The sequence below is a fragment of the Sphingomonas sp. genome (assembly GCF_965200135.1).
Classification (GTDB): Bacteria; Pseudomonadota; Alphaproteobacteria; order Sphingomonadales; family Sphingomonadaceae; genus Sphingomonas.
In genome coordinates this window covers 167,325-222,841 of the sequence record NZ_CBDATK010000002.1, presented here as the reverse complement: position 1 = coordinate 222,841, position 55,517 = coordinate 167,325, and the positions used below count along the sequence as shown (strand labels likewise).

General features: G+C 69.6%; 53 protein-coding genes and 2 pseudogenes (2 of these 55 cut by a window edge). 27 read left to right on the top strand and 28 right to left on the bottom strand.

Annotated elements, in window-relative coordinates; genetic code table 11:
• The 6 genes from ACOFKS_RS01585 to ACOFKS_RS01560 form a co-directional block, all read right to left on the bottom strand.
• Positions 1–1,755, bottom strand: partial view of a hypothetical protein gene (locus ACOFKS_RS01585; protein ID WP_419807486.1) — the 5' portion only. It extends 186 nt beyond the left edge of the window; the window shows 1,755 of its 1,941 coding nt (coding positions 1–1,755); its start codon is at positions 1,753–1,755; the stop codon falls past the left edge of the window.
• A gap of 46 nt (positions 1,756–1,801) precedes the next feature.
• Entirely contained in the window at positions 1,802–2,236 is a 435-nt protein-coding gene (locus ACOFKS_RS01580; RefSeq protein ID WP_419807485.1) for a hypothetical protein, read from the bottom strand.
• Positions 2,237–2,267: 31 nt separating this feature from the next.
• On the bottom strand, positions 2,268–2,945 hold the full coding sequence (locus ACOFKS_RS01575) for a hypothetical protein (protein ID WP_419807484.1): 678 nt from the start codon (positions 2,943–2,945) through the stop codon (positions 2,268–2,270).
• Positions 2,946–3,015: 70 nt separating this feature from the next.
• Entirely contained in the window at positions 3,016–3,870 is an 855-nt protein-coding gene (locus tag ACOFKS_RS01570; protein ID WP_419807483.1) for a hypothetical protein, read from the bottom strand.
• A gap of 99 nt (positions 3,871–3,969) precedes the next feature.
• A complete protein-coding gene (locus ACOFKS_RS01565) occupies positions 3,970–4,323 on the bottom strand; it encodes a hypothetical protein (RefSeq protein WP_419807482.1) in 354 nt (117 codons plus the stop codon).
• A gap of 71 nt (positions 4,324–4,394) precedes the next feature.
• On the bottom strand, positions 4,395–5,375 hold the full coding sequence (locus tag ACOFKS_RS01560) for an ankyrin repeat domain-containing protein (protein ID WP_419807481.1): 981 nt from the start codon (positions 5,373–5,375) through the stop codon (positions 4,395–4,397).
• A 13-nt stretch (positions 5,376–5,388) separates the two neighbouring features.
• On the opposite strand from ACOFKS_RS01560, the gene ACOFKS_RS01555 reads away from it, so the two are divergent.
• From ACOFKS_RS01555 to ACOFKS_RS01545, 3 genes are read left to right on the top strand one after another with little or no spacing between them, the layout of a single operon-like run.
• On the top strand, positions 5,389–5,967 hold the full coding sequence (locus ACOFKS_RS01555) for a hypothetical protein (protein WP_419807480.1): 579 nt from the start codon (positions 5,389–5,391) through the stop codon (positions 5,965–5,967).
• Positions 5,968–6,015: 48 nt separating this feature from the next.
• A complete protein-coding gene (locus ACOFKS_RS01550) occupies positions 6,016–6,324 on the top strand; it encodes a hypothetical protein (protein ID WP_419807479.1) in 309 nt (102 codons plus the stop codon).
• Positions 6,325–6,381: 57 nt separating this feature from the next.
• Positions 6,382–7,323 (top strand): cation diffusion facilitator family transporter, encoded by a 942-nt coding sequence (locus ACOFKS_RS01545; RefSeq protein ID WP_419807478.1) that lies wholly within the window; start codon positions 6,382–6,384, stop codon positions 7,321–7,323.
• On the opposite strand, the gene ACOFKS_RS01540 is transcribed toward ACOFKS_RS01545, so the two are convergent.
• Together ACOFKS_RS01540 and ACOFKS_RS01535 are read right to left on the bottom strand one after the other, a co-directional pair.
• Complete coding sequence (locus tag ACOFKS_RS01540; RefSeq protein WP_419807477.1) at positions 7,299–7,586, bottom strand: hypothetical protein; 288 nt, start codon at positions 7,584–7,586, stop codon at positions 7,299–7,301. The two genes, ACOFKS_RS01545 and ACOFKS_RS01540, sit on opposite strands and share 25 nt — an antisense overlap.
• Before the next feature lie 212 nt (positions 7,587–7,798).
• Complete coding sequence (locus ACOFKS_RS01535; protein WP_419807537.1) at positions 7,799–8,758, bottom strand: polyprenyl synthetase family protein; 960 nt, start codon at positions 8,756–8,758, stop codon at positions 7,799–7,801.
• A 143-nt stretch (positions 8,759–8,901) separates the two neighbouring features.
• Between ACOFKS_RS01535 and ACOFKS_RS01530 the strand changes: the two genes are divergently transcribed.
• The 4 genes from ACOFKS_RS01530 (at position 8,902) to ppk2 (ending at position 12,884) form a co-directional block, all read left to right on the top strand.
• Complete coding sequence (locus ACOFKS_RS01530) at positions 8,902–9,180, top strand: chorismate mutase (RefSeq protein ID WP_419807476.1); 279 nt, start codon at positions 8,902–8,904, stop codon at positions 9,178–9,180.
• Positions 9,180–9,851, top strand: a complete 672-nt coding sequence (locus ACOFKS_RS01525) for a thymidylate kinase (RefSeq protein ID WP_419807475.1) — start codon at positions 9,180–9,182, stop codon at positions 9,849–9,851. Before ACOFKS_RS01530 ends, ACOFKS_RS01525 begins: the two co-directional genes overlap by 1 nt.
• Before the next feature lie 25 nt (positions 9,852–9,876).
• Positions 9,877–12,027 carry a penicillin acylase family protein gene (locus ACOFKS_RS01520; RefSeq protein WP_419807474.1) on the top strand — a complete coding sequence of 717 codons (2,151 nt, stop codon included), beginning with the start codon at positions 9,877–9,879 and terminating at the stop codon, positions 12,025–12,027.
• An 83-nt stretch (positions 12,028–12,110) separates the two neighbouring features.
• Positions 12,111–12,884 (top strand): polyphosphate kinase 2, encoded by a 774-nt coding sequence (gene ppk2 / locus ACOFKS_RS01515; RefSeq protein ID WP_419807473.1) that lies wholly within the window; start codon positions 12,111–12,113, stop codon positions 12,882–12,884.
• A gap of 73 nt (positions 12,885–12,957) precedes the next feature.
• Here ppk2 and ACOFKS_RS01510 read toward each other — a convergent pair whose 3' ends face one another.
• From ACOFKS_RS01510 to ACOFKS_RS01495, 4 genes are all read right to left on the bottom strand, one after another.
• The gene (locus tag ACOFKS_RS01510) at positions 12,958–14,241 is read right to left on the bottom strand and encodes a hypothetical protein (protein WP_419807472.1); all 1,284 of its coding nucleotides are present in this window, start codon (positions 14,239–14,241) and stop codon (positions 12,958–12,960) included.
• Positions 14,238–15,749, bottom strand: coding sequence for a Si-specific NAD(P)(+) transhydrogenase (gene sthA / locus ACOFKS_RS01505; protein WP_419807471.1), 1,512 nt, complete (start codon positions 15,747–15,749; stop codon positions 14,238–14,240). Before sthA ends, ACOFKS_RS01510 begins: the two co-directional genes overlap by 4 nt.
• 179 nt (positions 15,750–15,928) lie before the next feature.
• Entirely contained in the window at positions 15,929–16,669 is a 741-nt protein-coding gene (locus ACOFKS_RS01500; RefSeq protein ID WP_419807470.1) for an SDR family NAD(P)-dependent oxidoreductase, read from the bottom strand.
• 11 nt (positions 16,670–16,680) lie between these two features.
• The gene (locus tag ACOFKS_RS01495) at positions 16,681–17,316 is read right to left on the bottom strand and encodes a peptidylprolyl isomerase (RefSeq protein WP_419807469.1); all 636 of its coding nucleotides are present in this window, start codon (positions 17,314–17,316) and stop codon (positions 16,681–16,683) included.
• Between the two features lie 631 nt (positions 17,317–17,947).
• On the opposite strand from ACOFKS_RS01495, the pseudogene ACOFKS_RS01490 reads away from it, so the two are divergent.
• Positions 17,948–18,085 (top strand): annotated as a pseudogene (locus ACOFKS_RS01490) (PEPxxWA-CTERM sorting domain-containing protein); the annotation flags it as partial.
• A gap of 285 nt (positions 18,086–18,370) precedes the next feature.
• On the opposite strand, the gene ACOFKS_RS01485 reads toward ACOFKS_RS01490, so the two are convergent.
• Together ACOFKS_RS01485 and ACOFKS_RS01480 are read right to left on the bottom strand one after the other, a co-directional pair.
• The gene (locus ACOFKS_RS01485) at positions 18,371–19,936 is read right to left on the bottom strand and encodes an AMP-binding protein (RefSeq protein WP_419807468.1); all 1,566 of its coding nucleotides are present in this window, start codon (positions 19,934–19,936) and stop codon (positions 18,371–18,373) included.
• Positions 19,933–21,264, bottom strand: coding sequence for a spinster family MFS transporter (locus ACOFKS_RS01480; protein ID WP_419807467.1), 1,332 nt, complete (start codon positions 21,262–21,264; stop codon positions 19,933–19,935). Before ACOFKS_RS01480 ends, ACOFKS_RS01485 begins: the two co-directional genes overlap by 4 nt.
• 245 nt (positions 21,265–21,509) lie before the next feature.
• On the opposite strand from ACOFKS_RS01480, the gene ACOFKS_RS01475 reads away from it, so the two are divergent.
• From ACOFKS_RS01475 to ACOFKS_RS01455, 5 genes are all read left to right on the top strand, one after another.
• Positions 21,510–22,676, top strand: coding sequence for a thiolase domain-containing protein (locus tag ACOFKS_RS01475; RefSeq protein WP_419807466.1), 1,167 nt, complete (start codon positions 21,510–21,512; stop codon positions 22,674–22,676).
• Positions 22,676–23,068: a Zn-ribbon domain-containing OB-fold protein gene (locus ACOFKS_RS01470; protein ID WP_419807465.1), complete on the top strand. Its 393-nt coding sequence runs from the start codon at positions 22,676–22,678 to the stop codon at positions 23,066–23,068. Before ACOFKS_RS01475 ends, ACOFKS_RS01470 begins: the two co-directional genes overlap by 1 nt.
• A 93-nt stretch (positions 23,069–23,161) precedes the next feature.
• Positions 23,162–24,478 carry an MFS transporter gene (locus tag ACOFKS_RS01465; protein ID WP_419807464.1) on the top strand — a complete coding sequence of 439 codons (1,317 nt, stop codon included), beginning with the start codon at positions 23,162–23,164 and terminating at the stop codon, positions 24,476–24,478.
• A gap of 11 nt (positions 24,479–24,489) precedes the next feature.
• Positions 24,490–26,979 (top strand): ATP-dependent helicase HrpB, encoded by a 2,490-nt coding sequence (hrpB, locus tag ACOFKS_RS01460; protein ID WP_419807463.1) that lies wholly within the window; start codon positions 24,490–24,492, stop codon positions 26,977–26,979.
• A 26-nt stretch (positions 26,980–27,005) separates the two neighbouring features.
• Positions 27,006–27,287: an ETC complex I subunit gene (locus ACOFKS_RS01455; protein WP_419807462.1), complete on the top strand. Its 282-nt coding sequence runs from the start codon at positions 27,006–27,008 to the stop codon at positions 27,285–27,287.
• A 9-nt stretch (positions 27,288–27,296) separates the two neighbouring features.
• Here ACOFKS_RS01455 and ACOFKS_RS01450 read toward each other — a convergent pair.
• Positions 27,297–28,185: pseudogene (locus ACOFKS_RS01450) on the bottom strand (TIGR00730 family Rossman fold protein).
• Between the two features lie 47 nt (positions 28,186–28,232).
• Positions 28,233–28,907 (bottom strand): extensin family protein, encoded by a 675-nt coding sequence (locus tag ACOFKS_RS01445; RefSeq protein ID WP_419807461.1) that lies wholly within the window; start codon positions 28,905–28,907, stop codon positions 28,233–28,235.
• Positions 28,908–29,045: 138 nt separating this feature from the next.
• Between ACOFKS_RS01445 and ACOFKS_RS01440 the strand changes: the two genes are divergently transcribed.
• The 5 genes from ACOFKS_RS01440 (at position 29,046) to ACOFKS_RS01420 (ending at position 35,067) form a co-directional block, all read left to right on the top strand.
• Positions 29,046–30,194, top strand: a complete 1,149-nt coding sequence (locus ACOFKS_RS01440) for a phosphoserine transaminase (RefSeq protein ID WP_419807460.1) — start codon at positions 29,046–29,048, stop codon at positions 30,192–30,194.
• Between the two features lie 109 nt (positions 30,195–30,303).
• Complete coding sequence (serA, locus tag ACOFKS_RS01435) at positions 30,304–31,881, top strand: phosphoglycerate dehydrogenase (RefSeq protein ID WP_419807459.1); 1,578 nt, start codon at positions 30,304–30,306, stop codon at positions 31,879–31,881.
• A gap of 38 nt (positions 31,882–31,919) precedes the next feature.
• Positions 31,920–33,020 (top strand): ATP phosphoribosyltransferase regulatory subunit, encoded by a 1,101-nt coding sequence (locus ACOFKS_RS01430; protein ID WP_419807458.1) that lies wholly within the window; start codon positions 31,920–31,922, stop codon positions 33,018–33,020.
• A 304-nt stretch (positions 33,021–33,324) separates the two neighbouring features.
• Entirely contained in the window at positions 33,325–34,614 is a 1,290-nt protein-coding gene (locus ACOFKS_RS01425) for an adenylosuccinate synthase (RefSeq protein WP_419807457.1), read from the top strand.
• A 27-nt stretch (positions 34,615–34,641) separates the two neighbouring features.
• Entirely contained in the window at positions 34,642–35,067 is a 426-nt protein-coding gene (locus tag ACOFKS_RS01420; protein ID WP_419807456.1) for a hypothetical protein, read from the top strand.
• Between the two features lie 193 nt (positions 35,068–35,260).
• Here the strand turns inward: ACOFKS_RS01420 and aroC are convergent, their stop codons facing one another.
• The 4 genes from aroC to ACOFKS_RS01400 all read right to left on the bottom strand — a co-directional run bounded on the left by aroC (position 35,261) and on the right by ACOFKS_RS01400 (position 39,202).
• Complete coding sequence (gene aroC / locus ACOFKS_RS01415; RefSeq protein ID WP_419807455.1) at positions 35,261–36,328, bottom strand: chorismate synthase; 1,068 nt, start codon at positions 36,326–36,328, stop codon at positions 35,261–35,263.
• A gap of 154 nt (positions 36,329–36,482) precedes the next feature.
• Positions 36,483–37,286 carry an enoyl-ACP reductase FabI gene (gene fabI, locus ACOFKS_RS01410; RefSeq protein ID WP_419807454.1) on the bottom strand — a complete coding sequence of 268 codons (804 nt, stop codon included), beginning with the start codon at positions 37,284–37,286 and terminating at the stop codon, positions 36,483–36,485.
• Positions 37,283–38,260, bottom strand: coding sequence for a YihY/virulence factor BrkB family protein (locus tag ACOFKS_RS01405; protein WP_419807453.1), 978 nt, complete (start codon positions 38,258–38,260; stop codon positions 37,283–37,285). The genes fabI and ACOFKS_RS01405 overlap by 4 nt, the downstream gene beginning before the upstream one ends.
• 6 nt (positions 38,261–38,266) lie before the next feature.
• Positions 38,267–39,202 (bottom strand): DnaJ C-terminal domain-containing protein, encoded by a 936-nt coding sequence (locus ACOFKS_RS01400; RefSeq protein ID WP_419807452.1) that lies wholly within the window; start codon positions 39,200–39,202, stop codon positions 38,267–38,269.
• Positions 39,203–39,299: 97 nt separating this feature from the next.
• On the opposite strand from ACOFKS_RS01400, the gene ACOFKS_RS01395 reads away from it, so the two are divergent.
• On the top strand, positions 39,300–39,527 hold the full coding sequence (locus ACOFKS_RS01395) for a hypothetical protein (protein ID WP_419807451.1): 228 nt from the start codon (positions 39,300–39,302) through the stop codon (positions 39,525–39,527).
• Positions 39,528–39,639: 112 nt separating this feature from the next.
• On the opposite strand, the gene ACOFKS_RS01390 is transcribed toward ACOFKS_RS01395, so the two are convergent.
• The 5 genes from ACOFKS_RS01390 to ACOFKS_RS01370 form a co-directional block, all read right to left on the bottom strand.
• The gene (locus ACOFKS_RS01390) at positions 39,640–40,533 is read right to left on the bottom strand and encodes a transglutaminase family protein (RefSeq protein WP_419807450.1); all 894 of its coding nucleotides are present in this window, start codon (positions 40,531–40,533) and stop codon (positions 39,640–39,642) included.
• A 157-nt stretch (positions 40,534–40,690) separates the two neighbouring features.
• The gene (locus tag ACOFKS_RS01385; RefSeq protein WP_419807449.1) at positions 40,691–43,168 is read right to left on the bottom strand and encodes a circularly permuted type 2 ATP-grasp protein; all 2,478 of its coding nucleotides are present in this window, start codon (positions 43,166–43,168) and stop codon (positions 40,691–40,693) included.
• Positions 43,169–43,244: 76 nt separating this feature from the next.
• Complete coding sequence (gene ligD / locus ACOFKS_RS01380) at positions 43,245–45,776, bottom strand: DNA ligase D (protein ID WP_419807448.1); 2,532 nt, start codon at positions 45,774–45,776, stop codon at positions 43,245–43,247.
• A gap of 5 nt (positions 45,777–45,781) precedes the next feature.
• The gene (locus tag ACOFKS_RS01375; protein WP_419807447.1) at positions 45,782–46,711 is read right to left on the bottom strand and encodes a Ku protein; all 930 of its coding nucleotides are present in this window, start codon (positions 46,709–46,711) and stop codon (positions 45,782–45,784) included.
• An 84-nt stretch (positions 46,712–46,795) separates the two neighbouring features.
• Complete coding sequence (locus ACOFKS_RS01370; protein WP_419807446.1) at positions 46,796–47,116, bottom strand: CC_3452 family protein; 321 nt, start codon at positions 47,114–47,116, stop codon at positions 46,796–46,798.
• Between the two features lie 158 nt (positions 47,117–47,274).
• Here ACOFKS_RS01370 and pdxH point away from each other — a divergent pair, with 158 nt between their 5' ends.
• Genes pdxH through ACOFKS_RS01355 form a run of 3 tightly spaced genes read left to right on the top strand, consistent with a single transcriptional unit; the run spans position 47,275 to position 49,597 of the window.
• Complete coding sequence (pdxH, locus tag ACOFKS_RS01365) at positions 47,275–47,850, top strand: pyridoxamine 5'-phosphate oxidase (RefSeq protein WP_419807445.1); 576 nt, start codon at positions 47,275–47,277, stop codon at positions 47,848–47,850.
• Positions 47,847–48,794, top strand: coding sequence for a cation diffusion facilitator family transporter (locus ACOFKS_RS01360; protein WP_419807444.1), 948 nt, complete (start codon positions 47,847–47,849; stop codon positions 48,792–48,794). Before pdxH ends, ACOFKS_RS01360 begins: the two co-directional genes overlap by 4 nt.
• Complete coding sequence (locus ACOFKS_RS01355) at positions 48,791–49,597, top strand: PhzF family phenazine biosynthesis protein (RefSeq protein ID WP_419807443.1); 807 nt, start codon at positions 48,791–48,793, stop codon at positions 49,595–49,597. The genes ACOFKS_RS01360 and ACOFKS_RS01355 overlap by 4 nt, the downstream gene beginning before the upstream one ends.
• 133 nt (positions 49,598–49,730) lie before the next feature.
• Here the strand turns inward: ACOFKS_RS01355 and ACOFKS_RS01350 are convergent, their stop codons facing one another.
• Positions 49,731–50,762: a serine hydrolase domain-containing protein gene (locus ACOFKS_RS01350; RefSeq protein ID WP_419807442.1), complete on the bottom strand. Its 1,032-nt coding sequence runs from the start codon at positions 50,760–50,762 to the stop codon at positions 49,731–49,733.
• Between the two features lie 45 nt (positions 50,763–50,807).
• On the opposite strand from ACOFKS_RS01350, the gene ACOFKS_RS01345 reads away from it, so the two are divergent.
• A complete protein-coding gene (locus ACOFKS_RS01345) occupies positions 50,808–51,125 on the top strand; it encodes a hypothetical protein (RefSeq protein WP_419807441.1) in 318 nt (105 codons plus the stop codon).
• Here the strand turns inward: ACOFKS_RS01345 and mnmA are convergent.
• Positions 51,122–52,231: a tRNA 2-thiouridine(34) synthase MnmA gene (mnmA, locus tag ACOFKS_RS01340; RefSeq protein WP_419807440.1), complete on the bottom strand. Its 1,110-nt coding sequence runs from the start codon at positions 52,229–52,231 to the stop codon at positions 51,122–51,124. The genes ACOFKS_RS01345 and mnmA overlap by 4 nt on opposite strands.
• A 159-nt stretch (positions 52,232–52,390) precedes the next feature.
• On the opposite strand from mnmA, the gene ACOFKS_RS01335 reads away from it, so the two are divergent.
• The 3 genes from ACOFKS_RS01335 to ACOFKS_RS01325 all read left to right on the top strand — a co-directional run bounded on the left by ACOFKS_RS01335 (position 52,391) and on the right by ACOFKS_RS01325 (position 53,380).
• On the top strand, positions 52,391–52,615 hold the full coding sequence (locus ACOFKS_RS01335; protein ID WP_419807439.1) for a hypothetical protein: 225 nt from the start codon (positions 52,391–52,393) through the stop codon (positions 52,613–52,615).
• A gap of 103 nt (positions 52,616–52,718) precedes the next feature.
• Complete coding sequence (locus ACOFKS_RS01330; RefSeq protein WP_419807438.1) at positions 52,719–53,015, top strand: DUF1153 domain-containing protein; 297 nt, start codon at positions 52,719–52,721, stop codon at positions 53,013–53,015.
• 104 nt (positions 53,016–53,119) lie between these two features.
• Complete coding sequence (locus tag ACOFKS_RS01325) at positions 53,120–53,380, top strand: GlsB/YeaQ/YmgE family stress response membrane protein (RefSeq protein ID WP_419807536.1); 261 nt, start codon at positions 53,120–53,122, stop codon at positions 53,378–53,380.
• A 65-nt stretch (positions 53,381–53,445) separates the two neighbouring features.
• On the opposite strand, the gene ACOFKS_RS01320 is transcribed toward ACOFKS_RS01325, so the two are convergent.
• Positions 53,446–54,174, bottom strand: coding sequence for an SIMPL domain-containing protein (locus ACOFKS_RS01320; RefSeq protein WP_419807437.1), 729 nt, complete (start codon positions 54,172–54,174; stop codon positions 53,446–53,448).
• Between the two features lie 200 nt (positions 54,175–54,374).
• Between ACOFKS_RS01320 and ACOFKS_RS01315 the strand changes: the two genes are divergently transcribed.
• Positions 54,375–55,517: the 5' portion of an efflux RND transporter periplasmic adaptor subunit gene (locus tag ACOFKS_RS01315; protein WP_419807436.1), read on the top strand. 54 nt of this gene lie beyond the right edge of the window; only the first 1,143 of its 1,197 coding nucleotides appear in the window; its start codon is at positions 54,375–54,377; the stop codon falls past the right edge of the window.

Sequence of the window (55,517 nt, the reverse complement as noted above, 5' to 3'; positions counted from 1 at the left end):
GGCGTCGGCCACCTGTTGCACCTGCGGCAGCCCCGTGGCGTGCTGCACTTGGACCGACATAACCTGCCCGCCGCCGATCGCCCGCTCGACGGCCAGTAGCATTTGGCCGGCGATGTACCGGGTGCGGTTCTCGGGCTTGAGCAGCAGCCGGCGGTTCTGCGGAACCTGCTTGAGCACCCGCAGATCGACCGGCCAAGACAGGGCCCCGTCCAGGTCGCCGTTGTTGCAGTTGGTCAGGTTGAACGTGAACGGCATGGCGTCGTCCGACTGGCCCACCTGGGTGACCAGCCCGAGGCACAGGTAGTCGCACGCCCCGGCCGACCGGAGGACGGTGTCCAAGTCCTGGGCCTTGGTCAGCTCGGTCGCCTTGTCGGCCCGGTCGGCGGCAATCGCCATCACCTTGGCCGGGCTGACGACGTGGACGTTCAGGTCCTTGAATACGGCCACCACGTCGGTCGACAGCCGTTGGACCGCCTCGGTCTGCGGCCCCAGCGGCAGGTTCGCCAGCCGGGGGTCATCCTGCATGACGATCAGCGGCAGCCGGCGCTGTTGGCGGGAGCCCATCTGTTCTGGGCTGACCAGCCAGTTGACGGTGACGGCCACCTTGACCGGGTTCTTGGCGTAGGCGGCGGCGAACCGCGCCTTGACCGGGTTGTCGTTCGCGTCGGTCAGTTGGTACCAGTCGGGCGCGGCCGGTGCGCCGGCAGCCGCGTCGCCGCCCGGGCCGGCGACCAGCGTTAGGGCGTTCTTCCCCTGGTGGATGGACCGCAAGTTGATGTGCTTGGCCTTGGCGGCGGCGATCAGGGCGTCCTGCAGGTCGGCCGAGTCGGTCCCCGTTTCCAGTTGGGTGGTGAACGTCGCCTCGGTCCCGCCGTCTGCGGTGGTCGTCGTGTTCATCTCGACCGAGTCGCCGACGCCGTCGAGGCCCCGGAGCACCTTCCGCAGCTGGCTGGCCGCCCCGTCGGGCAGCTGCCGGACGCTGATCGTCAGGTCGGTCTGGCCGGCCATGTTGCTCACGGCCTTGGCGTACGAGTCGCACAGGACGGCCGACAGCACGGCCGCGTACGTGTGGGCGACGTCGCTGGTGATCTCGCCATCCCAGTCGAACCCGCCCAGCGACTGCGGGCTGTTGCTGTTGAGGTCCTTCAGGTAGGCGACGCAACGGTACTTGTAGTTGTTCTGCCCGCGGGCCTCGCCGGTCAGGGGGGTGAACTTGATGTACACCACCTCGTCGGCGACGGGCCTCAGGTCTGCGGTGTCGAAGTTGACGTCGTTCTGGGCCAGCCGCTTGGCGTCCCGCCGGCGGTCCTCGTCCAGCGACTCCAAGTCGACGATGCGGACAGACCGGTCGTCGCTAATCAGGGCCTGGATGTCGGCCGACAGCACCTCGGTGATGGCCGTCGGGTCGAAGTCGGCGATGTTCTTCCCGACGCCGCCGGCCCCCTCGACGGCGGCCCCGCCGGTCGCCCGCCGATCCAGGCCGATCAGGAACAGCATCCGAAGCTTGCCGTGCGCCTTGTACGCCGCCTTGAAGGCCGCGATCTTTTCCGGCGTCAGTTCCGCCCGCCGCCGCCTGATCGCCTCGTCGTCCGTCAGCGGGTCCGCCTTGCGACCACCGGCGACACCGGCGGCAGCGCCCGTTCCACCGACGGTCTGAGGCGGCCGCTTCTGCTGGGCGCAAGCGACCGACGTGATCGCCAGGGTTACCACCAGGCCGATGACGAACGAGTGCAGTTGGCGGGAGTGGACCGGCATCGGATGGGCTCCAGTGAGAGATGCGCGTCGGCGGCGCTCGGGCCGGTCAGCGGTCCAGCCGGACCTGCAGTTCGTACCGGGTCGCCCGGCGGGTGATCGACGACGCCTCGATGTACTTGCGGGTCCGCGGCAGGATCACCTCCGGGTGCCAGACCGGGTTGTCGGTCAGCTGTTCCCCGTCGGCCGTGGCGAACGTCACTTGCCACTGGATGCTCAACGGTTCGTCGATCACCGACCGCAGAGGCACGCGGACGGTCATCGGGTCGTCGCCGACGGCCGGATGGACGACCGGCTTCTCCTTCACCAGTGCCTGCTCCAGGCCGTCGTGCAGGACGATGTTCGGGTAAGCGGCCGCGGCCAGCGGGTCATCGGCGGCCGTGTTGGGGGCCTTGACCAGGTCGGGGCCGGAGCCACAGCCAACCACGGCCGCCGCGGTCAGCAGGGCGAGCGGGATGCCGAGTCGGCGGATGGCGGATCGCATTTCGGGCTCCTCGGTAGCGCGGGCTGGAGGGTCAGGTCGCCCGCCGCCACTGGCGGGCCTGGCCGTCCCAGGCCATGCGGACGTCGATCTCCTTGCGGGCCAGTTCCCGGTGCAGGCGGGCGTTGCTGACCGTGAAGCACAGCTTGTACTCCCGCTCGCCGGTCGTCCGGTCGGTCACCTGGTAGAACTTGCCGGCCAGCAGGTAGATCGAGTCGGGGTTGTACTTGGCGGCGTGCGTCTGGTCGGGTGCCCGCTGGAGCGGATCGCGGAAGGCGCTGCTGTCCGACTGCATCCGGTCCAAGGTTTGGTCGGCCTGGTCGGCCGTGGCGTCGATGACGACGAAGCTGTTAGTGAATGCCTCGCTGGCCGTCAGCTTGCCGCGGAGGGTGGTCAGGGCCGACCGCATCCGCCCGTCCGGAAAGCCGGTGTCGTGGTCCAGCGCCTGCGGGACGGCCAGCACCAACTGCTCGGGCGACGCCTTGACCGCGTCCAGGGTTGGCAGCGTCTTGACCAAGTACTGGGCGGCGTCGTCCACGGCCGGGTCCAACGCGGCCATTGCGACCGGCTCGCCCATGCCGGTGTCAGACGACGTGTCGTCCGGCGTGTTCGGCGGCGGTGACGCGGCATGCGGCCGCTGCTGTCCGCACCCGCCGACCGCCAGCATGACGACGACGGTGGCCACCATGAGCCGCCCGGAAATCCGTGCCATCGCAAGGCTCCGCTTCAAGGCCGCACTGGACCGGGCCGGCCGCCGCGGGGGACCCGCGGGCCGCGTCTGGTCAAGGTTGCATTTCCCAGGCGTGCTTGACCGGGTGCCACATGAAGTTCCGGTCGAACTCCTGGGAGTCAATCACCCGCCGGCTGCGGAGGTGGGTGAACGTCAACTGCATCTTCATCTCGGTCGAGTGGTTCGGCTTGTCCGGCGTGCTGGTCATCGACCCGGTGATCAGGAACAGCGTCTGCGAGTCGTACTTGACCGGGTGGGTCGTGTCCGGGGTCCGCTGGAGCGGGTCGCGGAAGGCGCTCAGGTCCTTGCCGTCGATCTTCTCGATCAGCTTGGCCGCGTCGGTCTCAGTCGTGCTGACGAACACGAAGTTGTTCGTCATCTTCTCGCTCTTGCTCAGCTTGGTCCGGAGCGTGTTCATCGCCGACGACAGCTGGGCGACTTGGGCCGCGTCGCCGACCCGGCCGTTGTCGAAGCTTTCGAAGGCCAGCACCAGTTGGGTCGGAGCGTTCTTCACCTCGGGCACCTCGGGCAACGTCTTGGCCATCCGTGCGGCGACGTCGTCGACCATGGCATCGACGGCCTTGATTGGCAGCGGCGTCGACAGGGCGTTGTCGCACTCGCGGTTGGCCGTCTTCTCCTCCTCCTCGAACAGGTTGTGGGCCACGCCCATCGCGCCGCCGCCGGCCACGGCCCCCTGGCTGCGGGCGGCCAAGCCGCCGACGAGCAACCCGGCCGTCGCCGCGCCGGAGGTCTGGGACTGGGTCCGGAGCCGGTCCCACGCCTGCGGGGCCGACGGGGACGACGGGGACGACGACGACGTGCACCCGCCGACGGCCAAGGCCGCAGCGGCGACCGTCGTCAGGCCGAAATGACTCGCAGGCCGACGTGGGGGGAGGCCGAATCGCATTCATCGCTCCGTGGTGGGGACGGTCAGCCCAGGACTTTCCGATCACTGTGTAGCACGCCGCCGGCAAAGATGCAAAAGGCCATTATTGGGCACCGGCCGTCAGTGGCCGAGCCGGGCCTGGATTTGGTCCAACACCCGAAGACTCAGCCCTTCGGAGTTGCCGGGATCGACGTTCACGCTCAGCTGGGTTGCACCGTCGCCGGTCGGCAGGGCGGTGGCCGTCACGCGGGAGTCCTGGCCATTGCGGGAGGCGACGGCCCACCCGTCCCCATCGGCAGCCGAACTGACGACCATGAAGCCCATGTCCTTGAGCACGTCCGCGGCTGCCGCCCCGACCTTGGCCGGCGGGTCGGGGACGATCCGCACGAACGTCCCGTTGACCGACGTCACGCCCGGCCGTTGTTGGACCGCCGCGCAGGCCCCGACGGTCAGGCAGACCAGGAGGCCGGGCACGCGCGTTGTCGGTGACATGAGGACCCAACCTTCCCGGGTGAACGGCGACACGATAAAGGTGACCCGCCGGCCTACTTCGCCGGCCCGGCCGCGTGGGCCGCGATGGCGGCGGTCACGCGGGGCGAGTCGACCTTCGCCGCCAGTTGCCGCGGCGTGACCCCCCGCTCGTCCTGATGGTCGAGATCGGCCCCCAAGTCCAGCAGCGCCGCCACCGTCTCGGGCTTGCGATAGAAGATGGCTGCGCACAGGGGCGTCTGGCCCGTCTGGGGGTTCGGCACGTCGACCGGCACCCCCTTCTTGACCATCGCACGGACCACGTCCGGCAGCCCGTTCTGGGCAGCCAGGTACAGTAAGGTTTTGCCGTCGGTGACCTTGCCCATCTTGGCCCCACCGTCGACCAGGGCGACGGCCATGTCCGACCCCACCTTGCCGCTGACGATCAGCTCGTAGAGTGGGCAGCGGTGGTCCGGCAGCGCGTCTAGGTCGACGGCCGTCGAAGCGACCAGGTCGCGGAACTCGGCCAAGTCGTTGGCCCGCATGGCGTCGCCCAGGTAGTCGGTGGCCGGCCGCCGCTCGCCGGTCCCGCCGAGTTGTTCGGCCAAGTCGGCCAACTGCCGCGGCGTGTCGTCCAGATTGCGGAAGAAGACGACGCCGTGCTCCTTGATCTTGGCGTGGAGGTCGACGATCTCGGCCGAGATCTGAAACGTCACCCGGAGCTTCCGCATCCGCCCCACCAGCAGGCAGTCGGCCGACGCCAGCCGGCCGATCGTGCCCGCGGAGTTGCTGTCGAACAGCCCGGTCCCCTCGAAGTGTTTCTCCTTGATCAAGCTCAGGATCTGCATCCGCTCGATCAGGGCATACGCCGGGTTCCTGAATTGCCCTTGCAAATTCTCGGCCAACACCGCCCCGTCGGCCCCGGTGATGCCGGTGTCCAAGTCCATGGGCAAGATGGCCAGCCGCAGCTTGCCGTCGGTCGACGGGACGAGGACGGCCGAGGCCGGCGTCGCCCCGTCGGACAGGGGATTGACGGCCGGACCGCTGACGGCCGGCATCGTGGCCGGAGTGGTGGCAGGGACCGGCGGGGTCGGCCCGCCCGTCCGCGACGGCGGACGACTGCGGCTGGTGACTGCGAGCTTCGTGTCGGGCGGGACGCCGATGGCGCTTGCGACGATGCAGTTCCTGCGGCAGGGCGAGAACGCGCCCGGCGAGGTGTGGAAGCCGGCACCGTGGGATGCGCCGCCGCCGGAGACGCTGCCTGCCGCCGAGATGCCGTCGGGCATGTGGGAATATCGGCAGATCACCGGCGCGTTCGGCGGCACCGATCGGCGGCGCGCGTGGCTGCGCGAGTTGCGGCCCGCCGTCGCCGGGTTGGCGCTGACCGCGTTCGCGCGCGTCGCCGCCTCCTGCGACTTCGCCAGCCCGGCGGCGCACAGCGGCAGCGAGGGGCTGGGCTATATCAATACGGACGTGACGCTGTCGCTGCACCGGCTGCCGGTCGGCGAGTGGATCGGATACGAGACCGAGCATCACGACGCCGAGGCCGGGGTCGCACTCGGCCAGTGCCGGCTGTACGACGCGACCGGGCCGATCGGGCTGTCGACGTGCCTGGCGCTCGCGCAGAAACAGATGCTGCGGCCGCGATAGCGGGGACCGTTCGTCCTGCCGTGCGTTGACCGCGAAAGGAGATCGTCCATGTCGCTGCTCGATACCATCTTGAACCAGGTCGCCGGCCAGGACCTGTCGGGTCTGGCGGGCCGGGTCGGACTTTCCCCGGAGCAGCTGCAGATGGCGCTGTCCGCCCTCCATCAGGCGCATCCGCAACCCGGCGATACTGCGACCGTCGCCGCCGGGCAGACCGGCTTGCCGGTCGACGCGCTGCGCAACGTGCTCAGTCACCTCGGCGGCGAGGATGCGCTGGGACAGCTGGGCAGCGTGCTCGGCGGTGGTGGTAGTCTCGGGGGTCTGGGTGGGATGCTCGGCGGGCTGACCGGCCGGAGCTGAGCGCGCAGCGTTAGCGGGCTGGCGCATCGGGCGCGCCGCCTGCTACGCGGTGACGCGATGGGACACGGGCACGCGCATCACGGGCATGACCATGCCGGCCACGCGCATGGCCATGCCCACGCGCCCGCCTCGTTCGACCGAGCTTTCGCGATCGGGATCGGGCTGAACATGCTCTACCTCGTCGGCGAGGTGGTGGCGGGGTTCTGGACCGGCTCGGTCGCGCTGCTGGCCGACGCGGGGCACAATTTCTCGGATGTGGTAGGGCTGGCGATCGCCTGGGGCGGCGCAGTGCTGGCGCGGCGGCCCGCGACCAAACGCTTTACCTATGGTTTCAAGAGCTCGACCATCCTGGCCGCGCTGACGAACTCGCTGGTGCTGATGGTGGCGCTGGGCGCGGTGGTGCTGGAGGCGGTGCAGCGGCTCGCCGCGCCAGAACCGCTGATGGGGCTGGAGGTCGCTGCCGTGGCGACGGTTGGCATCGCGGTCAACGGCTTCACCGCCTGGCTGTTCGCGCGCGGGCGCCACGGCGACGTCAATATCCGTGGCGCGTTCCTGCACTTGGCGGGCGACGCGGCGGTGTCGGCGGGTGTGGTGGTGGCGGGTCTGGTGATCTGGCGGACAGGCGCGAATTGGCTCGATCCGCTGACCAGCCTGGTGATCGCGGGCATCATCTTCTGGCAGACCGTCGGATTGTTGCGCGAGACCGGCGAGATGGCATTGCAGGCGGTGCCGCGCGACCTCGATTACGACAAGGTGCGGATGAATCTGCGCGTGCTACCGGGCGTAGCGCGCGTCCACGACCTCCATATCTGGCCGATGTCGACCACTGAATCGGTGCTGACCGCGCATCTCGTGATGCCCGACGGCACCGGCGATGACGCCTTCCTGCGCGCGGCGGAGGCGATGCTGCGCGAGCGGTTCGGGATCGGTCACGCGACGCTGCAACTGGAACGCGGCGAGGAACCCGATCCCTGTCAGCTGGAACCGCGCGAGCGGTAGACGTGGACGACCAGCAACACGCCCGCGATGACGGACGTGTCGGCAATCCAGTCGAAGATGTCGCAGTCGCGGCCCAACGCGGGGATCGCCTGCAACACTTCGATCAGCGCCCCGGCAAAGGAGAGATGCTCGCCGGTGCGGAGGAGCGAACCTTTCGGCCAGCCGGCAGCAGCAAGCACGGTCAGCGTGCCGAAGGCGAGCATATGCTGGTACTTGTCGCCAAGGTGACCGAGCGGCTGCGGCGGATGCGGCAACAGCGCCATCGTTACTGCAAAGAGGAGTGCCGCCCAGAAAAGCGGGCGGGCGATATGGGCCAGAGTCACTACGGGTCTCGATCTGCGTGGCCGTTCGGCGGCGCTTTCGCCGCGCCATGTTCGCTCGCGCGCCTCTAGGCAAGCGTGCCCACCTTGTTATTCCGATCGAGAAGCGGTGCAGTTCACTCGATCGACTGGTCCCGAGCCGGGACGACCCGCCGTCAGTACGCCCGCGCGACCGCGAACTCGACCGCGTCGATCATCGCGTCCTTCGCCGCCGAGGGCGCGAAAGGGGCGATCGCGTCGATCGCGCGCTGGCCGTAGTGCCGGGCACGGGCCAGCGTGTCGTCGACGGCGCGGGTGGCGCGGACCAGGTCGACGGCGTGGGCGAAGTCCTCGTCGGCGGCACGTCGCCCTTCGACAGCGTCCTTCCAAAACGTCCGGTCGGCTGCGTCGCCGCGAGCATGGGCGAGGATGACGGGCAGCGTCATCTTGCCCTCGCGAAAGTCGTCGCCTGCGTCCTTCCCCATCGTGCCCGCGTCGGAGATGTAGTCGATCGCGTCGTCGACTAGCTGGAACGCGATGCCCAGATTGCGGCCGTAGGCGTCGAGCGCCGCCTCGACCCCCTCCGGCTGCTCGGCGACGACGGCCGCGATTCGGCAGGCGGCGGCGAACAAGGCGGCGGTCTTGGCGCCGATGATGTCGAGATAGCGGTCCTCGCCGATGTCGATGCGCCGCGCGGCGGTGAGCTGATTGACCTCGCCCTCCGCGATCACGGCGGAGGCGTTCGACAGGATCTTGAGGACCTTGAGCGAGCCGTCCTCGACCATCAGCTCGAACGAGCGCGAGAACAGGAAGTCGCCGACCAGCACGCTCGCCGGGTTGCCCCAGATGATGTTGGCGGTGCGGCGCCCTCGGCGCAGGTCGGAACCGTCGACGACGTCGTCGTGGAGCAGCGTCGCGGTGTGGATGAACTCGACCGCGGCGGCGAGGCGGTGGTGGCGCGCGCCGGTGTAGCCGATCGCTCGCGCGCTCGCCAGCGTGAGCATCGGCCGCATCCGCTTGCCGCCGCCCGCGATCAGGTGGCCGGCGAGTTCGGGGATCAGCGGGATCTCCGACTGCATCCGGTCGAGGATCACCGCGTTGACGGCGTTGAGGTCGCCCGCGACGAGCTTGACCATCGGCTCCAGCGACGGGACATGCGGGCGAAGCTGATGGACGGAAGCGGTCACGCGCGCGGCTCTGACGGTTGCGCCTGCCGAACGCAACCCTTGCCCAAGCGCGCCAGCGCCCGCAAAGACGCATGGGTTACGAGGGGAGCAACATGGCCGACGACGTGCTGACGGGCTATCGCAAGAGCATCGACAATATCGACGCGGCGCTGGTCCACCTGCTCGCCGAGCGTTTCAAGGTGACGCAGGCGGTCGGGCGGTACAAGGCGACCAGCGGTCTGCCCGCCGCCGATCCGGGCCGCGAGGAGCGTCAGATCGCGCGGCTGCGGCAGCTGGCCGAGGAGGCGGAGCTGGACCCCGAGTTTTCGGAAGCGTTCCTGCGTTTCATCATCGACGAGGTGATCCGCCACCACGAGCGGATGCAGACCTGATGCTGGTCGCGATCGAAGGCGGTGACGGCGCGGGCAAGGCGACCGCGGCGGCCGAAATCGCGCGTCAGCTCAACGCCGCCGGGCGCTCGGCGACGGTGATCTCGTTCCCGCGTTATGGCGAGACGGCGGGCGGTTGGGTGCTGGGCGAGTATCTGGGCGGGCGGTTGCCGCGCGAGGTAAGCCCGCGCGCGGCGGCGGTGCTGTATGCGCTCGACCGGCTGGAGTCGCGCGACGCGCTGATGGCGGCGGAGTCCGGTCATGAGGTGGTGGTGCTGGACCGCTATATCGCGTCGAACCTTGTGTATCAGGCGGCGAAGGTCGCGGCCGAGGAGGCGGCGGACCTGATGCGCTGGATCTGGACGCTGGAGACGGGGCAATTCGCCCTGCCCTCGCCCGACCTCTCGGTATTCCTCGCCACCCCGGTGGACGTCGCGCGGCGTCAGATCGCGATGAAGCGGCAGCGGTCGTACACCGACGCGACGTTCGATCTGAACGAGGCGGACGCGGCGCTGCAAGCGCGGGTGCGGGAGAATTATGCGGAACTGGCGGCGGCGGACTACGCGGGACGCTGGGTGACGGTGGCGACGGTGGCGGACGTGGGAATGCGACCGCCGGGGGAGATCGCGGCGGAAGTAGTAGCCGCCCTTTCCCTACAGGAGAGGGTTGCTTGAGCGTCCCGACGCGATAGCCTGCGTCATGCCTGCCAAGCTGTCCGTCGCGCTCATCAGCCTGCTCCTCCTCGGCGTCACCCCCGCGCCGTTGGCCGATATGACCCGATGGCGCGCCGAAGCCTCGCGGGTCACGATCACGCGCGACGATTGGGGCATCGCGCATGTGCATGGGCGGAGCGACGCCGATGCGGTGTTCGGGGCAATCTATGCGCAGGCGGAGGACGACTTCCCCCGGATCGAGGCGAACTACCTCACCGCGCTCGGGCGCACCGCGGAGGCGGAGGGTGAAGGCGCGATCTGGGCGGACCTGCGGCAACGGCTGTGGGTCGATCCGGTCAAGCTACAGGCGGACTATCGCGCCAGCCCCGCCTGGCTGCGGGCGTTGATGGATGCGTGGGCGGACGGGCTGAATTTCTACCTCGCCACCCATCCCGACGAGCACCCGCGCGTGTTGATGCGGTTCGAACCGTGGATGGCGCTGTCGTTCACCGAAGGCTCGATCGGCGGCGACATCGAGAAGGTCGACCTCCAGCGCCTCGCCGCGTTCTACGGCCGACCGGCGCCGGAGCTGGCGCGGGTGCCCGACCTCGACGAGGAGCCGCGCGGATCGAACGGGATCGCGATCGGGCCGAGCCTGTCGGCGAACGGCCACCCGCTGCTGCTCATCAACCCGCACACCTCGTTCTTCTTCCGCGCCGAGCTGGAGATGCGGAGCGACGCGGGCCTGCACGCCTATGGCGCGAGCACCTGGGGGCAGTTCTTTCTGTATCAGGGGTTCAACGAGCGGCTCGGGTGGATGCACACCACCAGCGGCGGCGACAATGTCGACGAGTTCGCCGAGACGGTGACGCGGCGCGGGCCGGACCTCATCACCTATCGCTACGGGCGCGAGGATCGAACGGTGGAGACGGACGGCGTCATGCTGCGCGTGCGCCGGCCGGACGGCGCCATAATGGAGCGCCACTTCCTGGTCTGGCGCACGCATCATGGCCCGATCGTCGGCAAGGTGGGCACGAAGTGGATCGCCGCCGCGCTGATGCACCGGCCGATCCCGGCGCTGGAGCAGAGCTGGCTGCGGACGCGGGCGCGAGACCTGCCGGGTTTCCTCGCGGTGGCGGCGCGGCAGGCGAACTCGTCGAACAACACCGTCTATGCCGACGCCGACGGACATATCGCGCTGCTGCATCCACAATTTACACCGCAGCGCGACGATCACTTCGATTATCGTCCGCCCGTCGACGGCGCCGATCCGCGCACCGACTGGCGCGGGGTGACGCCGATGGCGCGCCTGCCTCAAGTTCGCGATCCGGCGGGTGGCTGGCTCTACAACAGCAACGACGCGCCGTGGCGGGCGGCGGGCGCGGACTCGCCACGGCAGGCGGCGTTTCCGCGCTACATGGATCAGGCGGGCGCGAACCCGCGCGGCGACCATGCGACGGCGCTGCTCGGGCGCGCGCGGGCGCTCGACCGGCAGGGGCTGCGCGCGATTGCCTATGATCCGGCGATGCCCGAGTTCGACCGGCTGATCCCGCGGCTGACGGCGGCGTGGCGGGCCGACCAGCCCCATGCAGGCATGCTGCGCGAGCCGATCGCGCTGCTGGAGCGATGGGACCGGCGCGCGGGCGCGGACTCCACGGCAACGACACTGGCGATTTTCTGGGCGACGGAGCTGTGGCAGCGAACGCCGCCGGGCGGGACCGGCGACCGCTGGGCGCGGATGGAGGCGCTGAGCGGCCCGGTGATGCTCGACGCGTTGGAGCGCGCGGTCGCCAAGCTGAACGGCGACTTCGGCCGGTGGCAGGTGCAGTGGGGCGAGGTGAACCGTTTCCAGCGCAATGACGCCGCAATCGTCCAGCGGTTCGACGACGCGAAGCCTTCCACGCCGGTGCCGCTCGGCTCGGCGCTGTGGGGCAGCCTCGCGTCGTTCGGGTCGCGGCCGTATCCGGGCACGAAGCGATGGTACGGCACCAGCGGCAACAGCTTCGTCGCGATCGTCGAGTTCGGGCCGCGCGTGCGTGCCTGGTCGGTTACGGCGGGTGGCGCGAGCGGGCGGCCGGGGTCGCCGCATTTCCGGGATCAGGCAACGCGCTACGCCGCAGGCGACCTGAAGCCGGTGTATTTCTGGCCGGACGAACTCGCCGGTCATGTCGAGCGACGCTATCGGCCGGGCGACTAAACGTGCGCAATTACCGTTCGCCCTGAGCGGCGGCGACGGGCATGGTGGCTGCTTCGACTTCGCTCAGCACGAACGGAACGGCAATGGCTCACGGCGACAAGCACAAGCACGACTGGGACGCGGACATCGCCGAGCTGCAACTCGCGCTGGTCAAGACGCAGGTCGCGGCGATGAAGGCGGGCGACCGCACCGTGCTGGTGATGGAGGGCCGCGACGGGGCCGGCAAGGACGGCACGATCAAGCGGATCATCGAGCATCTGTCCCCGCGCGTCACCCGCGTCGTGGCGCTGCCCAAGCCGTCCGACCGCGAGCGGACGCAGTGGTTCTTCCAGCGCTATGCCGCGCATTTGCCGGCGGCGGGCGAGCTCGTTATTTTCAACCGCTCCTGGTACAACCGCGCGGGGGTCGAAGTGGTGATGGGCTTCTCCACACCCGCCGAACAGGCCGAGTTCCTGCGCGATGCGCCCGACTTCGAACGGATGCTGGTCGAGAGCGGGATCACGCTCATCAAGGTCTGGCTCGACATCTCCAAGGACGAACAGGAGGAGCGGCTGGAAGCGCGGCGCGAGGAGCCGCTCAAGCAGCTGAAGGTCAGCGACCTCGACGCGGTCGCGCAGACGAAGTGGAGCGATTACTCGACGGCGCGCGACGCGATGCTGAAACGGACCTCGACGCCGCTGGCGCCCTGGGTCTGCGTGCGCGCGGACAAGAAGCCGCGCGCGAGGGTGGCGGTGATGCGGTATCTGCTCAAGCGGATGGCGCCTGCGGAGATCGCGCAGGAGGTCGAGGCGCCGGACCCGGATGTGCTGTTCGCCTATGAGGCGGCGGCGAGCGAGGACGGGCGGCTGGCGCCTTAAGTCCTCCCCGCACGCGGGGCGGCAGCGAGCGGCATAGCCGCGCGACTGCTGGCGTGGGCCGCGGGCGTCGCACTCATGGCGAGCCCCCTACGTCACCCGCTGTCGCGAGCGCCCCCTCCCCATCCCGGAAAGGATTTGATGTGGTCGCCACGCGCCAGCCGGTCGGGACGTAATCGACGGACATGTAGTAATAGAGGCTGCACACCCCGTCCGCGCGGTAGCTCGCGCCCTTGAGGATGCCGAGCGCAACAGTGCCGTCGAATACCGGGCCGCCGCTGTCGCCGGGGCGGCACGTCGGCCCTTCGACCGCGACCCAGCTCGGTGCGCAGGGGCCGCCGCACAGGTCGCCGGGCGGGGCGTAATCGACATAGGCGACCTCGGCGCAGCTATAGCCCGAACGCTCGCCGCGATGGCAGACGACATCGCCGACGCGCGTGTCGGCGCGGGGGCGGGTGCCGGTGACCGCGCGTTGCACGGTGCGGGCCGTATCGGCGTAGAACAGGGGCGCGAGCGGCACGTCGCTGGTGTGGAGCTGGACGTCCTGAAAGCTCCAGCCCCATTGGCCGACGAAGGGCAAGGGCGTCTCGCTGCCATTCGGCTCGACGAACGACAGCGCGTCGGGGCAATGCGCGGCGGTCAGCACGCCGGTGCGCGCGCCGTCGGTGACGACGAAGCCGGTGGTGCAGATGTAGCGGTGGCCGTCGACGTTGCCGACGACCCGCGCGCCGCCTTCTGCCGCCCCCGATCCGGCCGCATCGGCGTCGCGGTCGAGGCGACGGACGAGGACCGGGACGCCGGTGAGATCGGCGAAGCGCTGTTCCAGCTCGGGGAGCGGCTGCGCGGCAGCGTCAAGGTTCGAGACGAGCACCGCAAGCGCGCCGGTACGCGCGTCGACCCCCAGCCCCGGCGGGCGGATCAGCGCGGCGCGGATCGCGGCCTGATGCTGCGTCAAGGCGGCGACCAGCCGCGCGCGGGTGGCGAGCGCGCCGGTGCGGAACGCGATCGTGACGGGTACGCCGCCCGCGACGATCGCTCGGTCGGCGACGGGCGTATCGCCGGTCAGCAGCACCTCGATCCGATAGACGGGCAGGTGCGTCACCGCGACGCCCGCGAGGCGGCCGGCGAACTCCGCTTCCAGCGCGACGGTGACCGGGATCGTCGCCGCCTGTGCGCGCAGCTGCGCCTCGGCCTCCGTCGCGGTCAGTCCGGCGACCGTGCCCCATGTGGCCGCATCGCGCGCCTGAGCGGCATCGGGCGCTTCAATCTGCGCCCTGCCTTGTGCTGCGGCGAGGAACAGCAGCGCGCCGAGCAGATACCGTGTCATCCCCGCGAAGGCGGGGATCAATCGCGCCGTCATTGCGGGCGGAGAGATGGATTCCCGCCTTCGCGGGAATGACCGAAGTCAGCGTGCATGGGTCGCGCCCCGATCGTTGCCGCCGCGCTCGCCACCGCCGGCTCCGCCTGCGCGCCCGCCGCCTGCAGCCGGTTCCAGGCGTCGAGGCTGGCGATCTTGTAGGCTTCGGCGAGCGTCGGGTAGTTGAAGGTGTTCTCCATGAAATAGTCGATGCCGCCCTTCAGGTTGAGCACCGCCTGCCCGATGTGGATCAGCTCGGTCGCGCCTTCGCCGATGATGTGGACGCCGAGCAGCCGCTTGGTGCGGATCGAGAAGATCATCTTCATCATGCCGCTGTCGAGCCCCATGATGTGCCCGCGCGAAGTCTCGCGGAAGCGCGCGGTGCCGACCTCATAAGGGATATGGCGGGCGCGCACCTCCTCTTCCGTCAACCCGACGGTGCTGATCTCCGGCACCGAATAGATGCCGTAGGGGAAGAACTGCGGCGGCGGCGGCGGTGCCAACCCGAAGGCGTGGCAGGCGGCGAGACGGCCCTGTTCGAGGCTGGTCGAGGCGAGGCTGGGGAAGCCGATCACGTCGCCGGCGGCATAGATGTGCGGCACCGCCGTCCTCATCGTCGTCGGCTCTACCGCGATCCGCCCGCGCTCGTCGGCGGTCAGCCCGGCGGCGGCAAGGTTCAGCTGCGCGGTCGCGCCGATGCGGCCGGCGGCGAACAGCAGCATCTCGTTGGCGACGATGCGCCCGTCGGCGAGGTGGCAGACCGGCCGCCCCTGCTCGATCGTCACGCGCTCGACCGCCGTGCCGAGGCGCAGGCCGACATTGCGGTCACGTAGCTCGTGGACGAACTCGGCGACGATCTCGCGGTCGATGAAGTCGAGGATCGTGTCGCGCGGCTCGATCACCGTCACCGCGACGTCGAGCGCGGAGAAGATGGTGGCGTATTCGACGCCGATGACGCCCGCACCGATCACCGTCAGGCTGCGCGGCAGCTTGGGCAGCTCGATCAGCTCGTCGCCGTCGAACACGCTCGGCTCGTCGAAGGGGACGTAATCGGGGCGGAAGGGCTGCGTGCCGACCGCGATCAGGATCGTGTCGCCGGTCACGCAGCGCACCTCGCCGTCGGCGGCGGTGATTTGGATGGTATGCGGATCGACGAAGTGGCCCTCGCCGGTCGCGACGTGGACGCCGTTGCGTGCGAATTGATGCTCCAGCACCTCGACCTCGTGATCGAGCGTCTTGTGGAGGCGGCGCATAAGGTCGGCGGCGGAGATGTCCTGCTTCACGCGATAGCCGCGCCCGTAGAACCCTCGCTCGCGCCAGCCGGAGAGGTTGAGCACGGTCTCACGCAGCGTCTTGGACGGGATGGTGCCGGTATGGACGGAGACCCCGCCGACGCGACGACCGCGTTCGATGACCAGCACCTGCTTGCCTAGCTTCGCCGCCTGGATCGCGGCGCGGCGACCGGACGGGCCGGAGCCGATGACGAGAAGGTCGTAGCGCTGGGTTGCCATTCGCGGGAGCGTAGCGGGATCGTGGTTAACGGATAGTGGCTTTGAATCCTCCCCGGCACGGGGAGGTGGCGCGTGGGGCAGCCGCGTGACGGAGCGGGCAGGCCGACAGCGATGTGCTCGCGGACAGCCCTTTCCGTCAGCCGCTTCGCGCCTGCCACCTCCCCGCAAGCGGGGAGGAGCTAGGTGCGTGCTACCTGAAAGCCGGCGAACGACTGGCTCACCGGCATCAACTCCAGCGCGTTGATGTTGAGATGCGGCGGCAGCGTCGCGATCCACCAGATCGTCTCGGCGATGTCCTCGGCCGTCATCGGGTCAGCGCCGGCGTAGAGGGTGTCCGACGCCGCCCGATCGCCCGTGCGCACGGTCGTGAACTCGGTTTCGACCATCCCCGGCTCGATCGAGGTCACGCGGACGCCGGTGCCGTGGAGGTCGCTCCGCAACCCAAGCGAGAACTGGCGCACGAACGCCTTGGTACCGCCATAGACATTGCCGCCGGTGTAGGGGTAGATCGCAGCGACCGACGACAGGTTGACGATCGCGCCGCGCCGCTCGATCAGCGTCGGCAACAGCCGGTGCGTCATCGCCACCACGCCGACGATGTTGGTGTCGATCATCGCCTGCCAATCGCTCAGACACGCCCCCTGCGCGGGCGCGGTGCCCAGCGCGAGACCGGCGTTGTTGAGCAACAGGTCGACGCCGGCGAAGTCGACGGGCAACCCAGCCACCGCCGCCTCGCGCGCCGCCTCGTCGCGCATGTCGAACGCGATGGGATGCAGAGCCTCCCCGAGCTCCGCGGCGAGCGCGTCGAGCCGATCCTGCCGCCGCCCGGTGGCGATCACGCGCCAGCCGCCGGCGACGAACCGCCGCGCCGCCGCCGCGCCGATGCCGCTGGTCGCGCCGGTGATGAAGGCGGTCTTCATGGCCCCGCCGCTCACAGCCCCAGCGTCCAGGGCTTGGGCCGCCCGGTCGGATGCGCGACGCCGTCCAGCCGCACCGCGCGGACGATGGCGACGGGGCGGACCAGCATCTGCCCCTTCGCCGCGCCCGTCCCGCCCGCCGCCGGCATCGCCAGGATGCGCCGGACGACATCCATGCCGCCGACGACGCGCCCGAACACCGCGTAGCCGGGGCTGCCAAGGCGCGCGTTCATCGACGGGGAAGCACCGACCAGCAGCGAGAAGTTCGCCGTGGCCGAGTCCGGGCGGTCGAACCGCGCCATGGAGATCGCGCCGTCGACATGGCGGAGGCCGGTGCGGCTGGTCGGCTCCAACGGCACCGGCGGCAGGACGCGGCGCGGGTCGGTGCCGATGCCGCCCTCGATAAACCCGCCGACCCCACGCCCCTTTGCGCGGGCGGCGCGGAAGAAGCGGGTGCCTTCGAGACGGCCATCGTCGACATACATCATAAAGTTCGCGACCGTGCGCGGCGCGTGGGCGACGTCGAGCGCGAGCGTGATCGGCCCGGCGGCGGTGTCGAGCCGCACCCGCACGGTGTTCGGCGAGACGGGTCCGGGCGCGGGCGGCGCGGCGCCGAGCAGGAAAAATGCGAGGGTCAGGAAATAGCGCATCACCGCCGTCTACTCTCCCGGCGCCTGCCGCCGCAACGCCCTGTGTCAAATCGGGACAGGATCATGCCGACGACGAGCCCGTAGGTCGGCATTTCCAAACAGGGGTGATTGCATTGACGAGAAGTTAACGATAGCAACAGTCGATCAGGTGATTCGGGGAACGTCCATGAAGAAGTTCGGTTTCGCGGCCGCAGCGCTGCTCGCTTCCACCGTCGCGGCTCCGGCCTTCGCCGGTCCGATCATCAATGCCGATTTCGAGAGCGGCTTCGGGCCGTTCTCGGCGACCGGTAACGTGGCTCGCGCCAACGGCTCGACCTATGCGTCGTGCTGCGGCACCAGCCCAAGCTACACCAATTTCTTCGCGGCTTTCGGCGGCGGCAACGAGCCGAGCGGGTTCATCAGCTCGGCGTTCAGCACCCTCGCCGGCCGCACCTACACCGTCGCGTTCGACTATGGCGCGTTGGGTACGGGGTCCGAGGGGCTGACCTTCTCGGTCGGCGGCACGGACTATGTCGTCAACCCTGTCGCGAACAACGACCTGTTCTCTGCCTTCACCTCGACCAGCTTCTCCTTCGTCGGAAACGGTTTGCCCGTCTCGCTGTCGATCACCAGCGCCGGCCTCAACAATGTCGATGCGATCCTCGACAACGTGTCGGTGTCGCTGTCGGCGGTGCCCGAGCCGGCGACCTGGGCGCTGATGATCCTCGGCTTCGGCGCCACCGGCTTCGCGATGCGCCGCCGGACGCGGACCACCGTCGCCTACGCCTGAGCCGGTTTACCGGTTCGGCCGACGGGCCGCCGTTCCCGACGGGGGGCGGCGGCCTTTTCGTGTTTCGGGCGGCAAAGCGGATGTAGGTGCAAACCCCGCCGTCGACCGCTGCCTTTAACCGACGCCCGCCGGCTTGCCGGCCGTTAGAGCGGAATGACATTGCGCCGACTCCCCTCCCACCGTTCGCCCTGAGCGAAGTCGAAGGGCGTAAGACTCACCTCCCTCGACCAAGACGAATGGATCAGGATGAGGGCGTCATGCCCTCAGCCGCGCCGCTGGGCGCGTTCAAATCTGCCGGTCGCGCCCCGCCCAGTACGGCGCCCTCACCTTGCCGCGCTGGATCTTCCCCGCTTCGCTACGCGGCAGGTCGGCGGCGAAGTCGAGCGCGCGCGGCACCTTGAAGGCGGGCAACGCGACGCGGGCAAAGGCGAGGATTTCCTGCGCCAGCTCGTCGGACGGCAGGACACCGGGCTTCAACTCGACCACCGCCCTCACCTGCTCGCCCCATTCCGGGTGCGGCACGCCGACACAGGCGGCGTCGGCGACCGCGTCATGCTTGATTAGCTCGTTGTCGATCTCCTGCGGATAGATGTTGACCCCGCCCGAAATGATCGTCTCCGCGCTGCGTCCGGTCAGGAACAGGTAGTCGTCCGCGTCGAAATAGCCGACGTCGCCCATCGTGAAGAAACCATCGACACGCGTCGCGTCGGTCTTCGCCGAGTCCTTGAAATAGGTGAAACCGCCCGGCGGTAGCTGGTGAAAGATCGTGCCCTCCTCGCCGTTGGGCAGCTCGTGCCCCGCCTCGTCGAGGATGCGGACCGCCATCAGCGCGGGGCGTTTGCCGACGCTGCCGGGCTTGCGCAGCCACTCCTCGCTGTCGATCACGAACCCCGCGCCGCCTTCCGATCCGGCGTAATATTCGGTCAGCACCGGCCCGAACCATTCGATCATCGCCAGCTTGACCTCCGGCGCGCACGGCGCCGCGCCGTGGATGACGAACCGGACGTGATCCACCGGGTAGCGCGCCCGCACCTCTTCGGGCAGCGCCAGCAGCCGCTGGAACATGATCGGCACCAGATGGAGGTGCGTCACCCGCCGCTCGGCGATCAGCCGCAGCACGCCTTCGCTGTCCCACTTGTCGGCCAGCACCAGCGGCGATCCCGTCGACATGGCGGCGCCCAGGTCGAAGACGAACGGCGCGGCGTGATACAGCGGCCCGGCGCACAGCTGGACCGAGTCCGCTCCATAGTTTCGCGCGCTATAGGCGGCCTGCGGGATGATCGCGGCCTGCGGGCGATGGACGCCCTTGGGCCGCCCGGTCGTGCCCGAGGTGTACATCATCGTGCCGCCCAGCACCGGGTCCTCGATCGGGTCGTGGTCGCGATCCGTCAGCGCGTCGTGGTAATCCTCGGACCCGTCGATAGCGCCGCCGACACTCAGCCGCACAGCGACGCCTTGCGCCTGCGCCATCGCCACCACGACGGGCGCGCGACCGGCCTCGGCGATCACCGCCTTCGCCTCGCAATCGGTGACGATATAGCCGATCTCGTCCGCCGCCAGATGCCAGTTGACCGGCGTCAGCCTGAACCCCGCGCGCTGGCACGCCGCCACGACCTCGACGAACTCGACCCGGTTGGAACAGATCAGCGCCACCGCGTCCCCCGCCACCAGGCCGCGCCCGCGGAGCAGCCGGACCAGGCGGTTGGCGTCGCCGTCGACGGCGGCGAAGCTGTGCTCGGTGCCGTCCGGATCGACCACCGCCGTCCGATCGGGCGTGACGGTGGCCCAGCGCGCGAACTTGGTGCCGGTCAGCGCGGCGGCGTCCAGCTCGGCGTCGTCGGGAACGGTCATCGGGCGACCTCCGCGCGGGCGGCACGTTGGCGACGCAGCAAGACGCCCGCGCGCCAATAGTGGAAGATCGCCCATGGCGTGATCGCCGCGAAGGTGAACATCGCATAGCGCAGCGACTCCGCGCCATAGGTCGGTTTCAACGCATCGCTGATCGCGCCGACCAGCACCGGACCGAGCCCCAGTCCGATCATGTTGTTGATGAGCAGCGTGATGGCCGCCCAGGTCGCGCGCTGACGCACCGGCGCCTCCGACTGGATCAGCGAAAAGGTCGCGCCGAGATACACGGTGGAGAACAGGATCGCGCAGAAATAGGCGGTCAGCGCGACCGACGTGCTGGTCGCCAGGTAGAAGGTGATGGTGAAGGGCAGCGCACAGGTCTTCAGCACCGCCACCATCGTCGCCTGCACCGAGAGGCCCCGCTTTCGGGCAAGCCGGTCGGCGACCCGGCCGCTGATGATCGCGGCGACCGTCAGGATCACCGCCGCGGCGGGCGCGATATACCAGGCGATCTGCAGCTTCGTCAGGCCGAACGAGCGGATCAGATAGGCCGGGCCGAACGCGGTGTGGCCATAACCGATCATCGACGTGAGCGTAAAACCGGCGATCAGGTGCAGCGCCGCGCGATTGGCGAACAACGTCGCGAAGCCCTGCGCCAGCGTCGGCTTGCCCTCTTCCATCGCGGTCTGCGCGTCCGACAGGCCGCGCTTGGGCTCCGGCACGACGAGCCAGATCACCAGCGCCAGCAACAGGCCCGGCAGGCCGATCACGTACATCGCCGCGCGCCAGCCATAGAAGGTCGCCACCGTGCCGCCGATGATCGTCCCGAACGCCGCGCCCAGGCCGACGCCGAGCGAATAGATTGCCATTGCACTGGCGCGTTTCTCGGGCGGGTACAGATCGGCGATGATCGAATGGCTGGGCGGGCTGGACCCCGCCTCGCCGACGCCAACGCCGATCCGCGCCGCCAGCAGCTGCCAGAAATTGAGCGCCAGCCCGCCCGCCGCGGTGAAACCGCTCCATACCGCCAGGGCGATCGCGATGATGCGGACACGATTGCCGCGATCGGCGAGCCAGGCGACGGGCAAGCCGAGCCCGGCATAGAAGATCGCGAACGCCAGTCCCCCCAGCACGCCCATCTGCGCGTCGCTGAGATGCAGGTCGCGGATGATATCCTCGTTGAGGATCGCGAGGATCTGACGGTCCATATAGCTGAAGAAATAGGCCATCGTCAGCAACAGCAGGGTCAGCGCGCGGCGGTGCGGAACCAGCACCGCGCCGACCGGATCGGGCGCTGCGACCCCGGCCCCGGTGTTGTTGGCCATCGACATGGCATCGTCTCCTGAACGGTCGCGCCGATCTGGGTCGGCATCGTCGGTTGGAGGGTGCGGTATGGCGTCGGGCACGTCAAGCACCTCCCGACATGTAGATGCGATCAGGCGATGATGTAGCGTGGCGGGGAGCGGCGAGAGGGGTACCCGCGCAATCTTCAGAAACATTGGTATGCTGACGATCGAGGCTTGACGACGCCGCGTGCGCCCCGCCAGAGAGTGCGGAACGGGAGGGAGGGCGCGGTATGACGATCCGCAACAAGGCCTATATCGCCGGCGCGTGGGAACACCCGACCCGGCTCGCGCCCGCCAAATCGACGCCACAGCTCCACGCCGAATGCGCGGCGGGCGCGCTCGCCGACGCGGGTCTGAGCCTGACCGACGTCGACGGCTATTTCTGCGCCGGCGATGCGCCCGGCTTCGGCGGACTGTCGATGATCGACTATCTGGGCCTCGACGTCCGCCACACCGATTCGACCGAAACCGGCGGGTCCTCCTATATCCTCCACGTATCCCACGCCGCGCAGGCGATCGCGGCGGGGAAGTGCCGCGTCGCGCTCGTCACGCTCGCCGGGCGACCCCGGTCGGAGCCGTTCCGCCGCTTTCCCGGCGGTGCGCCGGAGGCACCGTTCGAGGGCTGGGTCGGAATGTCGACGCACAACAGCTACGGCATGTGCGCCGCGCGCCACATGCACGAGTTCGGCACCACGTCCGAGCAGCTGGCGTGGATCAAGGTCGCCGCCTCCACCCACGCGCAGCACAACCCGCACGCGATGCTGCGCGACGTGGTGAGCGTCGACGACGTGCTCGCCTCACCGATGATTTCGGACCCGCTGCATCGGCTCGACTGCTGCGTCGTGTCGGACGGCGGCGGCGCGCTGCTGGTGGTAGCGCCGGAGATCGCGCGCGAACTGACCAATGCTTCCGGACGCCCGCTGGTGGCGGTGCGCGGTGCGGGCGAGGCGGTGAAAGGGCCGATGGGCGGCAGGAACCTCGACCTCACCACCTCCGCCGCCGCCGTGTCCGGCCCCGCCGCGTTCGCCGAAGCGGGCGTGGCGCCGGCCGACATCGCCTACGCATCGATCTACGACAGCTTCACGATCACCGTGCTGATCCAGCTCGAAGACCTGGGCTTCTGCGTGAAGGGCCAAGGCGGCCGGTTCGTCGCCGACGGCAACCTCATCAGCGGCGTCGGTCGGTTGCCGTTCAACACGGATGGCGGCGGGCTGTGCAACAACCACCCGACCAATCGCGGCGGCATCACCAAGGTGATCGAGGCGGTGCGGCAGCTACGCGGTGAGGCGCATCCGGCGGTGCAGGTGCCCGATTGCGGCCTGGCGGTGGCGACCGGCATCGGCGGCTCGCTCGGCGCGCGGCACGGGGCCGCGACGCTTATCCTGGAGCGGCAGTGATGACGCGCACCCTCCCCGCCCCCGAGGTCTCGCCCGAGACGCAGCCATTCTGGGACGCCGCCGCCGAGGGCAGGCTGCTCATCAAGCGCTGCGGTGCGTGCGGCGAGCCGCATTATTACCCCCGGGCGCTATGCCCCTTCTGCCTGTCGGCCGACACGCGCTGGGAGGACGCGGCGGGGACCGGCTCGATCTATAGCCTGTCGACGATGCGCCGGGGCAAGGATGCGCCCTACACGCTCGCCTATGTCACGCTGGACGAAGGGCCGGCGGTGCTGACCAACATCGCCACCGGCGACCACGACGCGCTCGCGATCGGCGCGCGGGTGCGGGTGACGTTCGCGCCTAGCGACGGCGGCGCGCCCTATCCGATGTTCGCGCCCGATGCAGCATGAGCCGCCGTGCTCCTGCGCAGGCAGGAGCCCAGGGCCACAGGGGTCATCGCCCAGCACCCTGGACTCCTGCCTGCGCAGGAGCACGGACAAGACGTGACGGACGCGACCGCTCCGGCCTCCGCCCGGCTCAATCTGGCGCAGCGTGAAGCCGAGTATGAGGCGTTTGTCGCGCGCCACCTCCACCGTAACTTCGCCGGGCATTTCATCCACGGCGTGCTGGGGCTGACCGGCTTCCGGCTGCTCTACGCCCCCACCTTCATGCCGAGTTACATCCACCGCCTGACCGGGTCGGATGCGCTGGTCGGGCTCGGCACCTCGTTGCTCCAGCTCGGCGCGATCGTGTCGCCGATCGCGAGTGCCGCGCATTTCGAGCATCAGCCGCGCATCCTGCCCTATGCGATCCGCACCGGGATGCTGATGCGGCTGTCGATCCTGGGCATGGCGCTGGCGGGCTGGTTCCTGACCGGGCGGACGCTGCTGGTGGTGACGCTGGCCTGCCTGTTCCTGCTCGGCACGTTCAACGGGACGCAGCGCGTCGCCTTCCAGATGTTGATGGCGAAGGTCATCCCGCTGCGCCGGCGCGGGCGGTTGCAGGCGTGGCGCAACGTCTGCGGCGGGCTGGTCGCGGCGGGGCTGTCCTATCTGGCCGGCCGCTACCTGATCGGCGGCGATGTGTGGGGCAACGGCTATGCCACCACCATCTTCGTGTCGTTCGTGCTCACCAGCCTGGGGCTGACGGTGCTGCGGCTGTTCATGGTCGAACCCGATCCGGTCAGCGTCCGCGCGCCGGCGACGCTGCGCGAACGGATGCGCGACTTCCCCCTTCTGCTGGCCGACCGCGATTACCGCTGGTTCGTGATCGCAGAAGCGCTGTGCGTCGCCGCGCGGATCGCGTCGCCCTTCTACGTTCTCTATGCGGGGCAGCAGCTGGGGCTGTCGGGCGTCGTCATCGGCGAGCTGTCGCTCTGCTATCTCGGTGCCGACACCGCGTCGAACCTGGTGTGGGGCTATCTGGGCGACCGCACCGGCTATCGCGTCACCTTCATGGGCGCGACGGCGCTGTGGGGCGCGGCGATCGCGTTGCTGCTGCTGGTGCATCAGCCCTGGGCGGTGCTGCTCGCATTCGGCGGGCTGGGCGCGGGCGCAGCCGGGTATCAGATGAGCCAGCAGACGATGGTGCTGGAGTTTGGCGAGCGCGCCGACGTCGCGATGCGACTGGCGCTGTCGACCACGATCGAGGGCACGATCTCCGCGATCGGGCCGCTGCTGGGCGGGCTGGTCGCGACGACGCTAGGCTATTCGGTGCTGATGGGCGCGGCGTGCGCGTTCCTGCTCGCGTCATTCGTGCTGATCCTGGTCAAGGTCGAGGAGCCGCGACGGCGGGTGCCCGCGCGCGTGGAGATGGCGTAGGGCGGGTCGCCGTGTCCGACCTTCCCATCCACGCCGTCCTGCCCGACCTGCTCGCCGCGCTGCGCGCCGGACCCAACGCCGTGCTCGTCGCCCCGCCCGGCGCGGGCAAGACTACCGCCGTCGCGCCGGCGCTGCTCGGCGAAGCCTGGGTGGCGGGCGGCGAAATCCTCCTGCTCAGCCCCCGTCGCCTCGCCGCGCGCGCGGCGGCGGAGCGGATGGCGGCGCTGGCAGGCGAGCCGGTCGGCCGCACCTTCGGCTATGCGACCCGGCTCGATACGAAGCGCTCGGCGGCGACGCGGGTGACGGTGCTGACCGAGGGCATCTTCGTCGCGCGAATCCAGGCCGATCCGGAGCTGGCCGGCGTCGCGGCGGTGCTGTTCGACGAGGTTCACGAGCGCAGCCTCGACGGCGACTTCGGCCTGGCGCTGGCGTTGGACGCGCAGGCGGGGTTCCGGCCGGACTTGCGCCTGGTCGCGATGTCGGCGACGCTCGACGGCGCGCGGTTCTCGACGTTGATGGACACCGGGGTAGGAGCGCCGGTGATCGAGAGCGCAGGCCGCGGTCACCCGCTCACGCTCGCGCATATCGGGCGCGGCGGCGATCGGATCGAGGACGCGGTCGCCGCCGCCGTCCGCCGCGCGCTGGCCGAGCAGGACGGCGGCGTGCTCGCCTTCCTGCCCGGCGTTGCCGAGATCGAGCGTACCGCCGAGCGGCTCGCAAGCTTGCCCGACGACGTGATTCTCCATCGCCTCCACGGCGGTCTCGATCCGCAGGCGCAACGCGCCGCGATCCGGCCCGAGCCGGACGGGCGGCTCAAGGTCGTGCTCGCCACCTCGATCGCGGAAACCAGCCTGACGCTCGACGGCATCCGCGCGGTGGTCGACAGCGGGCTGGCGCGCCGCCCGCGCTACGATCGCGGCGCGGGCATGACCCGCCTCGTCACCGAGCGCGCCAGCCGCGCCGCCGCCGATCAGCGCGCGGGTCGCGCCGCGCGGCAGGGGCCGGGCATCGCCTATCGCCTGTGGGAGGAGGCCGCGACCGCCGGCCTGCCCCCGTTCGACCCGCCCGAGATCGCGGAGGCCGACCTGTCGGCGCTGGTGCTGGCGACCGCGATCTGGGGCGTCGCCGACCCGCGCGACCTGCGCTGGCTGGACCCGCCGAGCGCGGCGGCGGTCAGCGAGGCGACCGACCGGCTCCGCGCGCTGGCAGCGCTCGACGCGGACGGCCGCCCGACCGCGCACGGCCGCGCGCTGGCGGCGCTGCCGATGCCGCCGCGCATGGCCCACATGCTGGTGATCGCGGCGGGACGCGGCATGGCGCGGATCGCGGCGGAAGCGGCGGTGTTGCTGTCCGAACGCGGATTGGGCGGGGTCGAGGCGGACCTGGAGACGCGGCTGCGGCGCTGGCGAGGGGATCGGGGGGCGAAGGCGGAGGCCGCGCGCGGGTTGGCGCGGCGGTGGGTCGCATCGCTCCCTGCAGGGGAGACGTCGGGTGCGGGCACGCCTGCATCCCCTCGCCCGACTTCTCCCCCGCAGGGAGAGGGGGCTTTACCCATCTGCATCGCGCTCGCCTTTCCCGATCGGGTGGCGCGACGGCGCGATGCGTCGGGCGAGCATTGGGCCTCCACCGGCGGACGCGGGTTCCGGCTGGACCCGACCGCGCCGCTCGCACGCGCCGAATGGCTCGCAGTCGCCGAGACACAGGGGGCGGCGAGCGGCGCGCGCATCCTCGCCGCCGTGCCGATCGACGCCGCCACCGTCGAGACACTGTTCGCCGACCGGATCGAGACCCGCCGCACCACTATGTTCGACCCCGCCACCGGCGCGGTCGAGGCGAAGCGCGAGCGCTGGCTGGGCAAGCTGCGCCTCGGCGGCGGCCCCGATCCCACCGCCGATCCCGAGGCGATCGCCGCCGCGCTGATCGACGGCGTCCGCGTGCACGGCCTCGCGGCCTTGCCGTGGAGCGACACCGCCGTCGCGTTGCGGGCGCGTGCCGGCCATGCCGGCGTCCCGCTCGACGGCGCGACGCTGCTCGCCCGGCTCGACGAGTGGCTGCCGCCGCTCGTCGCGGGCAAGCGCCGCCTCGACCAGATCGCGGCCGGGGCGCTGACCGAGGCGCTGCGCCAACTGCTCGGCTGGGACGAGGTGCAGCGGCTCGACCGCCTCGCCCCGGCCGACTTCGTCAGCCCCGCCGGCAGCCGGCACGCGATCGACTATGCCGCGCCCGGCGGCCCGCGCGTCGAGCTGCGCGTCCAGGCACTGTTCGGCCTCGCCGAGCACCCGGTCGTCGGGGAAGGCCGCGAGCCGCTCGTGCTCAGCCTCACCTCGCCCGCCGGCCGCCCGATCCAGACGACACGCGACCTGCCCGGCTTCTGGAGCGGCAGCTGGGGCGCGGTCGCGAGGGAGATGCGCGGGCGGTATCCGCGGCATCCCTGGCCGGACGATCCTGCCGAGGCGGCAGCGACGCTGAGGACGAAGAACGCGGATGCGCGTTTGCGTTGATCGCGCTCCCGCGCGATATGGGCGGCATGCCCACCGCCCGCATCTTCCAGCGCCCCAAGAACTCGATGCAGTCGGGCCGCGCCAACACCGACCGCTGGCAGCTCGAGTTCGAGCCGTCCGAGGCCAAGCGCCCCGACCCGCTGACGGGCTGGGCGGGCAGCGGCGATACGCGCGACCAGATCCGCCTGCTCTTCCCCACCGCCGACGCCGCCGTCGCGCATTGCGAGCGTCAGGGCTGGGACTACGCCGTTGTGCCCGAGCCGGAGCGCAAGCTGAAGCTCCAGGCTTACGCCGACAACTTCAAATAAGGTGGCTTTTTACGACGGCGGGTTGGGTTCTGCCTTCGCCCGCTCCTCGTAGAAGTTCCGCACCACCTCCCACGCCTCTTCCCGCGGTTTCGACATAGGTGAAGATACCGAGGTCGCGTTCGGAGATCACGCCTTCGTCGACCAGCGCGGGGAAGTTGACGACCTTTTCCCAAAAGGCGCGGCCGAACAGCAGTACCGGGATCGGCTGGATCTTGCCCGTCTGGATCAGCGTCAGCAGCTCGAACAGCTCGTCGAACGTCCCAAACCCGCCCGGAAACGCCGCCAGCGCGCGCGCGTGGAGCAGGAAGTGCATCTTCCGCAGCGCGAAATAGTGGAATTGCAGCGACAGTGACGGCGTGACGTAGGGATTGGGCGCCTGCTCGTGCGGCAGCACGATGTTGAGCCCGACCGACTCCGCGCCGACGTCCGCCGCGCCCCGGTTGGCGGCCTCCATGATCGACGGCCCGCCGCCCGAGCAGACGACGAAATGCCGCCGCCCCTGCTCGTCGCGCGGCAGGCGGCTGGCAAGGCGGGCGAGCTCTCGCGCGATCTCGTAATATTTGCTCTTGGCGACCAGGCTCTCGGCGATCTTGCGATGCGCGTCGTCGGCGGCGAGGTTGAGCATCGCCTGCGCCTTGTCCGGCTCGGGAATCCGGGCCGAGCCGTAGAAGACGAAGGTCGAGGCGATCTTCGCTTCCTCGAACACCAGCTCGGGCTTGAGCAGCTCCAGCTGGAACCGCACGGGACGCAGGTCTTCGCGCAGCAGGAAGTCGAGATCCTGAAAGGCGAGGCGATAGGCGGGATGCTCGGTCTGCGGCGTCGAGATCGCTCGTTCGGCGCTCTCGGCGTCCTGCTTGGCGCGCGGAAAGACGCGGCTCGGTACACGGGTGTCTGTCATCCCAGCGGGTTAGGCCCGCGGTGTGACGGAGGCAAGTCAGCCCCGTGTCAGCGACAAAAGCCCGCGCGGTCCGCCTCCAGATGCAGATGGTCGGCATGCGCGGCGTTGTAGTCGGGGGAGAGGACGGTGCCGAAGCGGCGGCAGGCGGCGCGGCGGACGGTGCGGAGGAAGTCGCGCGTCGGCTCGTCCTCGCCGGTCCAGCCGCCGAGCACCGCGATCCGCCGCCCGTCGCGCAGGTGAAAGGCGGCGATGTCGACCGCGTTGGCCTGGGCATGACCGGACCGCCGCTCGGCATTGACCGCCGAGCCGACGACGTTGCGGCAGGCATAGCTGCCGAAGGTGTCGACCCGCGCGAGCTCGCCGCCGAGCATCCGCACTGCCGCCGGGGCGACGTCCTCGCGCACCCATGCACCGAACGCGCGCGCCTCGCCGCAGCGCATCGCGCCGAGCCCCGTGACGGGCACGCCGATGTCGAGCAGCTGCACCGTCCCGAACTGGCCGCAACCGGGGCCGGTGACCCGGTCGGGAAGCGCACGGAACCGGGTGCCCGTGGCACTGAGATCGGACAGGCACGTCGCGGTCTCGCCCGCCGAGGGCCGAGTCGGCGGCCCGCCCTGCCCGCCTGATGGCCGCCCGGCCGGGATGCAGCTCGCGAGCATGATGGCGCCAAGCATCGCCAGGCCTGCCTTGTGTCGCCACCGATCGTCGCGTTCACGCTCCATCGCCCGCACCTGTGCGACGAGAGACGCCCGGACAAGTCCGGGGTGACGAAATGATTGTGCATCGCGGCGAACTGCTCTAGCGCCGTCGACGGGCCACGCGGTCCCAACGCCGCGCGTGCTCTCTGTAAGGAGAGTTACATGACTGATACCCTCGCGGCCGTTGGGGCCGCCGTTAAGCCTGCCGTAAGACCGGCACGCCCCTTCTTTTCCTCCGGCCCCTGCGCGAAGCCGCCGGGCTGGTCGGCCGACAAGCTCGCCACCGCCAGCCTCGGCCGCTCGCACCGCTCGAAGATCGGCAAGCAACGCCTCGCTCATTGCATCGCGTTGATGCGCGAGGTGCTCAAGCTACCCGACACGCACCGGATCGGTATCGTCCCCGGCTCTGACACCGGCGCGTTCGAGATGGCGATGTGGACGATGCTCGGCGCGCGCCCCGTCACCACGCTCGCCTGGGAGAGCTTCGGCGAAGGCTGGGTCACCGACGCGGTCAAGCAGCTCAAGATCGATCCGACCGTGATCCGCGCCGACTATGGCGCGTTGCCCGATCTGGCGCAGGTCGACTGGTCGACCGACGTGCTCTTCACCTGGAACGGCACCACCAGCGGCGTCCGCGTCCCCGACGGCGACTGGATCGCCGAGAACCGCGAAGGGTTGAGCTTCGCCGACGCGACCTCGGGCGTGTTCGCCTACGACCTGCCCTGGGACAAGATCGATGTCGCGACCTTCTCCTGGCAGAAGGTGCTGGGCGGCGAGGGCGCGCACGGGGTGCTGATCCTGGGTCCGCGCGCGGTCGAGCGGCTGGAGAGCTACACCCCCGCCTGGCCGCTGCCCAAGCTGTTCCGCCTCGTGTCCAAGGGCAAGCTGACGGAAGGCGTGTTCGCGGGCGAGACGATCAACACGCCGTCGATGCTCGCGGTCGAGGACGCGATCTTCGCGCTGGAATGGGCGAAAGGCCTGGGCGACGGCGGGCTGATCGCACGGTCCGACGCCAACGCCGCCGCGCTCGACCGGATCGTGCAGGCGCGCGACTGGCTGGGGCATCTTGCGGCCGATCCGGCGACGCGGTCGACGACCAGCGTCTGCCTGACCGTCGACGGCGCGGACGAGGCGCTCATCAAGAAGATGGCGTCACTCCTTGAAGCCGAAGGCGCCGCCTACGACGTCGCCGGCTATCGCGACGCGCCGCCGGGACTGCGGATCTGGTGTGGTGCGACGGTCGGCACCGCCGATATCGAGGCGCTCGGGCCGTGGCTCGATTGGGCCTACGAAACCTCAAAGTCCGTTTGAATTAACCCCCGTCGCCCCGGCCTTGGGCCGGGGTCCCGCTACCTTTTCGCCGTTGGAGAAGAAGCGGGACCCCAGGTCGAGCCCGGGGTGACGATGCAGGAGCATCGTCATGCCCAAAGTACTCATCTCCGACAAAATGGACCCGAAAGCCGCGCAGATCTTCCGCGAACGCGGCGTCGAGGTCGACGAGATCACCGGCAAGACCCCCGACGAGCTCAAGGCGATCATCGGTCATTATGACGGTCTCGCGATCCGCTCCTCGACCAAGGTGACCAAGGAAATCCTGGAGCACGCGACCAACCTGAAGGTCGTCGGACGCGCCGGGATCGGCGTCGACAACGTCGACATTCCGGCCGCCTCGGCGCGCGGTGTCGTCGTGATGAACACGCCGTTCGGCAACTCGATCACCACCGCCGAGCACGCCGTCGCGCTGATGTTCGCGCTCGCCCGGCAGCTGCCCGAGGCCGACGCATCGACGCAGGCGGGCAAGTGGGAAAAGAACCGCTTCATGGGGGTCGAGCTGACCGCCAAGACGCTGGGGCTGATCGGCGCTGGCAACATCGGCTCGATCGTCGCGGACCGCGCGCGCGGGCTGAAGATGAAGGTCGTCGCGTTCGATCCGTTCCTGACGCCCGAGCGCGCCATGGAGATCGGGGTGGAGAAGGTCGATCTCGACCAGCTGCTCGCCCGCGCCGACTTCATCACGCTGCACACGCCGCTAACCGACCAGACGCGCAACATCCTGTCCGCGGATGCACTCACCAAGACGAAGAAGGGCGTGCGCATCATCAACTGCGCGCGCGGCGGGCTGATCGACGAGGCGGCGTTGAAGGCGGGTCTCGATTCGGGCCACATCGCCGGCGCCGCGCTCGACGTGTTCGTCGAGGAGCCCGCCAAGGCGTCGCCGCTGTTCAACACCCCCAACTTCATCTCCACGCCGCACCTCGGCGCGTCGACCACGGAGGCGCAGGTCAACGTCGCCATTCAGGTCGCCGAGCAGATGGCGGACTTCCTGATGTCGGGCGGCGTCACCAACGCGCTAAACATGCCGTCGTTGTCGGCGGAGGAAGCGCCCAAGCTAAAGCCCTACATGGCACTGGCGGAGAAGCTGGGCGGGCTGGTCGGCCAGCTCGCGACCGGCGCGATCAGCGGGATCGCGGTGGAGACGGAGGGCGCTGCGGCGGCGCTCAATAACAAGCCGATCACCAGCGCCGTGCTGGCCGGGTTTCTCGGCACGCAGACCGCGACGGTCAACATGGTCAACGCGCCAGTCCTCGCGCGTGAGCGCGGCATGGAGGTGCGGGAGATCAGGACCGAGCGCGAGGGCGACTATCACACGCTGCTGCGGGTGACGGTCCGAACCGCGGACGGCGAGCGGTCGGTCGCAGGCACGCTGGTCGGCGCCGCGTCGCCCCGCCTGGTCGAGCTGTTCGGCATCGCGGTCGAGGCGGACCTGGTCGGGCCGATGCTGTACGTCGTCAACGAGGACGCGCCCGGCTTCATCGGCCGCCTCGGCACGCTGCTGGGCGAAGCTGGAGTCAACATCGGCACTTTCCACCTCGGCCGCCGCGCGGCGGGGGGCGAGGCGGTGCTGTTGCTGAGCGTCGACGAGCCGGTGTCGGCCGCGCTGCTGGCGCAGGTCAAGGCGCTGCCGGGGGTGCGGACCGCGATGGGGTTGTCGTTCTGACTTGATCTCCCTCTCCCCTCCGGGGAGAGGGAACAGGCATGACCCCCCTCCTCCCTTCCGGCTTTGTCGACCGCCTGCCCCCCCATGCCGACGCCGCCGCGGCCGTCGAGGCGCGGGTGCTCGGGGTCGCCGCGTCCTATGGCTATGAGCGTGCCGACCCGCCGCTGGCCGAGTTCGCCGATGCGCTCGGCGCGCGGTTGAAGGCGGGCGGGTTGCGCGATGCGGTGCGCTTCGTCGATCCGGTGTCGCAGCGCACGCTGGCGATCCGGCCGGACCTGACGGCGCAGGTCGCGCGGATCGCGGCGACGCGGATGGGGCATCACCCGCGCCCGGTGCGGCTGTCCTATGCGGGGTCGGTGCTGCGGCTCTCCGCCCCCGCACTCGTTCCCGCGCGGGAGCGGCGGCAGATCGGCTGCGAGCTGGTCGGGCTCGACACGGTCGCGGCGGCGACGGAGATCGTCAGCGTCGCGGCCGAGGCGCTGCAGGCAACGGGCGCGCAGGGCCTCTCGATCGACCTGACGCTGCCCGATCTCGTCGATACGCTGGCGGCCGGGCCGCTCCCGGTCGCGGCAGAGCAAGTCGCTGCGCTGCGCGACCGTCTGGACGCCAAGGACGCGGGCGCGGTCGCCGCCATCGCACCCGCTTACCTGCCGCTGATCGAGGCGGCGGGACCGTTCGGGCGGGCGCTGGAACGGCTGCGGGCGTTCGACAGCGGTGGGGTGCTCGCGTCGCGACTGGACGGCCTGTCCGCACTCGCGGCAGCACTCGACGGTCGCGCCGCCTTGACGCTCGACCCCACAGAGCGCCACGGCTTCGAATATCAATCGTGGTTCGGCTTCTCGCTATTCGTCGCAGGCGCGAGCGCGGAGGTCGGGCGTGGCGGCACCTACACGCTGCTCCACGAGAACGGTCAGGAGGAGGTCGCGACCGGCTTCTCGCTGTTCCTCGACGCGCTCGCCGCGACCGCCCCGGCCCCGACGCGCCGCCGCCTGTTCCTGCCGCTCGGCACGCCGTCGCAGGACGGCGCACGACTGCGGTCGGAGGGTTGGGTCACCGTCGCCGCGCTGGAACCCGGCGACACCCCTGAGGCGCAGCTCTGCACGCAGGTGTGGCGCGACGGCGTGGCAGAGGCGCTCTAGGCACTGACTCGAACGGCGTCGAAGCTCCTGTCCAACACGCGACGGCCCGCATCCATGACCAGCGCAATCGATCCTCCGGCCCGAGCGGACAGCATCCGTTATTTACCGATGCGATCGGACGCTTTTCGCCTCGACGTCGTGCAAGGGTCGTGAAGTCTCAGTGTTGTCAGCGCGGCGGTTTCACGACGGCGGTTGACACCGACCGCGCCCTGCCCCTACCCGCCCCTCGCATCTCCGGCCCCGCCGCGCGTCGAGTCCTGTCGAAGGAAGCGCGGTGTCTCACGGCAGGGGGACCTTCGTATCCATGGCCAATGTAGCGGTGATCGGCGCCCAGTGGGGCGACGAGGGCAAGGGCAAGATCGTCGACTGGCTGGCCGAGCGCGCCGACATGGTCGTGCGCTTTCAGGGTGGGCACAATGCCGGGCACACGCTTGTGGTCGGCGAAGCGGTGTACAAACTGTCGCTGCTGCCGTCGGGCATCGTGCGCGGCACGCCGTCGGTGATCGGCAACGGCGTGGTGCTCGATCCGTGGCACCTGCGCGACGAAGTGGCGCGGCTGGGCGAACAGGGCGTCGCAGTTTCGCCCGAGACGTTGCGCGTCGCCGACACCTGTGCGCTGATCCTGCCGCTCCACCGCGATCTGGACGGACTGCGCGAAGATGCGAGTGGCGCGGGCAAGATCGGCACGACGCGGCGCGGGATCGGGCCGGCATATGAGGACAAGGTCGGTCGCCGCGCGATTCGCGTCTGCGACCTGGCGCATCTCGAGACGCTGGAACCGCAATTGGACCGGCTGCTCGCGCATCACGACGCGCTGCGGGCCGGGTTCGGCGAGGCACCGATCGACCGCGGGGGCCTGCTGGCCGAGCTGCGCGAAATCGCAGCGTTCGTACTTTCCTATGCCAAGCCGGTATGGCGCGACCTCAACGAGGCGCGCGCGGCGGGGAAGCGCATCCTGTTCGAAGGCGCACAGGGGGTGTTGCTGGACGTCGATCACGGCACCTATCCGTTCGTCACCTCGTCCAACACCGTAGCCGGCACGGCGGCGGCGGGTAGCGGACTCGGGCCGAGCGCCGTCGGCTTCGTACTTGGGATCGCCAAGGCATATACGACACGGGTCGGTTCCGGTCCTTTCCCGACCGAACTCGCTGATGAAGTCGGCGAACGCCTGGGGCACCGCGGGCGAGAGTTCGGGACCGTGACAGGGCGCAAGCGGCGCTGCGGCTGGTTTGATTCGGTGCTCGTGCGGCAGTCGGCGGCCGTCAGCGGCATCACCGGTATCGCCCTCACCAAGCTCGACGTGCTCGACGGCTTCGATGAGGTCAGGATCTGCACCGGCTATCGATTGCGCGGCGAGATGATCGACTATTACCCGGCCCATGCGGCGGACCAGGCCGCAGTCGAGCCGGTCTACGAGACGGTGGAGGGTTGGTCACAATCGACGGCCGGCGCGAGAAGCTGGGCAGAGCTACCAGCGCAAGCCATCAAGTATATCCGTCGGGTCGAAGAGCTGATCCGCTGCCCGGTCGCACTGGTGTCTACGAGTCCGGAACGGGCCGACACCATATTGGTGCGCGACCCGTTCGTAGACTGAGTGCCGGATCCTTGATCCGGCCGATGGTTGGCTCAGCGCGGCGTGGTCGCCGTCCCCGTGGTGCTCGTGCCGGTCGTGGCACCCGCGCCGGGCATCGTGCCGGTTGTAGTTCCATTCGACCCACTCATAGTGCCGGTCGCACCGGTAGTAGCGCCGGTCATGCCACCGGAGGTTCCGGCCGTGGTGCCGGTGGTGCCGCCCATCGTACCGGTAGTGCTGCCCATGATTCCGGTCGTGCCCGCCGTGCCGGTCGAGTCCACACCCGTGCTACCCGACATCGTCCCGTCGACTCCAGTGGTGCTGCCCGACGTGGTGCCGTCGACACCAGTCGAAGTGCTGCCCGTCGAGCGCGTCGTGGCGGAGCCGCGACGGGTGGAGGAACGGCGGGTCGAGCGGGTGGTCGTCCGCGGAGCGGTAGTCGTGGTCTGCGTGCTGGTGTCGACGCCGGTCTGACCCATCGCGCCGGACGCGCCGGTCGCCGTGCCCATGCTGCCGCCAGACGTGCCGCCGGTGGATACCTGCGCGGAAGCCGCACCGGCCGAAAGTAGAACGGTCGCAGCGGCGCCAATGAGATACTTGTTCATGTCGTAAGCTCCTGAAAAGACTTGCACCGACTAACGCAATGAGCCGGCGCCTGTTCCCTCCGTCAGCCGCATTGAGCGCGATGAAGCAACGCCTGGTCTGCCAATACCAGTGCCATCATGGCCTCCACCACCGGCACGCCGCGGATGCCGACGCACGGGTCGTGGCGCCCTTTGGTGGCGATCGTGGTCGCCTCGCCGTCGCGCGAGATGGTCTCGACCGGGGTCAGGATCGAGCTGGTCGGCTTGAATGCGACGCGCAGGCGGATCGGTTGCCCGGTCGCAATCCCGCCCGCGATGCCGCCTGCATGGTTGGAGAGGAAGGCGGGGCCGCCGGCGCCCGGCCGCATCGGGTCGGCATTGCCCTCACCCGAGTTCGCCGCCGCGGCGAAGCCAGCGCCGATCTCGACGCCCTTGACGGCGTTGATGGACATGGCGGCGGCGGCGAGTTCGGCGTCGAGCTTGGCATAGAGCGGCGCACCCCAGCCTGCGGGGACCCCCGTAGCCTCGCAGGTCAAGACGGCGCCGAGCGACGACCCCGCTTTGCGCGCGCGATCGACCAGCGTTTCCCACCGGACAGCGGCGGCGGCGTCGGGACAAAAGAAGGGATTGGCGTCGATCTGCGCGTCGTCGAACGCTTGCGCGTCGATCGGGTCGCCGCCGATCGCCTCCACCCAGGCGCGGATTTGGACCTGCGGGATGATCAGCCGCGCGACCGCCCCCGCCGCCACCCGCGACGCCGTCTCGCGCGCCGACGATCGGCCGCCGCCGCGCGGGTCGCGAAGACCGTATTTGGCGTCATAAGCATAGTCGGCGTGACCTGGGCGATATGCTTGCGCTACTTCCGAATAGTCCTTCGACCGCTGGTCGACATTGTCGATCATCAGGCTGATCGGCGTGCCCGTCGTCCGACCTTCGAACACACCCGAAAGGATGCGGACATGGTCGGGCTCCTGTCGCTGCGTCGTGAAGCGCGATTGGCCGGGGCGGCGCTTGTCGAGCCAAGGCTGGATGTCGGCCTCGCTCAGCGCGATTCCGGGCGGGCAGCCATCGACCACTGCACCGATCGCCAACCCGTGCGACTCACCCCAGGTGGTGAAGCGAAAGACGCGGCCGAAGCTGTTCCAGCTCACGAAACATCACTCCGATTCGCGGGGCTAAGTTCTCGAACTTCACGGTACGCCACCGTGGGAACGGGTCTCCCCCGCGCGTCGGAGGTGCGAAGAAGGTATTTAGACGTGCACGTCATTGCTCGTTCCTGCCAGAACGCGTGCGCGTAGAAGAGAGTCACACCAGCGCAATGTCAGGGGCGTCCTCCGCCTTCATCCCGATGACGTTGTAGCCGGCGTCGACATGGTGGGTCTCGCCGGTGACGCCGCTCGCGAGGTCGCTGAGCAGGTACAGGCCGGCCCCGCCGACATCCTCGATCGTGACGTTGCGCTTGAGCGGCGAGTTTAGCTCGTTCCACTTCAGGATCAGGCGGAAGTCGCCGATCCCGCTCGCCGCCAGCGTCTTTATCGGCCCGGCCGAGATCGCATTGACCCGGATGCCGTCACGGCCAAGGTCTACGGCGAGGTACTGTACGCTGGTCTCCAGCGCCGCTTTCGCCACGCCCATGACGTTGTAATGCGGGATGACCTTTTCCGCGCCGTAATAGCTGAGCGTCAACAGAGCGCCACCCGGCGTCATCATCCGCGCCGCCCGCTGCGCCACCGCGACGAAACTGAAGACGCTGATGTTCATCGTCGTCAGGAAGTTGTCGAGACTGGTGTCAACATAGCGGCCGCGCAGCTCGTTCTTGTCGGAAAAGCCGATGGCGTGAACGAGGAAATCGATCTGCGGCCACTCCTCCGCCAACGCGTCGAAGGTGCGATCCAGTTCGGCCATGTCTGACACGTCGCAATCGAACAGCCGCGCTGTACCCAGCTGCTCGGCGAGCGGACGCACGCGCTTTTCCATCACTTCGCCCTGGTAGCTAAAGGCCAGCTCCGCGCCGGCCTCGCTCAGCTTTTGCGCGATGCCCCAGGCGAGGCTCTTGTCGTTGGCGAGCCCCATCACGAGCCCGCGCTTGCCCTGCATCAATCCGTTCACTTGGCCACCCCTGCCGCCCGGTCCTCGACCGCTTGGGCCGCGTCGCCGCCTTCTAGCGTCGCCTGCCGTGGTTCCGCCAGCGCCGCGTTCAGATGTGCGCCGAACACGAAGCCCAAGCCCACCAGCCAGAAGAAAGTCAGCATCACGACGACGCCCGCGAGGCTGCCATAAGTCGCGCCATACCCGCCGAGCAGCGACAGCACCGCCGGCAGCAGCGTCGTGATCGTGACCCACCACACGGCGGTAAACAGCGCGCCGGGCCATTTACGGCTGGAAGTACGCCGGTACTTGGCAGGCGTGCAGAGATAAAACAGCAGGTAGAGCGCTCCGAACAGGAACGCACCGGGGATCAGCCGTGCCAGTCCGAGCCAGCCGATCGCATCCTGTGCCCCGGGGACCAGGTGATAGATGAACTGTTCCGCGCCGGTCATGAGGCCCTGAACCAGAAACGACACCATGGTGAGCACGACCGCGGCGATGATCGCTCCCGACGCTGCGAGACGGGCGCGCCAGAAAGGAGCCGACGCCTTCGTTCCATATGCACGCCGAAACATGTCACGGATCGTCTCGACGAAGCTGGATACGCTCCACAGCGACACCAATCCGGCGATCCACAGCAACATGCCGGTTCGAGCGGAGATCACATCGACAATCGGCTTACGCAGAAGCTCCGCCGATTCGCGCGGCAGCGTAGCCAGGAACGATACTACGGCGCGTTGCGCGTTCGCGTCCTGACCGAATACCGAAAGGATGGCGGCGGCGACGATGAAGAAGGGGAACAGCGTCAGCAGCGCCATGTATGCAAGGTTACCGGCATAGATGAACCCGTCGTTGAACACCCCCAGCCCGGCACGCTTGAGGATTTCCAGAACCGCCTGACTGGGCTGAAGCCGGCCGAGTTCACGTCGGAACCTGCCGTGCTGGTTGGCCCGATCCTCAGGCGTCAGCGCGGGGGCGATCTCACTGGTAGTCACGCGCCCCTAGACGCCCAGGAAGGCGCGGGGGTTCCCGTCACGCCCATCCCAATCAGCGACGAACCGCTCCAGCGCCGCGTCGTCGGCCGGCACCTGCACCATCAGCGTCACCAGTTGATCGCCGCGTTCGCCGCCCTTCCGCGGCCATCCCTTGCCCTTCAATCGCAAGGTCCGACCCGAGGACGCCCCCTTGGGAATGGTCAGCATCACCGGCTTGTCGACGGTTGGTGCCTTGACCTGGCCGCCCTGGATCGCCTCGGCGAGGCTGATCGGCAGGTCGAGGCGGATGTCGTCGCCTTCGCGGACGAAGAAGCGGTGCGGCTGTACCTCGATGGTGACGATCGCGTCGCCCGCGCCGCCCGGTCCAGCCTCGCCCTTGCCGGCGAGCCGCATCTGCGTGCCCGTCTCGACGCCGGCGGGTAGCTTGATGTCGATCGCGCCGTCGGGAAGCTGGACGCGCTGCGGCGCCAACGTCGCAGCGTCGGCGAAGGGGACGCGCAGGCTGTAGGCGATGTTGGCGCCCTTGGCGGCGGGGCGGCGGCCAAAGCCCGAGGAGAAGCCGCCGCCGCCAGCACCTCCGCGACCGCCGAACAGCCCCTCGAAGATGTCGCCCATGTCCGCCGAGTCGCCGCCGAACTCATAGCCCTGCGACCGGAAGCCGCCACCCGCCCCGCCGGGTCGCGGCCCGCCCGCCCCGCCATAGCCGAACGGCGCGGCGGGGTTGCCGTCGCCGTCGATCTCGCCCCGGTCGAAGCGCGCGCGCTTGTCCTTGTCGCTGAGCAGGTCGTACGCCGAAGTGACCTGGCTGAAGCGCTCCGACGCCTTGGGATTGTCCTTGTTGCGGTCGGGGTGCAGCTCCTTGGCGAGCTTGCGATAAGCCTTCTTGATGTCGGGCTCGGTCGCGCCCCTCGCCACCCCCAGCGTCTGATACGGATCGGCCACTGATGAACCCCACTCGGTGTGTTGGTCGGCTATGTAGGTACATGCGGGCGCAACGCAATCGCCCGGCCGCGCGTTCGACCGGCCGAGGAGAAGCATCATGGCGGAAGAGCGGGACGGCGTCGAGGACGCGCCGGGCAAGACGGCGGGTGGCGGCGAGAGCGATGGTGGCGCCTATCCCAACCCGTCCACCGGTCACGGCAAGGACCATGGCGGCTTCATGGGCCATGGCGGGCAGAGCGAGCAGGACTATTCGGGCACCGGCGAAGGCGCGGGCGACGACGACAAGGACGTCGGCAACGTCAACGCGGTGACGGGGAAGAGCTGACGTTCTTCAGCCCCCCCTTTCCGCCTCCCCGGCATTGAACTGGGGTCGCACTGCCTCGACTAGCCCGAAAGATTGAGGCGGGATCCCGGCTCGAAGCCGGGATGATGTGACACTACGACCGAGTCGGCTCATCCTGCGGCGCCACATCGACGCTGACGTCCATCCGTTGCGCGCTCGACCCAAGCACGACCCCATCGACCGGCGCGATCTCGCCATAGTCGCGGCCGATCGCGACGACGATATGGTCGCTCGCCATCCAGATGCCGTTGGTGGGATCGAGTCCGACCCAGCCATGCACGGGTCCGCACCACAGCAGCACCCAGGCATGCGTCGCGTCCGCGCCGACCAGCCGCGGTCGGCCGGGCGGCGGCAGCGTGCGGATGTAGCCGGACGCATAAGCGGCGGGGAGACCGGCGGCGCGCAGCCCCGTAATCATGATCTGCGCGAAGTCCTGGCAGACGCCGCGCCGCTTCGCGAACGCCTCGGCCGGGCTGGTGTCGACCAGCGTCGCCTCGGCATCGAAGGCGAACTCTCGCTGGATACGCCGCGCGAGCGCGATCCCCGCCTTCAGCACGCCGCGTTCCGGCGAAAGATCGGGCGCGCACCAGTCGGCGATGGCGCGATCGAGCGGGATCAGCGGCGACGGATAGAGGTAACTCGCCGGGCATGCCGGGGAGAGATCGCGGCTCTCCCGCGCCAGCCGTGCGATGTCGGCCAGCGTGGGATCGTCGGCGGCGGGCACCGGTACGCGACGGTCGACCGAGACGCGCGCGCGGCTCTCGATCGAGAGGTGGCGGACCGGCTCCTCGACCGTCAGCCGGGTAACGTTCGCCAGCCCCGCCTCAGCATGGGCGGGGGTGAGGTGACCGGCGGGTTCCACCGTCAGCGCATAGTCGAGCAGCTGCTGGCCGGGCCAGTCGACGGGTTTCAGCCGCAGGTTGCAGCGCGCGAACTTGACGGACGTGCCGTAGTCGAAACGGGTGACGTGGCGGATGTCGTAGATCATGCAAACCATCCCCGGCGCGGGGAGGGAGACCGCGGGCGCGAATCGGCGGTGGTGGAGGAGACTCGCCACGGGTGTAGCGCTCGCGGGACACCCCCTCCGTTACGCGGCTGCGCCGCGCGCCACCTCCCCGTGCCGGAGAGGATCTGCTCGCTGCGGCTCATGCCAGCGTCAGCCCGCTTGCCCGCAACGGCTCCGCGCCTTGCAGAAAGTACCGCCGCGCTACCTCCTCTGAAAGCGTACCCAGACGTCGCTCGACATCGCCGAGCACATCCGCGTCCAGCCTCGCCGCCGTCGCGGTCGCCAGCGTCGCCGCCAGCGCGATCGCGACAACCTGTTGCGGCTCCGCCATGCCGTCGTCGGTCAGCACCGGCAGCTCGCGGAGCCGCTCGGTCGCGCAGCGGACCTGATAGGCGAGCGAGCGCGGGTTGTTGCCGTCAAGCGCCACCAGATCGACGACGGGCACACGGGCGAGGCCGGTCGGATAGCGCTGGCGATAGGTGATCTGGCTGTCGGCGAGGTCGAGCAGCGTCGATAGGTCGTCGCTCGACGCCCCGGCGCCCGCGCCCGGCGCCATCCCGAACAGCCGCGTCGCGCGCGCCATCCCCATGCCGCGCTCGATGCGGCGACCGAGATCGAGGAACCGCCACGAGTCCGTCCGCACCATGTGCTCCGCCGCCAGCCCCGACAGCGCGGCGTAGCGGCGCTGGAGCGAGCCGGCGCGGTCGAGCAGGCCGGGCGCCCTCGGGAACGGGGCATCCAGCAGGCGGATCACGTCGGACGACAGCCGGTCGCGCGCGCCCGCGCCGATCGCGCGGGCCTGCGCGTTGATCCAGGCGATCGACGCCCCCGCCTCGTCCTCCATCGCGGCGCGCGTAAAGGCGGTGAGCTGCGCGCGTGACAGGCCCGGCGGATGCGGCGCCGCACCCGCGCCGACGATCAGCCCCACCAGCCGCCCGACGGTGGCGGGCGCGAGCGCGGCACCGCCGTCGGCGTCGATCGAATGGCCGAGCAGCAACCGGATCGCGCCGAGCAACGCTTCGCCGCGCTCCAAATAGCGGCCCAGCCAGAAGAAATTGTCGGCGACGCGGCTGGGCAGCGTGCCCGGATTGCGGCGGATCTGCAGCGTGTCGGGGGGCGGCAGCAGCGATTCTGGCGACTGCGGCTCCGGACCGTGGACGACGACGTCGGCGGACCAGCTGCCCTCCCCCAGCGCCAGCGCCCGCGCATCCGCCGCCGCGCCGATCCGCGCGAAGCCTCCGGGCAGCACCGTCCAGCGATCGTCCGGCCCGCGCGCCGCAAACACGCGCAAGGTGAACGGCCGCGCCTCCAGCATGTCACCGATCACCACCGGCATGGTCGACAGCCGCACCATCTCCTGCCCGACATAATCCTGAGGTCGCCGGGTCATGTCCTCCAGCAGCGCGGCGCGCGCCACGCCGGTCAGTTCTGCGCCCGCGACCGGCCGGCCGTCGGGCAGGCCGAGCGGCGAAGCGGTGAAGGCGGGCGCGATCACCAGCCGGTTGAGATCGCGCTCTACGCGCGTGCGCTCTCGGTCCTGCCCGCACCACCAAGTCGCGATATTGTGGAGCCTGAGCGGCTCGCCGGTGAGTTCTTCCGCGAGGCCGGGGAGGAACGCCGCCCAGGCCCGCGGCTCCAGCACGCCGGCACCGGGCGCATTCGACAGCACGACATTGCCCGCCGCCCAGGCGTCGATCAGCCCCGGCACGCCGATCTGCGAGTGGGTGTCGAAGGCGAGCGGATCGAGCAGCCGCGCGTCGATCCGTCGCCACAGCGCGTCGATGCGCTTCAGTCCGCCGATGGTGCGGACGTAGAGTTGGCCGTCAAGCGCGGCGAGATCGGCGCCCTCGACCAGCAGCAGCCCGAGATAGCGTGCGAGGTGCGCCTGCTCGGCGTAGCTGGGACTGTAGCGGCCCGGCGTCAGCAGCCCGATACGCGGATCGGCACGGCGGCACATCGCCGCCAGCCCCGCGCGCAACGCGGCGAAGAAGGGCGCATGACGGCGGACGTTGAGCCGGTCCTGCAACCCGCCCAGCGTCCGGCTGACCGCGAGCCGGTTCTCCAGCGCGAACCCGGCGCCGGCGGGCGCGCGGAGGTGGTCGGCGAGCACGCGCCACTCGCCGTCGGGCCCGCGCGCGAGGTCGAACGCGACGACGTGGAGGTGGCGGCCGCTCTCAGGCAGCAGGTTGACGGCGACGCGCGAAAAGGCGGGACTGCCCGCAACCAGCGCGGCGGGCACGCGGCCGTCGGCGACGAGGCGTTGCGCGCCGTAGAGGTCGGCGAGCACCGCCTCCAGCAACCCGGCGCGCTGCGCGACGCCGGCGGCGATCATGTCCCACTCGTCGGCGGCGATCAGCAGCGGCACGGGCGACACCGGCCAGGGCCGCTCGTCCGGCTCACCCGTGATGCGGAAGCCCACGCCGATGTCGGCGGCATGGCGCCGCACGCGCTCGCGGGCGTGCGCGAGATCGTCGGAGGCCACCGCGGCGAGTTCCTCGAACATCGCGGTCCACGCCGGGTCGGAGGAAGAGGCGAGGACGTCGTCCTCGCCGCCGCGATAGCCGGCGAGCCAACGCCGCGCATGGTCGGCGGCGGTGAAGAGCGGGGCGGTGGCCATGCCGGGCGCAGGGACACGATTTGGCGGAAGGGGGCAAGCGTGATTCCCTCTCCCTTCAGGGAAGAGGGAAGTGCCTCTACAAATCCGGCAACACCTGGTCCGCGACGCCCCAGCCCTGCAACCCGCGCCCGTTCGCGCGCGCCAGCAACTCGGCCGCGTCCCGCACGCCCCAGCGGTGCGCGCTGTCGAGGTCGCGCAACTCGGTCCAGCTTACCGGTGCCGCCACCGGCGCCCCGGCGCGCGCCCGCGCGGCATAGGGCATGATCGCGGTGCTGCCTCGGCCGTTGCGGAGATAGTCGATGAAGATCTTCCCAGTCCGCTTCGCCTTGGTCATCACCGCGACGAAGCGGTCGGGCTCCGCCTGCGCCAGCGCGCGGGCGAAGCGTTCGGCGAAGTCGCGGACGGCGGGCCATTCCGCCTGCGGCTTGAGCGGCACAACGACGTGGACGCCCTTGCCGCCGGACAGCAGCGGGAAGCTGGTCAGCCCCAATTCGGCGAGTTGGTTGCGGAGGTGCTCGGCCGCGCGCTTGGTATCGGCGAAGTCGAGGCCTTCATCGGGGTCGAGGTCGAAAACGAGGCGGTCGGGCCTCTCCAATGCGTCGACGCGGCTGCCCCAGCCGTGGAATTCGATCGTCCCCATCTGCACGCACGCGACGAGGCCATCGGCGGTGTCGACGTAGAGATAGTCCTCGTCATGCCCGTCCTTCTCGCGGACGGGGACGTGGTGGACCCATTCGCCGAAGGTGCCGGCGTCGTGCTTCTGAAAGAAGCATTTCTTGCCGCGCCCCTGCGGGCAGCGGACCAGACTGACGGGGCGATGGCCGGCCCAAGGCAGCATCGCTGGCGCGACGGCCGCGTAATAATCGGCGAGCTCGCCCTTGGTGACATCCGAATCGGGGAAGATCAGACGATCTCGGTTGGAGACCTTGACCGCGCTGGCCGGCGCGGCGGGGGCGGGCTCGCGCACCTCGGCGACGACCTCGGCCGCCTCCTTGTCGCCGCGCAGGCCGAGGAAACTGGAGTGACGGAGCAAGTTGTCGGGGGTGACCTCGGCGAACGCGATCTCGGCGACCAGTTCCGGCTTCACCCAATGCGCGCCGCGGACGTGGATGCGCGGCGCCTGAACGGTGGGCGTGTCCTGCGCGAGCGTGGCAAGGCGCGCGGTAAGGTCGTCCATCAGCGCCTGATCGAAGCCGGTGCCGACCTTGCCGGTATAGACCAGCCCGTCCGGCCCGTTCACCCCGAGCAGCAAAGCCTTGAACCCCCGTTTCTTGTCGGACGGAGTCCAGCCGACGATCACGAACTCCTGCCGCCGCGTGCATTTCGCCTTGAGCCACGCCTTGGTGCGACCGGCGCGATAGGGCGCGTCGGCGCGCTTGGAGACGACGCCCTCCAGCCCCTCCGCGCACATCCGCTGGAGCAGCGGTTCGCCGGGGCCGAGGATGTGTTCGGCGAATTGCAGGCGCTCGTCGGACCCGATCAACGGGCGGAGCCGCTCCTTGCGCTCCACGGTGGCGAGGCCGGTCAGGTCGATGCCGTCGAGCTGGAGCAGGTCGAAGGCAAAGCAGGTCATGTCGCCACCGCTGCCGATCGCGTCCTTCAGTGTCGAGAAGTCGGGGCGCCCGTCCTTGAACGCCACGATCTCGCCGTCGATCAGCGCCGACGCGACGGGCAGCGCGGCGGCGGCCTCGGCGACGCCGGCGAACTTGTTGGTCCAGTCGAGGCCGGAGCGGGTGAAGACCTTCGCCTTTCCACCGCCGATCGCGATCAGTGCGCGGTAGCCGTCGTATTTGACCTCGTGCAGCCAGCCGTTGCCGGTGGGGACGGTGTCGACGAGCGTGCAGAGCTGGGGGTCGGCGAAGGCGGGCATTTTCTTCGATCCCCCGCGCTTGCGGGGAGGGGAACCGCCGCGCTCTTGCGCGGGGGTGGAGGGGGTGGGCGGCGAGCGCTCCGCTTGAAGAGAGCCCCCTCCCTCAGGCGCTTTGCGCCTGCCACCTCCCCGTGCCGAGGAGGATTTCATCTCCTGCGCCACCTTACCGGCGGCGATCTCTTCCATTGTGCGGCCGGTGGACACGCTGGTCAGCGCCGTCTCGGTCAGCACGTCGGTGCCGCCGGCGTCCGCGTCGTCCAGCTTGCGGAGCAGCCAGTTCTCGCTCTTCTCCTTGCCGCGCGGCTTGAGACGGATCATCAGCCACTCGCCCTTCATCCGCTCGCCGTCGAGCGTGAAGTGGAGGTGGCCTTCCGCCAGCGTCTTGACCGGGTCCTTGCGCGGATCGGGCGTCCAGCTGCCACGATCCCACAGCATCACCGTGCCGCCGCCATACTGCCCCTTGGGGATCGTGCCCTCGAAGGTGGCATAAGAGAGCGGGTGATCCTCGGTCCGCACCGCCAGCCGCTTTTCGCCGGGATCGAGGCTGGGCCCGCGCGTCACCGCCCAGCTCTTGAGCACGCCGTCCAGTTCGAGCCGGAAATCCCAGTGCAGCCGCGTCGCGTCGTGCTTCTGGACCATGAAGCTGCGGCCGTTGCCGGGGGCGAACTTGCCCGCCGGCTCGGCGGTCTGCGAGAAGTCGCGCTTGGCGTTGTATCTGGCGAGGGGGTCGTCGGCCACCGGCGTCAGGCCCGCTTGCGCGCCGCCGGCTTCTTCGCGGGCGCGGGGTCGGACTTCGGCTCGGCGGCGGGCTTTTTGGCGGCGGGCTTTCTCGCCGTCGACTTCTTCTCCGGCACCGGCTTGTCATCATTGGCTGCGGCAGCCCCGCCCTTCTCCATCGACTTCTTGAGCGCCGCCATCAGGTCGACGACATTGCCGCCCGACCGACCGCCGCCGGTATCCTTGTCCTCGATGATCTTCTCGCCATGCGCCTTGCGTTTGCGCTCGACCAGATCCTTGAGCGCATCGACATAGCGGTCGTGGAACTCCTTGGGATCGAACGCGGCGGTCTTGCGGTCGATCAGCGTGGTAGCGAGATCGAGCAGCTCCGGATCGGGCTTGGAGTCGGGGATCTCACGGAAGTAATTCTGCGCCTTGTTGACCTCGTCGGCATAGCGCAGCGTCTCCAGCACCATGCCGCGCCCGCACGGCTTCAGGCTGACGACATATTCCCGCCCACGCAGCGCGAGCTGGCCGAGCCCGACCTTCTTGGACCGCCGCAGCGCCTCGCGCAACACGATGAACGCCTCCTCCGCCAAGTCGTCGGCGGGCACGACGAAATACGGCTTTTCGTAGTAGAGGACGTCGATTTCCGACTGATCGACGAACTGCGTCAGCTCCAGCGTCTTCTTCGACTCTAGCTTGACCGCGTCGATCTCGTCCTGTTCGAGCAGGACGTATTCGCCCTTCGCGACCTCATAGCCCTTGACGATCTCGCCGACGTCGACCGGGCCGACGCCGGGCACGACCTTTTCGTAGTGGATCGGCTGGCCGGTCGGCTCGTGGATCTGCTTGAAGCTGATCGACGCACCGGACTTGGTCGCTGAATGAATCTCGACCGGGATCGAGACCAGCGCCAGCCTGATCTGCCCTTGCCAATATGCGCGTGCGGCCATGCGGAAAGCGCCCTTCTGAGCAAGCATCGTTGCGAAGGCGATTCAATCCATGGCGGGGCGAGTCGTTCCCCGACTGATTGGGGCCTATACGGCGGGCTTCGCCGCCTTGTTGCACTTGGCCAGGTCCTCGGCCGCCATCTCCCCACCCGCGCCGGAGTAGGATGCGACCGCGCCCGCCGCTTTGGCCAACTCACGACAACCGCGCGCGTCGCCCAGCCGGGCGTTGCTCGCCGGGCCGGTGCAGCTAACGCCCGTGCAGGTCCAGGTCGCGGCCGAGCTGCTGACCCGCAGCGGCGCGGCGAGCGGCGCGGTTAGCGTCGCGCGGACCGGCACCGGTTCGGCCGCAATCGCGGCTTGGCCCAGCATTGCGATTACGGCGACGGCGGCGAAGGTCGTGCGAGTCATGGCGGTGCTCTTTTCCGGTTCGCCCGACGCCGGTGCCGGCCATTCGGCCGATCCACATCGAACAAGTTGCTGATTGCAACCCGCAATAGATGACATACATCATTTGGCAAGCGCCGCCGTCTGGCGCAGGCGCGGTACGGCAATTAAGAGGGCTCGACATGACGGATCCCCTCGCCCTCTTCGACGCCTGGTATGCGGAGGCGAAGACGTCGGAGCCCAACGATCCTAACGCGATGGCCTTGGCAACCACCGATGCGGCCGCTCGGCCGTCGGTGCGAATGGTGCTGCTCAAGGGCCATGGCCCCGACGGGTTCGTGTTCTACACTAACCGCGAGGGCCGCAAGGCGGGCGACCTTGCCGCCAACGCGCAGGCCGCGCTGCTCTTCCACTGGAAATCGCTGCGGCGGCAGGTCCGGGTCGAGGGGCCGGTGACGCACGTCACCGATGCCGAATCGGACGTCTATTTCGCCTCGCGCAGTCGCGATTCGCAGCTGGGCGCCTGGGCGTCGGACCAGTCGCGGCCGTTGGACTCGCGCGCGACGTTCGAGGCACGATTCGCGGCGATGCAGGCGCGGTTCGAGGGCAGCGACGTGCCTCGGCCGCCGCACTGGGGCGGCTATCGAGTCGCGCCGGACGCGATCGAGTTTTGGCAGGATCGCGCCTTTCGCCTGCACGAGCGGCGCGTCTTCGCCCGTACCGGCGATGCGTGGACCGAAGGAATGCTGTTCCCATGACCAACGACGAACGCCGTCGCGTCATCCCGCTCGCGATCCGCGCGGCGCTGGCCAGCGTCGCGATGGCGCTGGGGCTGCTCGCGCTCAAGGGCTTCGCGGCGTGGCACACCGGCTCGGTGGCGATGTTGGGCAGCCTCGCCGACACCGGGCTGGACCTGCTCGCCAGCCTGGTGACGCTGTACGGCGTCAAGCTCGCGGCCGAGCCCGCCGATCACGACCACCGTTTCGGCCACGGCAAGGCGGAGGCGCTGGCAGCGCTGTTCCAGGTCGGCCTCATTACCGCGTCGGCAGTCGGCATCGGCTGGCGCGCGATCGCCGCGTTCGGCAGCGATGCGCCGACGCACGACGCGGAGTTCGGCATCGGCGTATCGATCGCCGCCATCGCCGCCACCGCCGTGCTGCTCTGGTATCAGCGCCATATCATTCGCCAGACCGGTTCGGTCGCGATCATGGCCGACAACGTCCACTATCAGTCGGACGTGTTGCTCAACGGCTCGGTCATCGTCGCATTGATACTCGACCAGTGGTTCGGGTGGCGCAGCGCGGATCCGCTGTTCGGCATCGCCATCGCGCTATGGCTCGCCTGGAACGCGTTTCGCGCGTCGACCAACGCGATCGACCAACTGATGGACAAGGAATGGCCCGAGGATCAGCGCGCTGCATTTCTGGACGTCGCGGCGCGGCAGCCGGGGCTGAAGGGCATCCACGATTTCCGAACCCGCCGCGCCGGGACGCACGACTTCGCGCAATTCCACATGGAGGTGGCGAGCGACCTGACGGTCCACGACGCGCACGACATCGTCGAGAACGTCGAGGCGGCGCTGAAGCGGACCTTTCCCAAGGTCGAGGTGCTGATCCACCTCGACCCGGAGGGTCATGTCGACACCGACAACCCGCTGGTCGAGGCCGACGTCACCCCGCACTGGTTCGCGAAACGCCTTTGAGAATTCCCTTCGCGCAGATCGACGCATTCGCCAATGCGCCGTTCGCGGGTAATCCGGCGGCGGTGATGCCGCTGAGCGCGTGGCTCGACGACGCGGTGCTGCAGGCGATCGCGGCGGAGAACAACCTCAGCGAGACCGCCTTCCTGATCCCCGACGACAGCGGTGAAGCGGACTTCGAGCTGCGCTGGTTCACCCCGGCGGCCGAGGTGGCGCTGTGCGGCCATGCGACGCTGGCGAGCGGTCATTTCGTGCTGACCTCCGGTGAGCCGCGCGACCGGGTGACGTTCCGGACGCGGCAGGCGGGTGTGCTGAGCGTCGTGCGAGTGGACGACGGTTACGCGCTAGCGCTGCCCGCCTGGGCACCGGCGCCGCGTGATCTGGCGCAGGTCGCGGCGACGCTGGGCGTGGCGGCGCCGGTCGCGACGTTGTGGCATGACAAAGGCTACGCGCTGATCGTCGCGGCCGACGCCGCGGCGGTGCGTGCGCTGGACCCGTCGCCCGCGGACCTGGCGAGCCTCGACCCGATGGTCGCGGTCGTTACCGCGCCGGGCGACGCGGCGTCGGGGAGCGACATCGTCAGCCGCGTCTTCACGCCGGGCTATGGCATCCACGAAGACCCGGTGACCGGCTCCGCCCATGCGGTCAGCGTGCCCTATTGGGCGGACCGACTGGGGCGCGACACCTTCACCGCCTATCAGGCGAGCGCACGCGGCGGGCGACTGACGTGCCGGCTGGAGAGCGACCGGGTGGTGCTCGGCGGCCAGTGCGTGACCGTGATTGAGGGCACCTTCCTGTTGCCGTAAGTTCCTCCCCGCTCGCGGGGCGGTGGCGCGGGCGTAGCGTGGGACGGTAGGGGCTACCGCAAGCGTCGCACTGGCGGTGAGCCCCCTCCCCCACTCGCTGTGCGAGCGGTCACCTCCCCGTGCCGGGGAGGATTCAGCGGTGAAGCTGGCCCGCGATAATCCCGCCGATCGCGGCATGGACGCGCCCGATCTCGCCCTCGCGCGTGTTGCCGAGCCGCACCACCACCAGTCGCGCTTCGGGCACGACGACGACGTGCTGGCCGAGATGTCCTTCCGCCGAATAGGCAGTCTGCGGCGCGCCGGGGTACATCACCGGCTTGCCCTGCGATTCCGGCCGATTGAGCCAGATCTGCGCGCCGTAATTGCCCGACGTCGTTGCTGGGTGACGCATCGTGTCGAGCCAGGCGGGAGCGATCACCTGCGCGCCGGTCGGTCCCTTGCCGTCGATCAGCAACTGCCCGAGCCGACCCCAGTCGTCGAGCGTCATGTAGATCAGCGACCCGCCGATCTGCGTTCCCGCGCCGTCGAATTCCATGACCGCGCTGGCGATCCCGGCGGGGGCGAACAGCCGGTCGTGCGCGAACCTGCGATAGGCGAGTGCCCGAATGCGTGGGTCGCGGCTGGGCGTCAGCGTGCGCGTCACGATCTCCGCCAGCAGCAGCGAGGTCAGCGAGCTGTATTCGTATCTGGTCCCCGGTGGCACCGCCAGCGGCTGCGCCATCGCGGCGGCGGCCATGTTCTGCGTGCCCGAGACGAACAGTACCTGATTGGTGTCGGACGCCTCGATCGGATCGCCGACCTCCGTATGGCGCAGCCCCGAGGACATGGTGAGCAGCTGCCGCAGCGTAATCCGTGCGCGCGGATCGCCTGCGCCATGCCACTCGGCGAACGGCGCGGGCGCGTCTAGTTGCAGGCGGCCGTCGGTGACCAGCGCGCCGATCAGGATGCCGGTGATCGTCTTCGCCATCGACCAGCTGATGAAGCGGTTCGCGTCCGAATAGCCTGGGGCGTAGCGCTTCTCTACCACCCGCCCGTCGCGCAGCAGCAACGTCGCACGCGTGTCCCCCTGCGCGGGCGCGAACAGCGGTGCGAGCGGATCGCTCGGCTGAGCCGACCCGCCGGTGGCGGCAAGGAAGGCGAGAGCGATCAGGCTAGGCAGGCGCATGGCGACAGCTTAGGCTGCCGCGCCATGAGGGCAAGGCGGATCGCGTTGGCAGTCGTGGTGGTCCTGGCGGCGGTCGGGGTCGGCGGCTGGCTGTACGTCCGGTCGCTGACGCCCAAGCTGGAACTCGGCGTCGGCTATGCGGCGCGCGTGGCGTGCGGGTGCCGCTATATGGGCAACCGGCCGCTCGGCAGCTGCTATAAGGATTTCGAGCCGGGGATGGAGCAGATCCGGCTGAGCGAAGACCCCCGCGCCAGGACGGTCACCGCCTATGTCCCGCTGATCGCGCGGCGGACGGTGCGCTACGATCCGGTGCTCGGCTGTCAGCCCGAGCCGTATCGCGGCAAGTCCTTGCCGGTTCACTAGGCGGCGAGCAGCGCCGCTTCGGTGCTCTCGATCCAGCCGCCGCCGAGCACGCGGTCGCCCGCGTACAGTACCGCCGCCTGACCCGGTGCGACCCCATATTCCGGCGCGTCGAACGTCAACTGTTCGCCGTCGAAGCGTGCCGGCACCGGCTTGGCGAGCGAGCGGACCTTGGCGGTGAGCGCGCCGTCGGCCCCCTCCCCCAGCCAGTTCACGCCCGTCAGCCGCGCCGCCGCGACCGCCAGCGCCGTGCGCGGGCCGACCACCACGCGGCGGTGCTCGGGTTCCAGCCGGACGACGTACAGCGGCTCGCCCCCACCCCCGCCGAGATCCAGTCCGCGCCGCTGGCCGACCGTGTAATGGATCAGCCCGCGATGCTCGCCCAATCGCTGGCCGGCGAGGTCGACGATCGCGCCGCCCGCATCGGCCTGCGGGCGCAGCTTTCGCACCAGCCCCGCATAGTCGCCGTCGGGCACGAAGCAGATGTCCTGGCTGTCGGCCTTCCCCGCGACGCCCAGCCCCAGCTCGGCGGCGATCTCACGCACCCGCGCCTTGGGCAGCGCGCCCAGCGGGAAGCGCAGATAGTCGAGCTGCGCGCGTGTCGTCGCGAACAGGAAATAGCTCTGGTCGCGCGCCGGGTCGGCACCGCGATACAGCTCCGCCCCGTACTGGCCGACGACCCTTTGGACGTAATGCCCGGTCGCCAGGCAATCGGCGCCGAGTTCGCGCGCGGTCTGGAGCAGGTCGGTGAACTTCGGCCCCATGTTGCACTGGACGCACGGGATCGGCGTGCGTCCCGCCAGATACTCGTCGGCGAAGGTATCGATGACCGTCTCGCGGAACCGCGACTCGTGGTCGAAGACATAATGGGCGATGCCGAGCCGGTCACACACCTCGCGGGCGTCACGGATGTCGCGCCCGGCACAGCACGAGCCGGCGCGGCCTACCGCCTCGCCATGGTCATAGAGCTGGAGCGTGACGCCGATCGTCTCCGCGCCCGTCGCATGCGCCAACGCCGCGACGACCGACGAATCGACGCCGCCCGACATCGCCACGACGATGCGCTTGCCCGCAAGATCGGGTCCGAGCTGAAAATCGACGGCGTCCATCACGCGGGCCCATAGGCCACGCCAGCCTCGCGTAAAAGCGGGCGAGCCGGATGCGGCGGTAACTAAGGTCAACGAAGCCTTGCGCGCCACTTTACCCGCTCTTCACGCCGTCGGCGCTAGGCGCAGGGTTCCGGTAACCGCGTAGGCGCTCCTTTCACCTTGGACCTGCATTTCTCTCCGTTCGATCGCGCGCACGAGGTCACCCAACTGCCCGGCGATCTGGCCGTGCTGATGGTGGGACTGGCCGAGCGGCAGTCCGCGAGCGCGACGGCGTGCGTGCAGGCACGGCTGTGGGCGGCGGCCGACCCGGCACTGTTTCGACCACTCCACGGCGCGTTCAACGGCGCGATGGCGACGACGATGGCCGGCTGGGCAAAGGAGTGAAGACGCTGTTTACCTTGCCGTTTCAGGTGATCTTCAAGGGCGGCAACTATTTGCCGGTGCCGACGAACACAGACGGGGCAGTCGCCCCGACGAGGCTTTGACCATGGAACATCAGAAGATCCGTCCCGCGAAGGTGATCGGGCCGCTCGGCGAGCCGCTGACGCTCGACTCGCTGCCGCCGCCGCAGACGACGCGATGGGTCGTGCGCCGCAAGGCGGAGGTGGTCGCGGCCGTGAACGGCGGGCTGCTCTCGGTCGACGAGGTGTGCGATCGCTACAGCCTGACGGTCGAGGAGTTCGCCGGTTGGCAGCGCGCGATCGACCGCTCCGGTATGCCCGGCCTTCGCGTCACGCGCATCCAGCATTACCGCACGCTGTACGAACGGCAGCACAAATACTGACGGCCTGATGTTGCGAACCGTTGCTGAAGCGGAACAGAATCGGCCGACCGTTAGTCTTGCCTCCACGACCCGGCGCGTGTGGCCGGTAACGGGAGGCGAACATGATCAATTTCATCATCTGGCTCATTCTGGGCGGCATCATCGGCTGGCTGGCGAGCATCGTGATGCGGACCGACGCACAGCAGGGTGCTTTCCTGAACATCGTCGTCGGCGTCGTCGGTTCGTTCATCGGCGGATTCGTGCTGCGTAGTTTCGGCAAGATCAACAACAACGATTTCTCGATCTCGTCGCTGTTCGCCGCCTTCGTCGGCGCGATCATCCTGCTCGCGATCGTCAACCTGGTCCGCCGCGGCAGCGTCAGGTAACCTGACGGCCCGCATCAAGGATCTGGCCCGCGCCGGGAGACCGGCGCGGGCTTTTTCGTAAGCGCTCAGTCGAGCAGGAAGCGCACGCTGATTGTCACGCTTAGATCCTTCTCGCCGGCCGCGATCTGCGTGTCGGCCTGTGGTGCGGCCGCGACGCGCGCGTACATGATCGGCGGACGCGGCGAGCCGGCATCGACGGACCCCTCGCCAATCGAGACGATCCGGCGGACGTGCAGCCCCGCCGCCTTGGCATAAAGCTCCGCCCGCGCCCGTGCCTTGGCGACCGCGTCGACCCGTGCCTCGTCGAGTGCCGCGTCCGGCTGATCGACCGTCAGGTCGGGGCCATCGATCTGGTTGGCGCCGGCCGCGACCAGGGCGTCCAGGATGCGGCCCGCGCGTGCGATGGCGCGAAAGCGGATGGCGACGCTGTTGGTCGCCTGGTAGCCGGTTACGACCGGCGGCTGATTCTCGACATAGCGGTATTGCGGGCTCAGCTCGACCTGCGCCGTTGCGATGTCGCGCGGGGCGACGCCCGCCTTCTTCAATGCCTCCATGACGCGCGCCATGCGACCGGCCTGATCGGCCACTGCAGCGGCGGCGGTCGGCGCCTGCGCGACGACGCCGGCGCGGATCGTCGCGACGTCGGGCACGCGCGATACCCTACCGGTGGCGCTGACGTCCAGGATCGTGCCGGCGACAGGCACCGACTCGATGGTCTGAGCCGTCGCCGGCGTCATCGCCAAGAGCATGGGCGTCAGAAAGACGGGGACGGCAAGCGGAAGGATCGGTCGCATCGGTACTCCTTTTCAGTAGTCGTCGGGTCTGCGTACCCACGCCCCTGACCGGTGCAAGCGCAATACCGGCTGAACGCCCCCGCCGGCTCCGGTTCATTTCGGGTGCGGTTGATGCGAGCGGGGCTTGAGCGCGGTGCTATATTTCTCTAATACAGCGATCAAGCGACATAGGTCGCGACCTGGGGGCAACGAGCAAGTCAATGAGCCACGAGTCGGCACCTTACGACCACGAACCCCTTCTCCTGCCCGGCGACGCGGGTCCGTCGCGGCGCAATCGCCGACTGGCGGTGATCGCCGGCATCGTCGTGGTGCTGGTCGCGTTGTTCCTGGTCTTCGGCCGGAGCGGCAAGCCCACGCAGCCGGTCGGGCCGGTCGCCGAACAGGCGCCGCCCGTCACCGTGGTTTCGCCCGGACGTCAGGTCGTCGATCGCCTTATCAACGCCAACGGCTCGCTGGCCGCGCGCCGCGAGCTGCCCGTCGGCATCGCCGGCGAGGGCGGACGCGTGACGCGCGTGCTGGTCGAGCCGGGCCAGTGGGTCGCGGCCGGCGAGGTGCTCGCCACGCTCGATCGTTCCGTCCAGACGCAGACCGCCGACAGCCTCGCCGCGCAGATCCGGGTCGCACAGGCCGATGCCACGCTGGCCCAGGCGCAGCTCGACCGCGCCAAGCAGTTGGTCGCCAATGGCTTCGTCAGCCGCGCGGACATCGAGACCCGGACCGCGACCCGCGATGCCGCCGCCGCGCGAGTCCGCGTCGCCCAAGCGCAATTGGGGCAACAGCGCGCCGCCACCGGCCGGCTGGACATCCGGGCGCCAGCCGCCGGGCTGGTGCTGACGCGTCAGGTCGAGCCCGGCCAGGTCGTGGGCGCGGGCTCCGGCGTGCTGTTCCGCATGGCGCAGGGCGGCGAGATGGAGATGCGCGCGACGCTGGCGGAAAGCGATCTCGCCGGCCTGCACGTCGGCGTGCGCGCGACGGTGACGCCGGTCGGCTCCACCGCCAGCTTCCCAGGTACGGTATGGCAGGTGTCACCCGTGATCGATCCGCAGACCCGCCAGGGCGTGGCGCGCATCCAGCTACGCTACGACCCGGCGCTGCGGCCCGGCGGCTTCGCGTCGGCGGCGATCGTCGGCGGCGCCAGCACGGTGCCGCTGCTTCCCGAATCGGCGGTGCAGAGCGATCGCGGCACCAACTACGTCTACATCGTCGGCCCCGACGACCGCGCCGCCAAGCGCACGATCAAGGTGGGCGAGGTCACCGATCAGGGCGTGTCGATCGTCGACGGGCTGAACGGCACCGAACGGGTGGTGGTCGCCGCCGGCGCCTTCCTGTCGCCCGGCCAGAAG

Bases quoted from the DNA above. Each gene is read 5' to 3' on its own strand.
- ACOFKS_RS01575 (WP_419807484.1), bottom strand. From the start codon at position 2,945: ATGGCACGGATTTCCGGGCGGCTCATGGTGGCCACCGTCGTCGTCATG.
- pdxH (WP_419807445.1), top strand. From the start codon at position 47,275: ATGACGGATCCCCTCGCCCTCTTCGACGCCTGGTATGCGGAGGCGAAG.
- ACOFKS_RS01425 (WP_419807457.1), top strand. From the start codon at position 33,325: ATGGCCAATGTAGCGGTGATCGGCGCCCAGTGGGGCGACGAGGGCAAG.
- ACOFKS_RS01550 (WP_419807479.1), top strand. From the start codon at position 6,016: ATGTCGCTGCTCGATACCATCTTGAACCAGGTCGCCGGCCAGGACCTG.
- ACOFKS_RS01495 (WP_419807469.1), bottom strand. From the start codon at position 17,316: ATGCGCTATTTCCTGACCCTCGCATTTTTCCTGCTCGGCGCCGCGCCG.
- ACOFKS_RS01510 (WP_419807472.1), bottom strand. From the start codon at position 14,241: ATGACGGCGCGATTGATCCCCGCCTTCGCGGGGATGACACGGTATCTG.
- ACOFKS_RS01455 (WP_419807462.1), top strand. From the start codon at position 27,006: ATGCCCACCGCCCGCATCTTCCAGCGCCCCAAGAACTCGATGCAGTCG.
- ACOFKS_RS01545 (WP_419807478.1), top strand. From the start codon at position 6,382: ATGGGACACGGGCACGCGCATCACGGGCATGACCATGCCGGCCACGCG.
- ACOFKS_RS01320 (WP_419807437.1), bottom strand. From the start codon at position 54,174: ATGCGACCGATCCTTCCGCTTGCCGTCCCCGTCTTTCTGACGCCCATG.
- ACOFKS_RS01385 (WP_419807449.1), bottom strand. From the start codon at position 43,168: ATGGCCACCGCCCCGCTCTTCACCGCCGCCGACCATGCGCGGCGTTGG.
- ACOFKS_RS01390 (WP_419807450.1), bottom strand. From the start codon at position 40,533: ATGATCTACGACATCCGCCACGTCACCCGTTTCGACTACGGCACGTCC.
- ACOFKS_RS01360 (WP_419807444.1), top strand. From the start codon at position 47,847: ATGACCAACGACGAACGCCGTCGCGTCATCCCGCTCGCGATCCGCGCG.
- ACOFKS_RS01540 (WP_419807477.1), bottom strand. From the start codon at position 7,586: ATGGCGCTGTTGCCGCATCCGCCGCAGCCGCTCGGTCACCTTGGCGAC.
- ACOFKS_RS01535 (WP_419807537.1), bottom strand. From the start codon at position 8,758: ATGGTCAAGCTCGTCGCGGGCGACCTCAACGCCGTCAACGCGGTGATC.
- ACOFKS_RS01560 (WP_419807481.1), bottom strand. From the start codon at position 5,375: ATGCCGGCCGTCAGCGGTCCGGCCGTCAATCCCCTGTCCGACGGGGCG.
- serA (WP_419807459.1), top strand. From the start codon at position 30,304: ATGCCCAAAGTACTCATCTCCGACAAAATGGACCCGAAAGCCGCGCAG.
- ACOFKS_RS01350 (WP_419807442.1), bottom strand. From the start codon at position 50,762: ATGCGCCTGCCTAGCCTGATCGCTCTCGCCTTCCTTGCCGCCACCGGC.
- ACOFKS_RS01445 (WP_419807461.1), bottom strand. From the start codon at position 28,907: ATGGAGCGTGAACGCGACGATCGGTGGCGACACAAGGCAGGCCTGGCG.
- ACOFKS_RS01580 (WP_419807485.1), bottom strand. From the start codon at position 2,236: ATGCGATCCGCCATCCGCCGACTCGGCATCCCGCTCGCCCTGCTGACC.
- ACOFKS_RS01475 (WP_419807466.1), top strand. From the start codon at position 21,510: ATGACGATCCGCAACAAGGCCTATATCGCCGGCGCGTGGGAACACCCG.
- sthA (WP_419807471.1), bottom strand. From the start codon at position 15,749: ATGGCAACCCAGCGCTACGACCTTCTCGTCATCGGCTCCGGCCCGTCC.
- ACOFKS_RS01470 (WP_419807465.1), top strand. From the start codon at position 22,676: ATGACGCGCACCCTCCCCGCCCCCGAGGTCTCGCCCGAGACGCAGCCA.
- ACOFKS_RS01430 (WP_419807458.1), top strand. From the start codon at position 31,920: ATGACCCCCCTCCTCCCTTCCGGCTTTGTCGACCGCCTGCCCCCCCAT.
- ACOFKS_RS01570 (WP_419807483.1), bottom strand. From the start codon at position 3,870: ATGCGATTCGGCCTCCCCCCACGTCGGCCTGCGAGTCATTTCGGCCTG.
- ACOFKS_RS01375 (WP_419807447.1), bottom strand. From the start codon at position 46,711: ATGGCCGCACGCGCATATTGGCAAGGGCAGATCAGGCTGGCGCTGGTC.
- ACOFKS_RS01395 (WP_419807451.1), top strand. From the start codon at position 39,300: ATGGCGGAAGAGCGGGACGGCGTCGAGGACGCGCCGGGCAAGACGGCG.
- ppk2 (WP_419807473.1), top strand. From the start codon at position 12,111: ATGGCTCACGGCGACAAGCACAAGCACGACTGGGACGCGGACATCGCC.
- ACOFKS_RS01480 (WP_419807467.1), bottom strand. From the start codon at position 21,264: ATGTCGATGGCCAACAACACCGGGGCCGGGGTCGCAGCGCCCGATCCG.
- ACOFKS_RS01370 (WP_419807446.1), bottom strand. From the start codon at position 47,116: ATGACTCGCACGACCTTCGCCGCCGTCGCCGTAATCGCAATGCTGGGC.
- ACOFKS_RS01330 (WP_419807438.1), top strand. From the start codon at position 52,719: ATGGAACATCAGAAGATCCGTCCCGCGAAGGTGATCGGGCCGCTCGGC.
- ACOFKS_RS01500 (WP_419807470.1), bottom strand. From the start codon at position 16,669: ATGAAGACCGCCTTCATCACCGGCGCGACCAGCGGCATCGGCGCGGCG.
- ACOFKS_RS01525 (WP_419807475.1), top strand. From the start codon at position 9,180: ATGCTGGTCGCGATCGAAGGCGGTGACGGCGCGGGCAAGGCGACCGCG.
- ACOFKS_RS01440 (WP_419807460.1), top strand. From the start codon at position 29,046: ATGACTGATACCCTCGCGGCCGTTGGGGCCGCCGTTAAGCCTGCCGTA.
- ACOFKS_RS01485 (WP_419807468.1), bottom strand. From the start codon at position 19,936: ATGACCGTTCCCGACGACGCCGAGCTGGACGCCGCCGCGCTGACCGGC.
- ACOFKS_RS01520 (WP_419807474.1), top strand. From the start codon at position 9,877: ATGCCTGCCAAGCTGTCCGTCGCGCTCATCAGCCTGCTCCTCCTCGGC.
- mnmA (WP_419807440.1), bottom strand. From the start codon at position 52,231: ATGGACGCCGTCGATTTTCAGCTCGGACCCGATCTTGCGGGCAAGCGC.
- ACOFKS_RS01530 (WP_419807476.1), top strand. From the start codon at position 8,902: ATGGCCGACGACGTGCTGACGGGCTATCGCAAGAGCATCGACAATATC.